Below are 42,826 nucleotides of genomic sequence, written 5' to 3'. Positions count from 1 at the left end.
CGACGGAAGACGGTGTTCCATTCTCCAAACAGCTCCGGCAGATCGCGCCAAGGCGAGCCGGTGCGCACGATCCACAGCACCGCCTCGATGAACATACGATTGTCCCGGCCCGAAGAGCCGCGCGTCCGCTCGTCGCCGATGATGTGCGGCGCTATCCGCGCCCACTGCTCATCCCCAAGCACCAGTCGATCAAGAACACCCATCGCTGCCTCATCAAAGGCAGCTTTGAATCACAGATCATTCAGCCCGGGAACCCCAAGAGTCCACACTACCTAGCGCGTCGTCTTCACGCGAACCGGGGTCCACGTCGCGCGGAGACGCGCTACGGGGCGATGCGCGCGCCGCCCGCCTTGCGCGCCGCAAGCACGCCCAGATAGCAGGCGGCGAGCGAAGCCCCCGCGAGCGCGGTGATCTCGGCATGGTCGTAGGGCGGGGAGACTTCCACCACGTCGAACCCCTTGAGATCGAGCCCGCCCAGCCGGCGCAGCGTATCGAGCGCCTCGCGGCTGGTCAGCCCGCCGCACACCGGCGTGCCGGTGCCCGGCGCGAACGCAGGGTCGAGCGCGTCGATGTCGAACGTCACATAGGCCGGCGCGTCCCCCACCCGCTCGGCGATGGCGGCGGCGAGCGCCTTCGGCCCCAGCTCGGCGGCGGCGAAGCCGTCGATGATGCGGATGCCGCAATCCTGCGGCGCGTGGGTGCGGATGCCCACCTGCACCGAGCGCTCGACGCGGATCAGGCCGTCCTTCACCGCGCGGGTGATCATGGTGCCGTGGTCGACGCGGCTGCCGTCGTCCTCCCAGGTGTCCTGGTGGGCGTCGAACTGCACCAGCGCCACCGGCGCGCCGGTCCGCGCCACCAGCGCGCGCAGCACGGGATAGGTCAGGAAATGGTCGCCGCCGAGGGTCACCAGATGGCTGCCCCGGGCATAATGCCGCGCCGCCTGCGCCTCGATGGCGGCGGGGATGCCCGCCGGCAGGCCATAGTCGAACACGCAGTCGCCCGCGTCCGCCACGTCGAGCGGGCCGAACGGATCGGCGTTGAAGGGAAAGAGCGGGTCGCCGTCGAGGATGGCGGAGGCGGCGCGCAGGGCGCGCGGGCCGAAGCGGGTGCCGGGGCGGTTGGAGACCGTCACGTCCAGCGGCACACCCCACACCACCACCTCGGCGCCGCCGCCGTCCTTGGCGTAGCGCCGCCGCAGGAAGGAGGCCACGCCGGAATAGTTCGGCTCCATGGACTGGCCGTGGCGGAACGCGGGGTCGAGGGCGCGATCGACGGGTCGCGGCGCCAAAGGCGATGCCGCGTGGGGCGACAGGGGATCGGTCATGAACGCTCCTTCCATGCCGCGCGGGGCGTGTGCCGGGACGCCCGTGCGGGCTCAGATGGCATATTCGCCGATCTGATGCGCGGCCGGAGCCCGGCAGTCAATGCCGCCACCGGCGGCGGGGAACAGCCGGGCGCGATCGAAGCGCACCGCGACCCTGGTGCCGTTGGCGGCGGTGATGGCGGGGGAGATGTCCGCCTCCACCTGCCCGCCCGCCACGTCGACGGTCAGCCGCCGGATGGCGCCGTGCCGGCGGAAGCCGCGCACCACACCGTCCAGCCCCGGCGTGCCGGGCATGGCGATGGCCACGTCCTGCGGCCGCACGAACAGCAGGCCCGGCCCGTCGCCGACGGGAGCGAGCGGGGTCGCCACCTCGGTGCCCGCCACCTCGGCTGCGCCGCCGCGCACCGTCACCTCCAGCCGGCTGGATTCCCCCATGAAGCCGAACACGTGCGGGGTGGCCGGGCGGTCATAGACGTCGTCGGGCGTGCCGATCTGCTCAATGCGCCCCTCGCTCATCACCACCACCCGGTCGGCCAGCTCCAGCGCCTCATCCTGGTCGTGGGTGACGAACAGCGTGGTGTGACCGGTGCGGTCGTGCAGGTCCCGCAGCCAGGCGCGCAATTCCTTGCGCACCAACGCGTCGAGGGCGCCGAACGGCTCGTCCAGCAGCAGCACCTTGGGCTCGATGGCGAGCGCCCGGGCGAGCGCCACGCGCTGGCGCTGGCCGCCGGACAATTGCGCCGGATAGCGGCCGCCATAGCCCTCCAGCTGCACGAGGCCGAGCAGATCGGCGACGCGGGCGCGGATGTCCGCCTCCGGCGGCCGGGTGGCGCGCGGCCGGGAGCGCAGGCCGTAGGCGATGTTGTCGGCCACGCTCATGTGGCGGAACAAAGCGTATTGCTGGAACACGAAGCCGATGCCGCGATGGCGTACCGGCACGTCGGAGGCATCCGCGCCGTCCAGCATGACCGTGCCGGAATCCAGCGTCTCCAGCCCGGCGATGATGCGCAGCAGCGTGGTCTTGCCGGACCCGGACGGCCCCAGCAGCGCCACCAGCTCGCCGGGCTCCACATTGAGCGAGATGCCCGCCAGGGCACGGTGCGGGCCGAACTGCTTGACGGCCTGTTCAACGGCGACGGCGACGGTCATGGGGGCGGACGATCCCTCCTGCGGAGAGCGCCTTATGCCACGGCACGGCCGCCGGCGAAATCCGCCCATGCCCGGCCGGCGGCGTGGCCCGGCACCGCGGTACGGGGTCGCCCCTTGCGACTGCTCCCTCGGCGCGCGATTGTGCGCGGGATTTTCTCCCGCTCCGATCGGTCTGCTTTGCCGAATGTCCTTTGACCTTGCCACCATCGTCGTCTTGGCCGTCGCGCTGGGTGTCCTGATGGGCGTGCTCCAGCTGGCGACATGGCTCCAGATGCGCGAGGAGACGCCGCTTGCCCTGTGGGGGCTCGCCGACCTGCTTTGCGTGTTCGCCGCGATGGTGTCGGTCTTCGACGGCGGCTATCGCAGCCCGCTGGTGGCGCCGTTGGCGAGCGCCTGCTTCCTACTGGCCAGCGGCGCCATCTATCTCGGCATGCGGGCGTTCGACGGCGCCCGGATCGCCCCCTGGGGCATCGCCCTGGTCGCCGCCTCGGCCATCGGCTTCGCCCTCGTGAGCATCCTGTTCCTGCGGCACAGCGTGAACGCCCGCATCGTCCTGTTCACCTTCATTATCTGCGGCTGGCTGGCCGCCGCCGCCTGGCGGCTGGTGCGCGTCCGCCGGCATGCCTCCACCTTCACCCGAGTGCTCACGGCGGTGTTCCTGTCGCTCCTCTGCGCCTTCCATCTCGCCCGCCTGGTCGCGGCGGCGTTCGGCGCCGGCAACGACGCCAGCCATATCTCGGCCAGCGCCCTGGCCCTCGCTCTCGCGGTCGGCCTGTTCTGCGTGGTGGGCCTGAACTGCGGCGCCATCTTCATGGTGCTGGACCGGCTGGCGTCGTGCGACGATCTCACCGGTCTGTCCAACCGGCGCGCCTTGCTGCGCGCCGGCGAGCGGCTGTGCCGGGCGGCGGTGGCACGGGGCCGGCCCCTGTCGGTGCTGCTGGCGGACCTCGATCATTTCAAATCGGTCAACGACGCCTACGGCCATCGCACGGGCGACCGCGTGTTGCAGGCGTTCGCCGCCATCGCCGGGGAGATGGTCCGGCCGGGCGACCTCGTCGGGCGCTATGGCGGCGAGGAATTCTGCATCGTCCTGCCCGGCGCGGACGCCGAGGCGGCCACCGTCGTGGCGGAACGCCTGCGGGACCGCGTCGCCCGCGGCCTGGAGAGCCTGGACGGCCTTCCCCTCCACGTGACCGTGACCATCGGCCTCGCCAGCCTAGAGGCGGACGGCATGCCTGATCCATCGGTGGAAGCGCTCATCGATGCCGCCGACGCCGCGCTCTATGCGGCGAAGGACGGCGGCCGCAACCGTGTCATCCGCGCCCAGCCCCGGTCGGCGCGCCCGCTGCCGGGCCTGCCGCCGTTCGCCCAGCCGACGGCCTGACCGCCCGCCTATTCCGGCATCAGCCGCCCTGAATAGAGCACCTCGCCGGACGGCACGGTGTCCGAGCCGCCCTCAGGCTCCACCGTGACCTGGAGCATGGCCTTCGCCGCCCCCTTCACGCCGAGCCGGCGGACCGCGTCCGAGCGGGTGGCGAACGCGCTGTTGAAGACGCCGAGCGAGCGCGGCGGCTGGCCGTCCGGCACCAGCCAGAGCTGGTAGGTCTTGCCCTCCGGCGCCGGGTCGAGCAGCGGGCGCACCAGCAGGCCGCCGTCCCGCGCGTCGATGCGCACCAGTACGGAAGCGGCACGCGCCTCCTGCAGGCTGGCGAGATAATAGGGCCCGCCGGTGCGGCCCCATTCCCGATATGCGAAGCCGCCGGCCAGCCCGACCAGCGCCACGCCGAGCCCGAGGGCCACCCAGCGCCAGCGCCGCGCGCTGCCCGGCATGCCCTCCAGCGGCGCGGCCAGCGTCGGCGCGGCCTCGTCCGCATCGACGCTGGCGGGAATGGCGAACGCCGTGTCGCCGGCCGGCGTGCCGTCGGCCGGCGCGGCGCTCGGCTCCGGCGGCGCGACGGGCGGCGGCGAGAGACTGCCCGCGAGATCCGCCCACAAATCGTCCGGCGGAGCGATGGAGACGGCGAGCTCGTGCAGCGGCGCGAGGCGCTGCTCCCACAGCCGCGCCACGGCGGCCACCTCCGGCTCCTCGGCGATGCGGCTGCGCATCATCAGGCGCAGGGCGGCGGGCAGCGTCCCCAGCACGTATTCCGCGACGAACTGGCGGTCATCCTCATTGACGGTCATGTGGCGAGATACTCGTCGATCTCCACCACGCTGCGCTTCAGCCAGGTGTTGACCGTATGCATGGGGGCGTCGAAATAGACCGACAGCGCCTCGCGGCTCCAGCCGTCGTAGAAGGCGAGGAGCACCATGCGGCGGCGTTCCTCGGACAAAGTGCCGAGGCAGGCGAGCAGCCGCTTGAGCGCTTCGGAATGGGTGGCCCCGGCCAGCGGGTCCTCGGCGGGATCCTCCACCTCGAACGGCTCCCAGGCCTCGCCCGCATCCTCATTGGTGCGCGCCGCCTCCAGCGCGCATTCGCGGGCGATGCATACCATCCAGGCCAGCGGCTCAAGATCGGCCGGGCGCGCCTTCGCCGTCTTCCAGATGCGCAGATAGGCCGTCCGCAGCGCCGCGCGGGCAAGATCGGGGCGCCGCAGGATGCGCAGGCACAGGCCATAGAGCTTGGGGCTGGAGAGCTTGTACAGGCGCTCCATCGCATCGAGCCTGCGTTCGGCGACCTCGGCCAGCAGAGGCGTCAGAAGGGTGGAAGTCGTCACGGCCGTCTCGATCTCATGGCGGCGTCTCCTGCCCTCGCTCGGGGCGCGCTCCGCGCGTTGCGGCACGTTCCGCAACGGCAGACCGGACGCCCGCGGCGCCCGGCCGGGTTCGCGCCCGAGGCTAGAGCGCGATCCTGCCGGATGGAAGCGGCTTGCGCCCGGCGGGGTCGGGCGATCAGAGGCGGGCGGGCTCGCCCTGCCGCCAGGCGTGGCGGCGCTCGATGACATCGCCCTCGGCGGTGCGCTCGCGCTCGCCGGCTGCTTCCACCAGCACCAGCTCGGCCTCGGCCTCCTCGAAGGCGGCCTGGGCCTCGGCCCGCTGGCCGCGCAGTTCGTCGGCCGAGCGCACCAGGTTCTCGCGCCGCTGCCGCGCCGAGGCGGCGAGCGGGGAGTAGGCGAAGTGCTTGGGATCGGTGATGCCGGAGCGCTGCTCCTCGGCGGCGATGTCCCGCTCCATCTCGGCCGCCATGCGGTCGAATTCGCCGACCATGGTGTCGATCTGGGCGAGGCGGCGCCGGGCGTCCTCGATCTTGAACCTTTTGGCACGGATCAGGGGCTCACGCGATTTCATGAACGCGACACTCCGAGGCACGCGAGAACGCTGGAACCGGGTCTCCGGCCCCACTTCAGGAACGAGCATGGCCACATACGGTTGTCGTTTTGTTACCGCCCCGGCCGCAACGCGGGAAAATCGACGGAGGCCGCCGCTTGGCAACCAATCGTTTACCCCCTTCGTTAATGATGACCTCACGGTTCGGGGTGTGCGTCGTCGGCGTGCGGTCCGGGCAGCCAAAGGGCTCGTAAGGCGGTGTGTCGATACGGTGTAGGTTAACGCGAACAACTTTAAAGTGAGGTGGAGACTCAGTCTTCGCCCTCATGCACAAAGTTTTTCGTCGGGACTCTTGTCCTGCCGAATCGGTTTCGGTTATCGATTCTACACACGGAACGCGAATCACACGGTCGGCCGAGCACGCGAACGGCGGCACCCCGCCATTCGGGTTGTTGCGAGGAAGGGGATTGCCATGCGCGTCTTGCTCATCGAGGACGACAGTGCGACGGCCCAAAGCATCGAATTGATGCTGAAGTCGGAAAGTTTCAACGTCTACACGACGGATCTCGGTGAAGAAGGCGTCGACCTCGGCAAGGTGTACGAGTACGACATCATTCTTCTTGACTTGAATTTGCCGGACATGTCCGGCTTCGAGGTGCTGCGTTCGCTGCGCCTCGCCAAGGTCAAGACCCCGATCCTGATCCTCTCCGGCCTTGCCAATACCGAGGACAAGGTCAAGGGCTTCGGCTTCGGCGCGGATGATTATCTCACCAAGCCGTTCCACAAGGACGAGATGGTGGCGCGCATCCACGCCATCGTCCGGCGCTCCAAGGGCCACGCCCAGTCGGTGATCCAGACCGGCGACCTGATCGTCAACCTCGACACCAAGACGGTGGAAGTGGAAGGCGCCCGCGTGCACCTGACGGGCAAGGAGTACCAGATGCTGGAGCTCCTCTCCCTGCGCAAGGGCACGACGCTGACCAAGGAGATGTTCCTCAACCATCTCTACGGCGGCATGGACGAGCCCGAGCTGAAGATCATCGACGTGTTCATCTGCAAGCTGCGCAAGAAGCTGGCGAACGCCTCCGCGGGCAAGAACTATATCGAGACGGTCTGGGGCCGCGGCTACGTGCTGCGCGAGCCCAACGGCGCGGTGGACCGCATCGCGGTCTGATCCACGGGTCCACGCGTCCTCACGAAAGCCGCGTCTCCCGCAAAAAAGGCCCCGCCGATCCGGCGGGGCCTTTTTCTTGTTCCATCCCCGACAGCCCGAAGGCGAGGGAACCCTCAGGCGCCGTTCGCCTCGCGGCGCTTGCGCAGCAGGGCCTCGATCTCCGGATCGGGGGTCTCGGGCAGCGACAGATTGGTGGTGACCAAGAGGTCGCCATGGCCGCCGTCGGCCTTGGGCATACCCTTGCCGCGCAGGCGGAAGGTCCGCCCGCCGGAGGTCCAGGCCGGAATGTTCAGCTCCACCGCGCCGGACAGCGTCGGCACCCGCACCTTGGCGCCGAGCACGGCGTCCTCCAGCGGCACCATGATCTCGGTGCGCAGGTCGTCGCCCTCGCGGCGGAAGCGCGGATGCGGGGCATAGGTGATGGTGACGAAGGCATCGCCTGGCGCGCCGCCCTCGAAGCTCGCCTCGCCCTGCCCCTTCAGGCGCATGCGATGGCCTTCCAGCGTGCCGGGAGCGACCTTCAGGTCCACCTGCTTGCCGGACGGCAGGGTGAAGCGCTTGCTGGCGCCGAGCGCCGCCTCTTCGAGCTCGATGGTGAGCGTCAGTTCCACGTTCTCTCCCGGCTTCGGAGTGAAGCCCCCGCCCGCCGAGCGCTGCTGCCGGCCGAAGCCGAAAATGTCGCCGATATCGTCGAAATTGCCGCCGCGGCCCGCGCCGCCGCGCCGGGTATAGCCGGTCTGGCCTTCGGGGCCGAAGCTGAAGCTCTCGAAGATGGTGTCGCCGTCGAAGCCGCTGAAGCCGCGGGACCGGCCGCGCCCACCGGCACCGGCGAAGTCGTGCATGCGCGGTTTGCCCTCGGCGTCGATCTCGCCGCGGTCAAACTGTCCGCGCTTGTCCTTATCGGACAGAATTTCATAGGCCGAGTTCAATTCGGCGAACTTATCCTGCGCCTTGGGGTCCGACGCGTTGGCGTCGGGGTGCAGCTTCTTGGCCTGGCGCCGGAAGGCGCGCTTGATCTCGGCTTCGTCGGCGGTCTTGGCGACGCCGAGGATGTCGTAAGGATCGCGCATGGGCAAATTACCTCGGGGCCAGCGCTAAACGGCCGGCCGCGCCTTTCATGTGGTGCGATGTTGCCCGATTGCAACGGGGGAACTCAAGCCCTCCCCAGTTTCGAGCCGTGCAAAAGCATGCTGCTGCCCGCCCCATCCCTGCACCCTCCGGGGGCCGTGCCCGCGGCCCGCCCAGAACGGCGGCCGCCCCTGCCTTCCAGGCCCATGCCCGGCGCCGCGTCCACCACCTTCCGATGTCGCACCCGTGGCTTGCGCCAGCATCGCTTCGCCCGGCGCCGCGCGCCGCCGGGAACGCCGCTCAGGCCTGGCCGAGCAGGCGCACCTGGCCGAGCGTGACGAGGCCCTTGCCGTCGCGGCACGCCTCCCCCTGCACCCAATGCTCGCCGCCCTTGTCCACCACGCCGATGCGGAAGTCGCGGCACTTGTTGTCCTTCGGCGCGCCGAGCGGCGTCGCCGTGCCATGCGCGCCCGTGGCCTTGTTCTCCCACGGAATGCTGGGCGCCTCCTCCTTGGCCGACAAAGCGGTGTCGAGGGCGAGCTTGGCCTGCGTCCAATCGCCCGCGGCGATGCCGGCCGGAGGCGCCCCCTCGGGAGCCGCGACGGCCAGCGAGACCGGCAAGGGCTTGATCGAGCCGGTGACCAGGAGGTCGTCGTCGCGCAACCCGAGCGTGCCGCACCCCGACAGCGCAAGCGTGAGGAGGCAGGCGGTCGCCACGCTGGCGATACGGATCGCTGGCAGGAGGGCCGCATTGAGCCTATATGGGCGCCTGACCCTCAGCCCGCGCCGTACGATATGCGAATGCGGCGACACGCGAATGGCTCCTGTCATGTCCGATTCCGCAATGGAAACCCAGAACCCCTTAACGTCTGGTGATTTCACCGCTGCCGGCGAGCCGTTCCGGCTGTTTTCCGAATGGCTGGCGGATGCCGAGCGCTCCGAGCCGAACGACCCCAACGCCATGATGCTGGCGACCGTGGACGCCGACGGCCTGCCGGACGCGCGCATGGTGCTGCTGAAGGGGCTCGATGCGCGCGGCTTCGTCTTCTTCACCAATACCGAGAGCAACAAGGGCCGCGAGCTGGCGACCAATCCCAAGGCCGCCCTCGTGTTCCACTGGAAGAGCCTGCGCCGTCAGGTGCGGGTGCGCGGTCCGGTGGAGCAGGTGACCGACGCCGAGGCCGACGCTTATTTTGCCACCCGTCCCCGGCTGTCGCAGATCGGCGCCTGGGCGAGCCAGCAGTCGCGTCCGCTGGAGGGCCGCTTCGCCCTTGAGGCGGCGGTGGCCACCACCACCGCGCGCTACGCCATCGGCACGGTGCCGCGCCCGCCGCACTGGACCGGCTTCCGGATTCTGCCCGTTGCGGTGGAATTCTGGCACGACCGCCCGTTCCGCCTGCATGACCGCATCGTGTTTTCGCGCCCCAGCGCGGAAGACGCCTGGGAAAAGACCCGTCTTTATCCCTGATCCTTGACCGGGCGGCGCGCGATGTGCTGCCTGCACGATGCACATTCCCGCTGCACCGCAGCGCGACGCACCCGCTTCGAGGTCTCGCCGTCATGGTCGCCGTCACCAACCAGCCGCCGCGCATCATGCTTCTGACCGGGGCCTCGCGGGGCATCGGTCATGCCACGGTGAAGCGCTTCTCCAGCGCCGGATGGCGGGTCATCACCTGCTCGCGCCAGGCGTTTCCGGGGGAGCAATGCCCCTGGGCCGCCGGCCCCGAGGACCACATCCAGGTGGACCTTGGCGATCCCGACGACACGCTGGCGGCGGTGGAGGAGATCAAGAACCGGCTGCCCAATGGCGAGTTGCACGCCCTGGTCAACAATGCCGGCATCTCGCCCAAGGGCCCGAACGGCTCGCGCCTGGGCACGCTGGACACCGACCACACCACCTGGATGCAGGTGCTCCAGGTGAATTTCCTCGCGCCCATCATGCTGGCGCGCGGCCTCATCACCGAATTGACCAAGGCGCAGGGCTCGGTGGTGAACGTCACCTCCATCGCCGGCTCGCGGGTCCATCCCTTCGCGGGGGCGGCCTATGCCACCTCCAAGGCGGCGCTGGCGGCGCTGACGCGCGAGATGGCGGCGGACTTCGGGCCGCTCGGCGTGCGGGTGAACGCCATCGCCCCGGGCGAGATCGACACCGCCATCCTTTCCCCCGGCACCGACAAGATCGTGGCGCAGATTCCCATGCGCCGGCTCGGCACGCCGGACGAGGTGGCCAAGATCATCTACGTGCTGTGCACGGAGACCTCGTCCTATCTCAACGGGGCGGAGATCCTCATCAACGGCGGCCAGCACGTCTGAGGGCCGGCACCGGCATCAGAGCCAGCGCCGCCACTTGAAGAAGACGTAGGGCAGGATGCCGGACACCACCATGGCGCACAGCGCCAGGGGGTAGCCGTAGGTCTCGGCCAGTTCCGGCATGTGCTGGAAGTTCATGCCGTAGATCGAGGCGATCAGCGTCGGCGGCATCAGCACCACCGAGAGCACCGCGAAGATCTTGATGATGTTGTTCTGCTCCAGGCTCACCATGCCGATGGTGGCGTCGAGCAGGAATTGCAGCTTGTTGACCAGGAACGCCGCGTAGTCCGACAGGCCGGTGACGTCCCGCGTCATGCTCTTCAGCGCATCCCGGCCGGCGGCGGTCAGCGGGTGGCCGTCCGCGTCGGTACCCAGGAAGGCGAGGAAGCGGGTGAGCGAGGACAGGCTCTCGCGGGCGTAGGAGGTCAGGCGCTCCTTGCGGCCGAGCTGGGTGAGGATGGCGCGGTAGACCTGGTTGGCGTTACCGCCCTTGGTGTCCGGCTCGAACGTGCGGCGCGACAGGCGGTCGATCCCGGCGCCGCACTGCTCCAGCACGTCGGCGATGCGGTCGATGACCATGTCCAGCAGGTCCGTCAGCACCGTCTCGGCGGTGAGCCCCGCCGGGCAGTTGCGGCGCAGCCGGTCGGCTACCATGGCGAAGGCGTGCGGCGCGCTGTAGCGCACCGTCACCAGCGCCTTGTCGGTGAGGATAAAGGTGATCGGCATCACCTCGGGCGCGTCGGTCTGGCTGCCGCACAGCACCGAAAGCGTCATGTAGCGGGCGCCGTGCTCCACATACAGGCGGGAGGACGCCTCGATTTCCTGCATCTCTTCGCGCGTCGGGATCTCGACCCCCACGGCGCGCTCGACGATGTGGTCCTCCTGGGGACCGGGAAAACTCAGGTCGAGCCAGACCGCTCCGGCCGGAACCTCGCCGTCCAGCGGGACGGGATGGGCTTCGAGCACGCCCGCGCGCGGGCAGTAGGCAACCAGCATCGAGGGCTTGGCTCCGTCAGGCAGGCAGGCGCTCGCGAGAGCAACCGCCGGGGCGGACATTCCGGTTCGCCCCGTCCTGCGCCCGCGACCGAGCCCGCGTCAAGCTGCGGGCGGCAGACGGGTCCGCGCGGCAGATCTGGAGCGCCGTGCCGGAAAAGCCTTAGGCGCCGCTCAGGCCGCCAGGAAGTCGATGTCGCGCAGGGTCACCACCTTGCGTTCCTCGGCCGCCTTGGCCTTGTCGTCGCGGGCGGGGGAATACGGGGCCGCCGCGGCAACCGCGTTGATCCCGATGTCGCGCCACTGGGCGCTCTGGCCGGCATAATGCTTACGCTCGGCATCCAGGCGGGCTTGCTGCTCCTGGATCGTATCGGTGGACATGATTCTACTCCCTTCACAGACCGCCGCCGCCTGAAGCCGCGCCGGATTTTCCTCAACACCCATCGAGAGATGGTGGCCAACTGCGTCGAAACTTTGCAGACGATGCGTCCTGTCCAAGGTCTTATGCCGATAGGATCGCCCCAAGCTTGCAATGACGAGTTAATGAATGCCGATAGGTCAGATCCTGAGGCATTTTTGCAACAGGGATTCAGCCAGTGCGCGGCAGCACAAAGTGGCCCCTTCAAGGCACCTGAAGCATGGGTTAATCCATTCCCAGCATCTCGATTCGAGATTTTCCTGGAAATCAAAGAGGCGGCCATGCGGGCGCGGGCAATTGCGGCTGTTCTGACGGGTGTTCTACTAGCGGGATGCCAGACTACGACCTACGCTCCCACTCCCGAGGCTGCGCTGAAGCCCCGCGATAAGCAGCTGTTGGCGAATGCTCCTTACCCTAAGGTCAAGCCGGAAGGCGAATTCGCCCGGCAGATCGTGACCTATACCGGCAAGGAGAAGCCGGGGACCATCGTCGTCGATACCGACAAGAAGCTGCTCTATTACGTGCAGGGCGACGGCACCGCGATCCGCTACGGCGTGACCGTGGGCGAGGAGAGCTTGGCGTTCCGCGGCGAGGCGAAGGTCGGCCGCAAGGCGGAATGGCCGAGCTGGACGCCCACCCCGGAAATCCACCAGCGCATCGCCGGCCTGCCGGCCTATGTCGGCCCCGGCCCGCACAACCCCATGGGCGCCCGCGCGCTGTACCTCTACCAGGGCAGCAAGGACACGCTGTTCCGCATCCACGGCACCAACCAGCCCGAGCTGCTGGGCCAGGCCATCTCCTCCGGCTGCATCCGCATGCTGAACGAGGACGCCATCGATCTGTTCAACCGCGTGCCGGTGGGCGCCAACGTCGTGGTGCTCTGAGCAGCTTCGAGCCCCTGCGGACAGACAAAAGGCGCGGCTTCGGCCGCGCCTTTTTTCGTCCTGCAATGAGGCGTGCCCCGCACGGCCCTCGGCCGGCGAACGCCGTTCCTATCAAAGTGTTTGAGGGCGATTCACCGATCAGATTGAGTCAATCTGATCGGATCGCGTCCTAGCCGCCGGAGCGTGGCTTGCCGGCGCCGCGCGCGTTCGCCGCGACCGGCGGGCGCGGCAGCGGCAGAGGCACCACGTCCTCGTCCTCCGCCTCCGCTTCCACCCCCTGCGGCGGCGCGGCCGCGGAGGTGGAAGGCGCCGCCACGGCCGGCGCGGGAGCCGGAACGCCATAGGCCGCGCGGGCGACCGCGATGGTGGTCGGGCGGATTTCCCAGCGGCACAGGCGGATGTTCAGGTAGCGCTGGGCCAGGTCGATGTGGACATGGTCCTCGTGATAGCCGTCCGACCCCGGCCCGAGGACGGTGGTGAAGCGCGAGCAGAAGGACGCCTTCATGGAGGCCTGCAATGCCATGGGCAGGCCGTTGTCCTTCACCTGGAACACCCGCTTGTCCTCCAGCACCACGCCGCCCACGTCCATGGCGATGCCCTGGCCGTGGTCGCTCATCTTGGCGCCGGCGACCCGGTTGCGCGGCCGGCAGTCGTAGGAGGCGGCCACCTTCACGGTGTCCAGCCGGCTGCCCAGGTCCGCCGCCGCGCGCGACAGGTCCTCGCGCACCCATTGCGCCACCGCCACCACGGCGTCGCAGCGCAGGATGGCCGCCGGGGAGAGCGCGACGGTGGTGCCGTCGTCCATGCGCACGCCGCTGAGCTCGACCGGGGTCGGCAGCGAGCAGCCGGGCCGCGCGCCGATCGCCGGCGCCGGGCTGGCCACGATGATCTGGCTCTGCACCAGCGCCGCGCAGGCGGCGGGCAGCTTGCCGCGCGGCGCCTCGTTGGCGGCGGCCGAATGCTCCGGCGCCACCGCCGCCGGCGGCGGGATGACGGTGCGGCTCGGTCCCGGCGGGTCCGCCTGCGGCGCCAGGGCCGCCTGCCGGGGCGTGTAGAGGGAGGGAGGGGTCTTCGGCAGCGGCGCCGCGACCACCGGCGCGGCCGGCCCCTCCGGGGCTTCGCCGTGAGGGTCCGCCGACGCCTCGGCCGATGCCTGCTCGACGTCCTCCGCGTCCAGTTCCGCCGGACGCGGCAGAGGCATCGGCACGGCACGCGCGCGGGGCGCCGCGGCAGGGGCGGACGGGGAAACGAGCGCGGATCGCTGCGCCGGCTCCGAGGCGGCGAGCGCCGGCCCGCAGGTGCCGAGCAGGAGGATCGCGGCGGCGCGCGCGGCGAGGCGGGGGGCGGCGGAATGTCGTTCAATCATCGCCCATGATACTAAGGGAGGGACACCCCTGCGTCACCGCCCTCCCGTTACCACTTGCCCCGGACCCTTGCCCGCATGCACGACCTGAAGGCGCTCCTGTTCGACAAGGACGGCACGCTGGTGCATTTCGACCGCACCTGGGGCCCCGCCGCCGGCGCGGCCATGCGCACGCTGGCGGGCACCGATGCCCACGCCCTGCGCCGCCTGGAGGACGTGAGCGAATATCTGCCGGAGGAGGAGCGTTTCCTGCCCTCCTCCCCGCTGGTGGCCGGCTCCTCCGCCCATTACGGCCCGCTGTGGGCCGAGTGCCTGGGCCGTCCCGCCGATCCGGCCTTCTTCGCCGAGATCGACCGGCTGTTCTCCGGCGCCAGCCTGCGCTCGCTGACCGCGCTCGGCCGCCCGCGCGACGTGCTGGCGCATTTCCACGGCCAGGGCCTGCGGCTCGGCATCGTGACCAACGATGCGGAGGCCAACACCCGCCTCCAGGCCGAGGCGCTGGGCCTCATGCCCTATCTCGACCTGATCCACGGCTATGATTCCGGCTTCGGCTCGAAGCCGGAGCCCGGCATGGTCGCGGCGGCGGCACGGGCGCTCGACCTCCCGCCGCACGCCATGGCGGTGGTCGGCGACAGCGCCCACGACCTCGCCGCCGCCCACGGGGCCGGCGCGCGCTTCATCCTGGTGCGCACCGGCCCGGCGCCGGTGGAGCATCTTTACGCTGCCGCCGACTTGGTGGTGGACAGCATCGACGACCTGCCGCGCCAGCTCGGCATGCCGCTCGTCACCGCCTGAGCGGGCGGGCGACGGCGATGGCCTTTTTCAAAGCCCCGGTCTGCTCTAATCATGGCCGGATTGAAGACGCGGCGGCGCCCTGGCGCGCGCCCGGCAGGCAGGGTCCGGCATGATCAAGCGGCGGCTCTATGTGGAGGAGCGGGAATCTCGGCTGGCGCGCTGGAGCTTCCGGTTGGCGCTGTTCTCGGTGCCGGTCATCGTGCTGGCCGCCGCGCTCTACCGCATGGGCGTGCTGGATTTCCGCCCCGCGCTCGCGACCCTGGGCGCGGGCCTCGCCATCGCCTTCGTCGGCGCGGTGCTGGCGGTCTGCGCCTGCGTGAGCGTGTGGGAGAGCGGCTGGCGGGGCATGGGCCGCGCCATCGGCGCGCTCGCCATCGCGCTCGGCGTGGTGGCCGGGCCGGCGGCGGTGCTGGCGCGCGGCGCCATGCTGCCGCCGCTCACCGACATCACCACGGACGCCGGCGACCCGCCGCATTTCCGCGCCATGGGGCTCGCCCGGCCGCGCAGCGCCAACGCCGTCACCTATGCCGGGGAAAGCGCCGCCGCGCTCCAGCGCGAGGCTTACCCCGGCATCAAGCCCATGGACCTCGACGCCACCCCGGACGAAGCCTTCAACGCGCTGCTGGCGCTGGTGCAGAAGCGCAAATGGCGCATCCTGGACGCGGTCCCGCCGCGCGGCGGCCTGCGCGACGGCCAGATCGAGGCGGTGGCGCCGACCCCGCTCATGGGTTTCCGCAATGACGTGGCGATCCGCGTGCGCGCCACCGCCAAGGGCTCGCGCGTCGACGTGCGGTCAAGCTCGCGCTATGGCATCCACGACCTCGGGGAGAATGCCATGCGCATTTCCAGCCTGATGTCCGACCTCACGGCGGAGCGGCGCAAGCACTGAGCGCACCTCCCCCGCCGCCTCCATCCTGCCAGGAGACCAAACCCGTGCGTGTGTTCCCTCGCCCGCTGCGTGCCGGCCTTGCCGCGACCGCCCTCTGCGCCGGCCTCATCGCCACCGCGGCGCAGGCCGGCCCCCTGCTCGCCGACATGGCCGACCGCGCCCTGAAGTGCGCCATCGAGCCGGGCTTCTACATCGACCCCAAGGCGGAGACGCTGTCCACCTTCGCCTTCTCCGACGACGGCAAGAGCTGGACCGACATCACCGTGCCGCTGGTCGCGCCGGGGCTGGCCGACAATCAGAAGGACCAGTTCGTCGTCGTGGTGCCGGCGGGTCCCGGCCGGCCCAAGGCCTCGCGCGTCGCCTTCATCCGCACCCTGGAGAAGCCGGAGCCCGGCACCAAGGGCAAGCCGCGCGTGGTCGTGTCCATGCATGTGGACGGCGACACGGTGGGCGACGAATGCGCCGTGGAGAAGGGCCGCAAGCCCTATGCGGAGAGCCGGTTCGATTCGGTCCGCGAGACGGTCTGCGGCAACGATCCCGCCCCCGCCTGCGAGCGGCTGCTGGCCAAGGCCTGCGGGCCGGAGCCGACCCCCGCCTGCACCGCCGCCGCCGTGCCCGAGCTGAAAAAGGCCACCAAGGCCTATATGGACAAGATGAACGCCAGGGCCGGCCAGCCGGTGCGCTGAGGGCACCCCTCGCGTTCGAGAGCGAGCACGCATCACCCGACCGGCTCGCGGGCCGGTCGGCGCGGGCGCTACAGCAGGCTCGCCTGCGCCTCCGGCGGCGGTTCGGCGACGGCCTGCGGCGCCAGCAGGTCGGCGCCCTCGTTGCGTACCGCATTGACGCGGGTGGAGACCGGCCAGAGCGCCATCTGCTCTGCCGGATAGGCGCGCAGCAGGTCGCGCGGGTCCCGGGCGGTCAGCCAGCGCTCCATGTCCGCGCCATCGAGAATCACCGGCATGCGGTCGTGCAGCGGCGCCAGCAGGGGGTTGGCGGCGCAGGTGAGGATGGTGAAGGTCCGCAGCCATTCGCCCGAGGCCGGATCCTTCCAGCCCTCCCACAAGCCGGCGAACCCCATGGGCGCGCCGCTCTTCAAGGCGATGGCAAAGGGCTGCCGGCCGCCGTCGGCACGCCGCCATTCATAGAAGGCGTCGGCCGGCACCACGCAGCGGCGCGGCTTCTCCCAGGCGGCCTTGAACGAGGGCTTGTCGGCGATGCCCTCTGAGCGGGCGTTGATCAGCGAGGCCGCGCGCGACGTGTCCTTGGCCCAGGAGGGCACGAGGCCCCAGCGCAGCAGCGAGAGCTCCGCCTTGAGGCTCTGCGGGTTGAAGCGGATGACCAAAGCGTCCTGCGTCGGCGCCACGTTGAAGCGCGCCGGCGCGTTCGGCATCCCCACCTGCGGGTGAAGGCTATAGAACGCCCCATAGGCGGAGGGAGCCTGGGACTGGGCGAAGCGGCCGCACATGGCTCAGCGCACGAGGGTGTATACGCCGTCGATGGCGGGCGGCCCCTCGGTGACCACCAGGCGCTTCTCCACCATGTCCTCCAGATGGGCGAGGACGGTGAGCGAGGCGGCACCCACGAGGCGCGGATCGAGGCCGATATAGATGCCGCGCACCAGGTCCGGGATGGTGGTGTTGCGCTCCAGCCCGCGCAGGATGGCGGCCTCGCGCGCGGTGCGGTGGTCGAGATAGTCGCGCACGAAGGACGGCGCGTCGCGCACCGGCCCGCCGTGGCCGGGCAGGTAGATCGGCTCGGAGCGGGCGGCCAGCTTCTTCAGCGAGCGCACATAGTCGCCCATGGCGCCGTCCGGCGGGGCGACGATGGTGGTGGCCCAGGCCATCACATGGTCGCCCGAGAACAGCAGGTCGTCCTCCGGCAAGGCGAAGGCGAAATGGTTCGCCGTGTGGCCCGGCGTGGCGATGGCACTGAGCGTCCAGCCGGGGCCGGTGATCGCGTCGCCCTCCGCAAGGACGATGTCGGGCACGAAGTCCATGTCGCCGGAGGCATCCAGCGCGTTGATCTCGCCGATGTGCAGCGGGCGGGCCGGCCGGTGCGGCCCCTCCCCCACCGTGAGCGCCCCGGTGGCCGCCTTCACCGCCACGCTGGCCGGGGAGTGGTCGCGGTGGGTGTGGGTGACGACGATGTGGCTCACGCTCTCGCCGCGCACCGCGTCGAGCACCGCCGCCACATGGGCCGGGTCGTCCGGCCCCGGATCGATGATCGCCACCTGCCCGCGCCCCACGATGTAGGTGCAGGTGCCGGTGAAGGTGAAGGGGGAGGCGTTCGGCGCCACGATCCGCCGCACCAGGGGCGTGACCTGATCGAGCCGCCCGGACGGGACGGGGAACTTCCGGTCGAAGGGAATGTCGTCGCTCATGGCGGCGAACCTAGCGAAACCGCCACGCCGGCGGTACCCTTTTTGGAACGCGGACCGGGGGGCGCGGGGCCGGGATCGCCGCCGCTCTCCTGCCCCGCCGACACCCAGCGCGGGGACCGGGATGTCTTGCTCCTGTCAGGGTCGGCCGCGAACATGCCGGGGGACGGCCGGGCCGCCGTGCTTGGCAGGAGGCGAGCGATTGCGGTACAGCCGTAGGCATCGCCCCGGAATGAGGATGCCTGGATGAGAGCGGTGCTGCTGTCGGCCCTGATCGCGAGCGCATTCGCCGCCGCCCTGCCCTCGCCCGCCGCCCATGGGCAGGCCAATCTGACCCTGCCGCCCATCGACCCGCCGGCCACGCCCCAGACCTGCGGCGCGCTGGCGGCGCTGGTGAAGAGCCAGGGATCGCTGGTGCTGGGCGACAATCCGCGCGTCTACCAGCGCTATGTGCGCGACCAGACCTTCTGCGCCTACCAGCAGGTGGCCAGTCCCGCCTGGGTCCCGACCACCGACAATCCGCAGTGCTTCATCGGCTACACCTGCGGCGACAGCAATAACGACGGCGGCAAGTAGCGCCTGAGCCACGGCCCCGGCGGCGGTGCTCTTATGGGATCCTCCCGGATCTGCTATCCTGTTCCGCCGGGCGCTGTTCGCGCGGGGCGTCCAGGGAGGCGGGCTTGATCGGCCGGACTGTCGCGCGTTCCGCCCGTCTGGCATCCCGCTCGGCATCCCGTCTGGCGCCCCTGCTGGCGGCTGCCGTCGCCCTGGCCGGCTGCTATTCCACCAAGGACCCGCTGATCGAAAGCGGTGACGGCGTGGAGATTTCCGGCGCCTATACCTGCCGGGAATATGCCACCGGGCGGCACCAGGGCTTCACCTTCCGTGCGCGCAAGGACGGCAACTTCTTTCCCGACTACAGCTACGCCGCGAACCGCAAGGTCTACCGCTTCCGCAAGCTCGACGAGGCGACCTACCTCGCCCAGGAGGGCGACGAGCGCAACCGGCAGGTCAATTTCTTCTTCATCCGGCCGCAGGGCCAGGACGTGGTGGTGCTGATGCCCGATCTCGCCGGCCGCCCGGAGGCGATCGAGAGCCTGCTGCGGGCCAACCGCGTCTATCTGGCGGGCAAGACCGGCAACGGCACCTTCCTGCTCGACGGCACGGACAGGGACAAGCTTCGCTTCCTCAGCCAGCTCGCGCCGGGCCTGCTGACCGAAGTGGCGGTGTGCAGGCCGGATTGAGCCGCGCCCAATGACCCCGGACGCCGCCGCGAACCCGCCCTCCTCCCACCTGATCCTGCGCACCGCCGCGCCCGCCGACCGGCCCGCGCTCTCCGCCCTCTCCGCCGCCGCGCGCGCCCGCTACCGGACGCTGCCGGGGTTCGCCGCGATCGCCGCTGCGCCGCCGGTGGCGCCGGAGCGGTTCGCGGACGGCGAGGCGCTGGTCGCCTACCGGGCGGACGATCCGGCGCCGCTCGGCTTCGCGCTGCTGCGGCCGCTGGACGGGCTGCTGTATCTCGACAACATCTCGGTGGCCGCCGACGCCTCGGGCCAGGGCATCGGGCGCGCCCTGCTGGCCGGCGTCGAGCGGCGCCGCGCCGCGCTCGGCCTGCCGGCGGTGACGCTGACCACCTTCCGCGCGCCGCCCTGGAACGGGCCGTGGTTCCGCAGGCAGGGCTTCCGCCCTTTGCCGGCGGAGCGGATCGGGCCGGGGCTGGCGGCAGTCATCGCCCGCCAGTCGCGCAGCCTCGACCCGGCCACGCGCGAGGTGCTCTGGCGCGTGGCGGAGGGGCTCTGAGATCAGACGCCGAAGCCGCGCTCCTTCAGCACCTCGGCGATCTCCTCCAGCGTGCCGGCGTCGTCGATGGTGGCGGGCGCCGTCCACGGGTCGGAATCGGCGATCTTCTTCATGGTGCCGCGCAGGATCTTGCCGGAGCGCGTCTTGGGCAGGCGGTTGACGGTGAAGGCCAGCTTGAAGGCCGCCACCGGGCCGATACGGTCGCGCACCAGCGCCACCAGTTCCTTCTCGATGATCGCCGGGGAGCGCCGCTCGCCCGCCTTCAGCACCACGAAGCCGCAGGGCACCTCGCCCTTCAGCGCGTCCTTGACGCCGATGACGGCGCATTCGGCCACGTCCGGATGCGAGGCCAGCACCTCCTCCATGCCGCCGGTGGAGAGGCGATGGCCGGCGACGTTGATGATGTCGTCGGTGCGGCCCATGACGAAGACATAGCCGTCCTCGTCGATGAAGCCGGCATCGGAGGTTTTGTAATAGCCGGGGAATTCGTCGAGATAGGATTCGCGGAAGCGCTCGTCCTGCTGCCACAGCGTCGGCAGGCAGCCGGGAGGCAGCGGCAGCTTGATGACGATGGAGCCCATCACGCCCGCGGGCAGAGGCTTGGCCGCCTCGTCAACCACGTGGATCTCATAGCCGGGCATGGCCACCGTGGGCGAGCCCGCCTTCACCGGCAGCAGGCCGAGGCCCACCGGATTGGCGGCGATGGCCCAGCCGGTCTCGGTCTGCCACCAATGGTCGATCACCGGCACCTTCAGATGGTTCTCGGCCCAGTGGATGGTGTCGGGGTCGGCGCGCTCGCCGGCCAGGAACAGAGTGCGGAACTGGGAGAGGTCGCGGCCGGCGAGATGGGTCGCCTCCGGGTCCTCCTTCTTGATGGCGCGCAAGGCGGTGGGGGCAGTGAACAGCGCCACCACCTTGTGCTCCTCGATCACCCGCCAGAAGGCGCCGGGGTCCGGCGTGCCCACCGGCTTGCCCTCGTAGATCAGCGTGGTGCAGCCCATCAGCAGCGGGGCGTAGACGATGTAGGAATGGCCCACCACCCAGCCGATGTCGGAGGCGCACCAGAACACCTCGCCGGGGCGGATGCCGTAGAGATTCTCCATGCTCCAGCGCAGCGCCACCATGTGGCCGCCGGTGTCGCGCATCACGCCCTTGGGCTTGCCGGTGGTGCCGGAGGTGTAGAGCACGTAGAGCGGGTCGGTGGCGCCCACCAGAGCGCAGTCCACGCCATAGCCGGTGGCGGCTGCCGCCGCGCGGCGCTCGGCCCAGTCGTGGTCGCGGCCCTCCACCATGGTGCCGGCAAGCTGGGGGCGCTGGAGGACGAGGCAGGCGGACGGCTTGTGCTGCGCCATGGAGATGGCGAGGTCCAGCAACGGCTTGTAGGGCACCACGCGGTTCGGCTCGATGCCGCAGGAGGCGGCGAGCACCACCTTGGGCCGCGCGTCGTCGATGCGGGTGGCCAGCTCGTTGGCGGCGAAGCCGCCGAACACCACGGAATGCACCGCGCCGATGCGCGCGCAGGCCAGCATGGCGACCACCGCCTCCGGCACCATGGGCATGTAGAGGACGACGCGGTCGCCCTTCTCCACCCCGAGGTCGCGCAGGATAGCGCCGAGCACGCGCACCTCGGCGAGGAGTTCGGAATAGGTCAGCGTGCGCTTGGAATCGGTGACCGGGCTGTCATAGATCAGCGCCGCCTGCCCGCCGCGCCCGGACGACACATGGCGGTCGACGGCGTTGTAGCAGGTGTTGGCCACGCCGCCGGTGAACCAGCGGCCATAGACGCCGTGGTCCTTGTCGAACACCGTGCCGGGCTGGGCGATCCAGTCGATGTCCTTGGCGGCGGCGCCCCAGAAGGCCTCCGGGTCCGCTTTCCATCGCGCATAGGTCTGCGCATAGCGGCTGCGGCTCTGGTCGAGCATGGCACGTCCTCCCGGTATCTCTGTCTTCTCGTTGCGGCGATTGACGCTTAATGGCCGGGACGAGGCAAGTCCGATCTTTTGCGTAAGACCTTGGTCTGGTGCCCGGCCGATTGCGCGGCGGCAACGGGCTCGGCTACGGTCCCGTTCAACGCCAGACACAACAATACGTTTCCCGGAGGAAACGCCGCCATGGCCAGCATCTTCGACCGCCACCTCGACCGCAACCCGGCCAATTACCAGCCGCTGTCGCCGCTGGGCTTCCTGGAGCGGGCGGCCAGCGTCTATCCCGACCATGTGGCGGTGATCCACGGCGGGTTGCGGCGGACCTATCGCGACCTCTACGCCCGCACCCGCCGCCTCGCCTCGGCGCTGGCGCAGCGCGGGGTGGGCACCGGCGACACGGTGGCGGTGATGCTGTCCAACACCCCGCCCATGCTGGAGGCGCACTATGGGGTGGCCATGTGCGGGGCGGTGCTGAACACCTTCAACACGAGGCTCGACGCCGCCATCCTCGCCTTCACCATCGACCATGGCGAGGCCAAGGTGCTGATCACCGACTGCGAGTTCTCGCCGGTGATCAAGGCGGCGCTGGCGCTCGCCACCCGCAAGCCGCTGGTGATCGATTACGACGACCCGGAATATGCCGGCCCCGGCGCCCGCATCGGCGAGATCGAATATGAGGACTTCCTCGCCTCAGGCGACCCGGAGTTCGCCTGGGCGCCGCCGGCGGACGAGTGGGACGCCATCTCGCTCAACTATACCTCGGGCACTACGGGCGACCCCAAGGGCGTGGTCTACCACCATCGCGGCGCCCACCTGCTGGCGGTGGGCAACGTGGTGACCTGCCACATGGGCGCGCACCCGGTCTATCTGTGGACGCTGCCCATGTTCCACTGCAACGGCTGGTGCTTCCCCTGGTCGGTGTCGGTGGTGGCCGGGACGCACGTGTGCCTGCGCCAGGTGCGGGCGGAGGCGATCTACGACGCCATCGCCGCGCACAAGGTCACCCACATGTGCGGCGCGCCCATCGTCATGTCCACGCTGCTGAACGCGCCCGAGGCGGAAAAGCGGCCGCTGCCGCACGCCGTCTCCTTCATCACCGCCGCCGCCCCGCCGCCCGCCGCCGTGCTGGAGGCGATGCAGGACGCCGGCTTCCACGTGGTCCATGTCTATGGCCTCACCGAGGTCTACGGCCCGGCGGTGGTTAACGACTGGCACAGCGAATGGGACGCTTTGCCCAGCGCCGAGCGGGCCGCGAAGAAGGCCCGCCAGGGCGTGCGCTACAGCGCGCTGGAGGCACTCGACGTGCGCGACCCCGACACCATGGCGTCGGTGCCGGCGGACGGCGAGACCCTGGGCGAGGTGATGTTCCGCGGCAATGTGGTGATGAAGGGATACCTCAAGAACCCCACCGCCACGGATGCCGCCTTCGCCGGCGGCTGGTTCCATTCCGGCGACCTCGGGGTGAAGCATCCCGACGGCTATATCCAGCTGAAGGACCGCTCGAAGGACATCATCATCTCGGGGGGCGAGAACATCTCCTCCATCGAGGTGGAGGACGCGCTCTACAAGCATCCGGCGGTGAGCGCGGCGGCCGTGGTGGCGCGCCCCGACGACAAATGGGGCGAGACGCCGGTGGCCTTCGTGGAGCTGCGCGCCGGGGCCAGCGTGACCATGGAGGAGCTGGTGGCCCACTGCCGCAGCCATCTGGCCGCCTACAAATGCCCGCGCACCATCCTGTTCGAAGAGATCCCCAAGACCTCCACCGGCAAGATCCAGAAGTTCAAGCTGCGCGAGATGGCAAAGGCGCTCTGAGCCGGCGCCGCGGGGGACGCAACATCAGCCGCCGCGGCGGCGCTTTTCTTGCGAAGTGGTAATGTCGCGGCCATGGTCTCGCCATCCAATGGGGGCGTAAGCTGGCGGCGACATTCCTCTTTCGCCAGAGCACAGATGCGCGCCCTCCTGACGTTACTCAACGACATCCGCCGCCTGGCGCTGCCCTATTTCCGCAGTGGGGAGCGCTGGACCGCCATCGGCCTGCTCGGCGCGGTGATCGCGCTGGAACTGGCCTGGGTCTATGTCACCGTCCTGCTCAACCGCTGGAACAACGCCTTCTACGACGCCATCCAGGAGAAGGACTTCGCCGCGTTCAAATACCAGTTGCTGGTGTTCTGCGGCATCGCGGCGGGCGCCATCTGCATCGCGGTCTATCAAGTCTACCTGAAGCAGTGGCTGGAGATCCGCTGGCGGCGCTGGCTCACCCAGCGCTATTTGCAGCACTGGCTGGGCGACGACACCCACTACCGCCTGCGCCTGTCCGGCGACGCGGCGGACAATCCGGACCAGCGCATCGCGCAGGACGTGTCCATGTTCGTCAGCCAGACCATCGGCGTCGGCGTCGGCCTTTTGGGAACCATCGTGTCGCTGGTGTCCTTCTCGGTCATCCTGTGGGGCCTGTCGGGGGCCATCAACCTGCAATTGTTCGGCCTCGACATGCACATCCCCGGCTATCTGTTCTGGGCGGCGCTGATCTATGCGGCCATCGGCACGCTGATCACCCATTTCATCGGCAAGCCGCTGGTGCGGCTGAACTTCGACCAGCAGCGCTACGAGGCGGACTTCCGCGTCGACATGGTGCGGGTGCGCGAGAACAGCGAGCAGGTCGCCATGCTGGCCGGCGAGGCGGCGGAGAGCCGCAAGCTGGAAGGGCGCTTCTCGCGCATCTGGGGCAATTACATCGGCCTGATGAAGGCGCAGAAGCGCCTCACCTGGTTCACCGCCGGCTACAACCAGATCTCCAGCGTGTTTCCCTATGTGGTGGTCTCGCCCGGCTATTTCGCCGGCGCCATCCAGCTCGGCACGCTGATGCAGACCGGCTCGGCCTTCGGCTCGGTGCAGGGCGCCTTCTCCTTCTTCATCAGCTCCTATTCGACGCTGGCCGAATGGACCTCGGTGGTGAACCGCCTCACCGGCTTCGAGGCGGCCATGCAGGTGGCCAAGCGCGACGACGGCGCGCGCGCCTTCCCGCACCGCCGCACGCCGACCCAGCAGGCGGCGCTCAGCCTGTCGCAGATGGACGTGCGCCTGCCCGACGGCGCGCCGATCGTGGCGGTGGACGGCCTGTCCATCGAGAAGGGCGAGCGGGTGCTGGTCACCGGCCCGTCCGGCGCCGGCAAGACCACGCTGTTCCGCGCCATCGCCGGCATCTGGCCGTTCGGCAGCGGCGTGGTGGCCCTGCCCGAGGGCGCGCGGGTGATGATCCTGCCGCAGCGGCCCTACCTGCCGGTCGGCCGGCTCGACGAGGCGCTGTCCTATCCTCTGCCCACGGAGCGGTTCGACAACGCCCAGCTCACGGAAGCCCTGGAGGCGGTGGGCCTCGGCGGTCTGGTGCCCCGGCTGGAGGAGCATGCGCTGTGGCCGCACGTGCTCTCGCTCGGCGAGCAGCAGCGCTTCTCCATCGCCCGCGCGCTGCTGGAGAAACCGGACGTACTGCTGCTGGACGAGGCCACCGCCGCCCTGGACGAGCCGGCGGAGGCGGCGCTCTACGGCCTCATCCGCCAGCGCCTGCCGGCGACCACCGTGCTCTCCATCGGCCACCGGGCGACGCTGAACGCGCTGCACGACCGGGCGCTGGTGCTCTCCGGCGCCGGCCTGCCCCGCCAGCTCGTGCCGGGGCCGGCGCTCCAGCCCCAGCCGGCCTGAGCGCCGTCATCATCGGTTGACGCTGCCCGCTTTCGCCCTGTAACGGCTCAGGCAGGCTCCCGTGCGGCGGAGCCTGCCCGGCTGCGGCACTCGGCGAAAGGGACTGGGGCATGTTCAGACGCGACCTGCGGCGCATCCGCTTTGCCCTCACCTCGCGGATGCTGTGGAAGCGCCGCATGGTGTTCCTGCTCGGGGCGGTCGCGGTGGGCATCGCCTCGGTGGTGTTCGCCAAGATGGCGGACAGCTCGCAGGAGGTCTATGTCCACCTCATACGGCAGGCACCCTACGCGCTGCTGCTGCTCACCCCGCTCGGCTTCGGCCTGTTCGCCTGGGCGACCGCCCGCTACTTTCCCGGCGCCCAGGGCAGCGGCATCCCGCAGGCCATCGCCGCGCGCCGCTCCGGCAGCCCGGCCCATCGCGCCCGCCTGCTCTCGGCCAAGGTGACCATCGGCAAGATCGTGCTGACCTGCGCCGGCCTCGCGGTCGGCGGCTCCATCGGCCGCGAGGGGCCGACCGTGCAGCTCGGCTGCGCCATCATGGTGGCCATGGCCGCCTTCGCCGGCCTCGGCCGGGCCAACGGGCTGATCCTGGTGGGCGCGGCGGCGGGCATCGCCGGGGCCTTCAACACCCCGCTCGCCGGCGTCATGTTCGCCATCGAGGAGATGGCGAAATCCTACGACAAGCGCCTGTCCGGCCTCATCGCCTCGGCGGTGGTGATCTCCGGCATGGTGAGCCTGACGCTGGTCGGCCAGTATTCCTATTTCGGCACCATCCCGTCGGAGGCCTTCAACCCGGTGGGCTGGAACGCGGTCGTGTTCTGCGCGGTGGTGGGCGGCGTCGGCGGCGCCATCTTCTCGCGCGGGCTCGTCGGCCTGTCGGCGGCGCGCGGTCGGATCATGGGACCGCTGAAGAAGCGCCCGTTCGTGTTCGGCGCGCTATGCGGGCTCGTCGTCGCCGTGCTGGCCATCGCCACCGACGGCTTCGCCGGCGGCTCCGGCTACGCCCCCACCCGCGACCTGCTGGAACAGGGCGTCACCTCGCCCTGGTGGTATGCCCCGGTGAAGCTCGTCACCACGCTGGTGTCCTCGGCCAGCGGCATCCCCGGCGGCCTGTTCTCCCCGTCCCTGTCGGTGGGGGCGAGCGTCGGCGCGGCGCTGGCGCCGTTCATGCCGTCCATGGACGTGCGGGCGCTGGCCATGCTCGGCATGGTGGGCTATTTCGCCGGCGTGGTGCAGGCGCCGCTCACCGCCTTCGTCATCGTCATGGAGATGACCAACGAGGTGCATCTGGTGGTGCCGCTGCTGGCGACCGCCCTGCTGGGCGCCGGCGTCTCCCGCCTGCTGGCGCCGGAGCCGCTCTATCACGCGCTGTCCTTCGCCTACGATCCCCTGCCGGAGGAGAGGCCGAAGCCGGGCGACAAGGCCGCCGACACCAAGGCGCCCTGACGCGGCGCCCCGGCGCGCCGGGCCCCGGCCGGGCTCAGCGCAGCTGGGCCTGGGTGGTGAGCAGGATCTGCGGCAGTTGGGCGCCGGCCAGCACCTCGTATTCCGCCTCGCGGGCGCGGGTCAGCGGGTCGCGCTTGACCAGGGCCTCGTCCACCAGGCCGGGATGCACCATCACCAGGCCGCCGTCGCCCAGCCCGTTGATGAAATGGGTGAGGATGCGGCCGTAATTGGTGCCGAGCTTGAAATCATAGGCCCCGGCGAAGCCCCGGTTGACGGTGAGCCCGGCCGCCTTGGCCTCCTCGGCGAAGCCCCGGGCCAGGAAGCCGATGAAGCGGCCCTTGGGATCGAGGCCGTTGAGCGAGCCGTCGGCGGGGGTGCAGTCGCGCACCCAGGCGTTGGGCGCGCGGCGGCGCGTCACCTCCAGCACCGCCTCGCGCACGGTGGGCAGGAGGTGGACGTGCTGGTGCCCGTCCACATGGTCCGGCGGGCGGCCGAAGGCCTCCTCGAAGGCGATGAACTGGGTCTCCACCTCGGCCTTCACGTTCACCGGGTCGAGCCGGCGGGCGAAGGCCGTCAGCAGCAGCCGGCCCAGCGAGGGGAAGGTGGCGCCCTTGAAGCCGTGGGTCAAAGGCTCGAACGACCCGGTGAGGGTGACGTGCAGGCCGATGCTCGCCTGGCCGCCGGTGAGCGGCAGCAAGGCGTCGGCCTCCTCGAACAGGTCGGGCAGCACCGTCATGACGGAAGTGGCGTTGATGCGCCGCTCCGCCAGCAGCGCGCGAATGGCTTCGGAGACGCCGGGCGCGATCCCGTAATCGTCCGCACAGATGACAATACGCTTCACGGCAGTGCCTTGGGCAACTCCACGGCGGCGGTCCTCTCGCCGGCGGCGTCCGCATGGCGGACGGCGTGGTCGGCGACGAAATAGACCGGGCGCGATTTGATTTCGGACAGGATGCGGGCGATGTACTCGCCCATGATGCCGATCACCAGCAGCTGCACGCCGCCGATGACCATCAGGCCCACCACCACCGAGGGGTAGCCGGGCAAGGGGATGCCCCAGACGAGGCGTTCCACCACGATCCAGGAGCCATAGAGGAAGGCGGCGCCGGCGAGCGCCGCCCCGACCATGCCGGCGAGCCGCAGCGGCGCCGGCGAGAACGAGGTGAGCCCCTCCATGGACAGGCCCAGCAGGCGCAGGAAGCTCCAGCTTGAGGACCCATGCTCCCGCAGGGCGGGACGGTAGGGCACCGCCTTCTGGCGGAAGCCGATCCAGCTCGACAGGCCCTTGAAGAAGCGGTTGCGCTCCGGCAGGCGGCGCAGCGCGGCGGCGGCGCGCGGCGACAGCAGGCGGAAGTCGGCGGCATCCTCGGGGATGCTGGTGGAGGCGCCGAAATTCAGCAGGCGGTAGAACAGCTTCACGAACAGCCGGCGGGCGGCGGGCTCGTCGGTGCGGTCGGCCTTGACCGCATAAGCGACGTCATAGCCCTCGTCCTTCCACAGGCCGACGAAGGTCTCGATCATCTCCGGCGGGTGCTGGCCGTCGCCGTCCATGAACAGCAGCGCGTCGCCGCGCGCATGGTCGAGCCCGGCGAGCAGCGCCGCTTCCTTGCCGAAATTGCGCGACAGCGCCACCACCTGCACGTCGAGCCCCAGCGGCGGCAGGCCGGCGGCGATGTTCGCCGTCTCGTCGCGGCTGCCGTCGTCCACGTAGACGATCTCGATCCGCATGGCGCGCGCCGTCCCCACCGCCCGCGCGCAGGCGCTGAGGTTCTGGTGGAAGAACGGCAGGCCGGCGGCCTCGTTGTACAGCGGAACGACGATACTCAGGTCGGGGGTCATGCGCGGTGTCCAATGACGCCGATGAAGCTGGCATGGGAGGATGTAATTGTGTTCTGCGGCGGGCATACGGCCCACGGATTTTTTTTCATATCCCCCGGAACCCGTTCGGCGCGGCGACGTTGTGGGGATGGGACGATCAAATGCCCCCCAATTGATTGTCTCTCATAGACGCGGTCGCCTTCCCCCCAGGCGGCCGCGTTTTCCTTTTGAAAAGCGGGGATTTGCGACGGGTCAAGGCAGGGCGCCGGCGGCGCTTTAGGGTAAGGTCGCGTTGCCGACGCGGCTTGAGAGAGACCCATTCCATGATCCGGGACATTCTGGTCAACCTGACGCAGGGCGCCGAGAGCGATCCTGCGGCCCTTTATGCGGCGAGCCTCGCGGCCGCCTTCAAGGCCCACCTGACCGGGCTCGCCGTCACCTATGAGATCGACGTGCCGCCCTTCTACATGGGCGCCCTGCCGACCGACTTCATCGACCAGCAGATCCGCGAGAACGAGGCCGCCGCCGATCGCGCCGCCACGGCGTTCCGCGCCACCGCCACGGCCGCCGGCGTGACCTGCGACGTGCGGGCGCTGTCCGCCTCGCTGGGCGAGGCCGCGCAGGCCCTGTGCGAACTCTCCCGCCTGTTCGACCTCACCGTCGTCGCCCAGCCCGATCCGGACCGCCCCGGCCCGGAGGAGGTGATCGCCGAGGCCGCGCTGATGGAAGCCGGCCGGGCCGTGCTGGTGGTGCCCTACGTGCAGAAGCCGCCCTTCTCCATCGCCCGCATCGTGGTGGCCTGGGACGGCAGCCGGGCGAGCGCCCGGGCGCTGTCCGAGAGCCTGCCGCTGCTGCATCGGGCCGAGCATATCGAGATCTTCACGGTGCGCCGCGCCAATGACGGGGACACGGACGCCGGCACCACGGACCTGGAGCGCCACCTCGGCCGCCACGGCCTCGCCGCGCAGTTCCGCCACCTGACCATCGGCTCCGGCGAGAACATCTCCTCGGCGATCCTGAACGAGGTCTCGGACCAGGGCGCCGACCTCGTGGTGATGGGCGGCTACGGCCATTCGCGCCTGCGCGAGATGGTGCTGGGCGGCGTCACCCGCGAGATCATCGACAGCATGACGGTGCCGGTGCTGATGGCCCATTAAGGCCCCGTGCGCCGGCCCGCCGGCGCGACACGCAAAAAGCCGCCGGCCCGCCGGCGCATGACGCAAAGGCCGCCGGCCCGCCGGCGCCTCCCATGAAACAAAAACGGCGCCGCCCCACCGGGCGGCGCCGTTTGCATGCGTGGCGCGCCGCGGCACGCGGACGAGGGGATCAATCCTCCTCGTCCTCCTCCGTCTTGCGCGAGCCGCCGAGCTTGGCGAACACGGTTTCCAGGTCGAGCGATTCCCTGCGGCCGCTGGTGGGCTCGTCGCGATGGGTGGTGACGTCGGCGGGCAGCAGGGTGGCGCCGCGATCCTCGGCGGCGGTCGCCGGCCGGTCCTTGGCGGCGCGCTGCACTTCGAGGTCGAGGTCGATCTGGCTGCACAGGCCCAGCGTCACCGGGTCCATCGGGCTGAGCTGCGCCGAATTCCAGTGGGTGCGCTCCTTGATCGACTGGATGGTGGCCTTGGTGGTGCCGACCAGGCGGATGATCTGCGCGTCCTTCAGCTCGGGGTGGTTGCGGGTGAGCCAGAGGATGGCGTTCGGCCGGTCGTGGCGGCGGGACACCGGGGTGTAGCGCGGGCCCTTGCGGCGCTTGGGCTCCGGCAGGCGCACCTTCGATTCCTGGAGCTTCAGGTTATAGTTCGGGCTCTTCTCGCCCTTGTCGATCTCCTCGCGCGTCAGCTGGCCGGTGGAGATGGGGTCGAGACCCTTGATGCCCTGCGCCACCTCGCCGTCGGCGATGCCCTTCACCTCAAGCGGGTGGAGTTTGCAGAAGTCGCCGATCTGCTCGAACGTGAGCGCCGTGTTCTCGACCAGCCACACGGCGGTTGCCTTGGGCATCAAAGGAGCATTGGACATGGCGGCGGCCTCTTGGCTTCTCTTGAAGACGCGGACGGCGGGCAAACGTGGGGCCGCTCTGGTCCGCCCCCGGGGGTCCGGGAGGCGAGCCGCGGATCTCTCATCGATTGTCCGGGATGCCGCAACATAAGCGTTTCGCGCCGCCGATGCAAATAGCCCGGCGCCGCGGTGCCGGGCGCGCCTAAGGCCATGTCGGGCGCCGGCCTGCCCCGGCGGCCCGATTCGGCCGGCCCGGCGGGAGCCGATTTCCAGCTCCTGCCAATTTGGAGCTGAATTCATTCAAAATGAATGGGCTTTCGCACCGCACACATAAAGCAAGTTGATGGAACTCGCTGTCACAATGCTCGTTGTGGCTTCATCGGCCGGAGTGACGCATATTTCAGCTGTCATTCTGATGTCGTGGAGCCGGAGAAGGACTTGCCAAGCTCCGTTATTTGCGTCATCTGCATGGGCGTCCGGCAGCCGCCGGGTAAAAGACTGCGTTGGACCACCCACAGGTTGTGCGCGCAAAGCTTTGATGGTTAGCCATCAATACAACTGCAGCGCGATGACATTTCCTGCCGCGGATATGCCTGCGACGGAAGATGTCCGACCGGGACGGTGTGCCATCCACCCTGAGTTTTCGCCGGGCGGCGTATTCAACCCGGCGATGCGCGGGCTTTCCCGCGACGACTTGCGCAAGTGTTTTCCTTGCGTGCTGAACGTACGGTGGATCGTTGGTCTTCGGAACGTCAGCGTGTCGCCATAAGACTCTTGTAAGCGTTTTCGGTCATTATTCGTCGCTCACGCCTTTGGCGTCTGGGTCGCATTTTTGTTTTCTTAGCTGGAGGGGAGCTAGGATGAACTTTCTGTCGCATACGATGCTGATGGATAAGGTGCGCGGCAAGGAGCTGGGCATCGGCGCCCACCTGCTCGACGGCGTGTGGAGCGAGGCGCCCCGCGCCGCCGTGGTCACCATCGCCCTCGCCGCCGGCCTGATGCAGTTCGAAGGCGGGTTCGCGCCTTATGTGCTGGTCACTTCGCTGGCCATCGGCCAGGTGGTCTCCTGCGCTCGCGGCTTCTCCAATTTCCTCGACGCCCGCAACAATGCCCGCACCTTCGACGCGCCCCGCGTGCAGGCCTATCTGCGCCGCATGCAGGAGACCTCCGGCGACGTCATCATCGCCGCCCAGCGCGGCACGGCCTGGATCGTCCTGCGCCCCCGCAGCGAGGGCGAGGAGCGCCTGGAGGTGATGAGCGAGCAGGAGTACGAACGCTTCCGCGCCCAGTCGGTGGCCGCCCGCGCGGCGGTGAACGAGGTGCGCATCGTGCGCCGCAAGCTCACCAACACCCGCATTCGCAGCGGCTATACCTATGCTCCCGAGGAGCGCCGCATCGCCGACATGAGCGCCCACGGCAACCTGCGCTACAGCGCCTCGCGCTTCCTGGCGGTGGGCTCCGGCATCACCGAGGAAAGCAGCGCCTTCTGACGCCAGGGCCGGGCCGGCGCGCCCGCCCTCCCCGCGCGGGCCCCTCCCCGCCCCGCGCTTGACAGGAGGCGTCCGCCGATCCCATGTCCCCGGAGAACCACCGGGAACAGTCATGGCCGCGTCCAAGCCCCCACTCCGCATCCTGTTGTGCGCGCCGCGCGGCTTCTGCGCCGGCGTCGTGCGCGCCATCGATGCGGTGGAGCGGGCGCTCGCGCTGCACGGCGCGCCGGTCTATGTGCGGCACGAGATCGTGCACAACAAATATGTGGTGGACGGCCTGCGCAAGAAGGGCGCCGTCTTCGTCGAGGAGCTGGACGAGGTGCCGCCGGGCGATGCCCCGGTCATCTTCTCCGCCCACGGGGTGGCGAAATCCGTGCCCGAGGCCGCCGCCGCCCGCAACCTGTTCGCCATCGACGCCACCTGCCCGCTGGTCACCAAGGTGCATCGCGAGGCCCAGGTGCACCACAAGAAGGGCCGGCACATCCTGCTCATCGGCCATGCCCGCCATCCCGAGGTGGTCGGCACCATGGGCCAGTTGCCGGACGGCGCGGTGACGCTGGTGGAGACCGCCGCCGATGCCCGCGCGCTGGTGCCCGCCGATCCCGACAACCTGGCCTATGTGACGCAGACCACCTTGTCGCTGGACGACACGGCGGAGATCGTCGCCATCCTGCGGGAGCGCTTCCCCACCATCGCCGTCCCGCACAAGGAGGACATCTGCTACGCCACCACCAACCGCCAGGAGGCGGTGAAGAAGGTGGCGCCGCAGGTGGACGCCATGGTGGTGGTGGGCGCGCCCAATTCTTCCAATTCCCAGCGCCTGCGCGAGACCGCCGAGCGCGAGGGCTGCGCCGTCTCGGTGCTGGTGCAGCGCGCGAGCGACCTGGACTGGTCGCGCCTCTCCGGCCTCGCCAGCCTCGGCATCACGGCCGGCGCCTCGGCCCCCGAGGTGCTGGTGGAAGAGATCATCGACGCCTTCGCGGAGCGCTACGAGGTGAATGTGGAAACGGTGACGGCCGCGCAGGAGGACGTGTTCTTCCCGCTTCCCCGCGCGCTGCGCGAAGATGCGGCGGAGTAGAGCGTGGCGGTCTATACGGACGTTTCGGCGGCAGGGCTTTCGGACTACCTCGCGCGCTACGACATCGGCACCCTGGTGTCCTTCCACGGCATCGCCGAGGGGGTGGAGAATTCCAACTTCCTGGTGCAGACCACCGGCGGCACCTTCATCCTGACGCTCTATGAGAAGCGCGTCGACCCCGCCGACCTGCCCTTCTTCATCGGCCTGATGCAGCATCTGGCGGCCAACGGCATCTCCTGCCCGCAGCCGGTGGCGGCGCGCGACGGGGCGATGCTGGGCACGCTGGCCGGGCGGCCCTGCGCCATGGTCACCTTTCTGCCCGGCGTCTCGGTGCGCCGGCCGACCGCGCAGCATTGCGGGCAGTTGGGCGCGGCCCTGGCCAGGCTGCACCTGGCCGGCGCCGGCTTCGCCTTGACCCGGCGCAACGCGCTCTCGGTGGACGGCTGGCGGCCGCTGTTCGCGGCGGCGGGCGCGCGCACCGACAGCGTCCATCCCGGCCTTGCCGCCACCATCGCCGAGGAGCTGGACCTGCTGGAGGGCAACTGGCCGCGCGGCCTGCCCGCCGGCGTCATCCACGCCGACCTGTTCCCGGACAACGCCTTCTTCCTCGACGACGCGCTCTCCGGCATCATCGACTTCTATTTCGCCTGCAACGACCTGCTCGCCTATGACGTGGCGGTGTGCCTCAACGCCTGGTGCTTCGAGGCGGACGGCGCCTTCAACGCCACCAAGGGCCGCGCCCTGCTGGCCGGCTACCAGAGCGTGCGCCCGCTCGGGGCGGACGAGGTGGCGGCCCTGCCGCATCTGGCCCGCGGCGCGGCGCTGCGCTTCCTGCTCACCCGTCTGGTGGACTGGCTGAACGTGCCGGAGGGCGCCCTGGTGCGGCCGAAGGACCCGCTGGAATATCTGAAGAAGCTGCGCTTCCACCGGGCGGTGGCGAGCGCCCGCGATTACGGGCTGGCCGCATGAGCCGCATCGAGATCTGGACCGACGGCGCCTGCTCCGGCAATCCCGGCCCCGGCGGCTGGGGCGCCATCCTGCGCTCCGGCCCGCACGAGAAGGAATTGTCCGGCGGCGAGGCGCACACCACCAACAACCGCATGGAACTGATGGCCGCCATCGCCGCGCTGGAAGCGCTGAAGCGGCCCAGCGGCGTGGACCTGCACACCGACAGCGAATATCTGCGCAACGGCATCACCAAATGGATGATGGGCTGGAAACGCAACGGCTGGCGCACCGCGGACAAGAAGCCGGTGAAGAACCAGGACCTGTGGGAGCGCCTCGACCTGGCGCTGAAGTCCCATGACATCAAGTGGCACTGGGTGAAGGGCCACGCCGGCAACAAACTCAACGAACGCGCCGACCAATTGGCCCGCGACGGCATGGCGCCGTTCAAGCTGGGGCGTGGGGTGGCGTAAAGCTGCGGCGCGGACGCGGCGGTCGTATTATTGTGGCCGCAGTTCTTTCGCCCCAGGGTGAAGAAGATGGCCGGCATCACCATACGCAACCTGTCCGAGGCGACGCACCGCGCGCTCAAAGCGCGCGCGGCACAGCATGGCCGGAGCATGGAAGCGGAGATCCGCGACATTCTCGATCGCGCCGTGCGACCAACGACGGACATTCGGCTCGGCTCCGAACTTGCCGCCATCGCTCGCGCCTGTGGCGGCTTCGAGCTTGAGATCGAGCGGGACAAGGCGCCCTCCCCCACCGTGCGCTTCTGATGAAACGCCGAGCCTGAGCCCCGTCGGCGCGCCGATGGGCAAGCAAAAGGGCCGCGCGGCGCACGCCGGCGGCCCTCTGTCGTCACGCGAGGATCCGGCTCACTTGCCGCGCTTGAAGCTGTTCCAGGTCTTGGTGATCACCCGCTGCACGTCCTGCGGATTGGTGGTCACGGTGAACAGCTGGGCGAACACCTCCGGGGTCGGATAGATGGACGGATTGTCCAGCACCGCCTTGTCGATGAACTTCTGCGAGGCGAGGTTGCCGTTGGCGTAGGAGATGAAGTTGGAGTTCTTCGCCGCCACTTCCGGACGCATCATGTAGTTGATGAAGGTCAGCGCCTCCTCGACGTTCTTGGCGTCCTTCGGGATGGCGAAATTGTCGAACCACATCAGCGCGCCTTCCTTGGGGATCACGTAATCCACCAGAACCGGCTTCTTCTTGGTCTTCTTCGCCGCGTCCGCCGCGCGGGTCTTGGCCTGGAACACGTCGCCCGACCAGCCCACCGCCAGGCAGATGTCGCCGCGCGCCAGCGCGTTGATGTAGCCGGAGGAATCGAACTTGCGGATGAACGGCCGCGCCTTCATCAGCAGCTCGCCGGCCTTGGCGATGTCCTCCGGCTTCTTGCTGTCGGGATCGAGGCCGAGATAGCGCATGGCGGAGGGAATGATCTCCTCCGGCCCGTCCAGCATGTAGACGCCGCAATCCTTCAGCTTGGAGAGGATCTCCGGCTTGAACACGATGTCCCAGGTATTGAGCGGAATATCGCCCAGGCGCTGCTTCACCATGTCCACGTTGTAGCCGATGCCGGTGGTGCCCCACATGTAATTGACGGCATAGTCATTGCCGGGATCATAGACCGCGAGGCGCTTGGTGATCTCCGGCCAGGCATATTGCAGGTTCGTCAGCTTGGACTTGTCCAGCTTCATGAACACGCCGGCCTTGATCTGCCGTTGCAGGAAGGAGCCGGACGGCACCACCACGTCATAGCCGGTCTTGCCCGCCAGCAGCTTGGTTTCCAGCACCTCGTTGCTGTCGAACACGTCGTAGCGGACCTTGATGCCCGTCTCCTTGGTGAAGTCCTCCAGCACGCTCTCGTCGATATAGTCCGACCAATTGTAGACGTTCACCACCTTCTGCTGGGCCAGCGCGGGGCCGGCGGCAAGAGCCGCCACCCCGAGCACGGCCGCAAGAACGAAACGGCGCATGGTCTTCTCCCTCTGGACAGGCGGCGCGCGCGCGCCCCTGGGAGAAGGCTATTGCGGCAGCGCGGCAGGCTCAACAGGCGCGGCCGGCGACCGGGTGTCCGGGCGGCATTTTTCCGCCCAAGGACGCGGCCTCGGGCAGGTCGGCGGCGGCGATCATGGTGATGAGCGGCGCGGCGGGCTTGGCCGGCGGGGTGATCTCGCCGGCGGTGGCCCGCTCCAGCAGCACGAAGAAGCCGGCGACCGCCAGGGCGATCACCAGGAACACGCCGAACAACACGAGCGAAACCCGCCGCGCCACCTGCGAGACGGTGATGAAGCCCATGGACCCGGCGATGATCGACAGCACGAGGAAGATGGCGGCGTATTTCAGCATGGCGGCGCGCTCCGGCGGGGATGCTGGGAGAGCAACCCCGATCCCGCCGCTTCGTTCCAGCTCGTTAGGCGCCGGTTAACCCTGCCGGCGATGCCGGCGCCCAGCGGTGCCGCTCAGCGCCGATTCGCCCAGGCGCGGATCTCCCCCTTCAGCCGGCGGAAATCCCAGAAGGCGGCCAGCAGCACCACCAGGGGAATGGCGGCCAGCGTCAGCGACGTGCCCCGGCTCCAGTCCACGGCGTTGCGCAGGAAATCATAGGCCAGATAGGTGGTGACCAGCGTCACCAAGGCGGCGATGGCCCAATAGCTCTTGTTGGTGAGGTGGTAGATTGCCAGCCCCACCGCCAGCGCCAGCACCAAGGCGATCAGCAGCCCCCAGAGCGTGCCGAGCTGAAACTGCCGCGCCACGAAGGTGCCGCCCGACACGCACAGCAGCACGAGCGCGGCCAGCAGCAGAAAGCCGGCGCGCAGCCGCAGGATGGAGCTGGCCTTGCCGCCCGTCTCCGGCATCGTCATGATCGCATTCCCCCTTCACGCCGGCGCCACGGGGCGCCGCAAACTCGCGCTCCATATTGCCGACATCGTTTCGCCGCTCAAGGCGTCATGCTGGGCAGCTGACGCAGGAGCAGGTGCCGCGTGACGGATCAGGGAACTGCGGACGGGCCGCGCGGGTTGACGCGCACGGGAGGCTGCACCATGGGGCGGACGCTGGTCGTGTTGAACGCGAAGGCCGGGACCGTGATGGACCTGGGCGGAAAGGCCACCGCGGAGGCGGTGGACCGCGCTTTGACGCGCCCGGATCGCGACGTGGAGGTGCTGCTGGCGGAAGGCAAGCAGATGGCCCGCGCCATCCGCACCGCACCGCAGGAAGGCTATGACACGGTGATCGTCGGCGCCGGCGACGGCACGGTGAGCTATGCCGCCTCGGTGCTCGCCGGCACCGACGTCGCGCTCGGCGTGCTGCCGCTCGGCACCATGAATCTTCTGGCCTACGACATCGGCCTGCCGCGCGACCTGACCGCCGCCATGGCCGCGCTCGCCACCGCGCGGCCCATGCGCATCGACCTCACCACGCTGAACGGCCGTGCCTTCCACGGCGTCTCCGGCGTCGGCTTCTTCTCGCAGATGGCCATGGCGCGCGAGCAGGTGCGCCATTCGCGCGGCCGCATCTTCGGCTGGCTGTGGGCGCTCGGCCGCGCCATCTTCCGCTCCGGCCGGCTGTCGCTGGAGATCGAGATCGAGGGCCGGCGCGAGCCCATCGACGCTTATGCCGCCCTCGTCACCAGCAATCCGTTCGATGCGCCGAGTTGGCACCGCTCGCGGCTGGATTCCGGCCTGCTGGAGATCCATGTGGCGGAAGAGCGCGGCGCGCTGGCGCGACTGAAGGCCGGCGCCGACCTGCTGGTGGAGAACTGGCGCAACAATCCCGGCATCCATTCCTTCCAGGCCCGCGCCGTCACCATCCACGGCCTCCGGCGCCGGCGGGCCTGGGTGGCCACCGACGGCGAGATCACCCGCGAGACGCTGCCGCTGCGCTACGAGGTGCGGCCGCAGGCGCTCACCCTGCTGGTGCCGGCCAATGCGGTGCAATGGGCCGGCAGCCCGCCCGAGGCGCCGGAAGCGCGCACGGTGGCCTGACGCCGGAAGCCCGGCGCCCGCCGGGATGGACGGCCGAGCTGGCCGCCCCGGTGGCCGCCAGGGTGGCGATCACGGGCGCGATCACGTGCGCGCCCCCGCTCGCCGCTCAGCGCGGCTCCACCTCATAGACGATGGCGATCTGCGCCCGGGCCTCCGTCTCGCCCACCTCCACCGGCACCGCCATGGCGCGGGCATCGGCCTTCATCATCATCGGCGCGGGCGGGTAGGGCATGCTGTCGCCGCGCGGCTCGATGCGGCGGATGCGCACCAGCCGCACGCCGGCCGCGTCCGCCACCTGCTGGGCCTGGGCCATGGCGTCCTTCACCGCCGCCGTGCGCGCCTGCGTCTGCAGGGCCGAGGGGTCGGCCAGGTGGAAGCTCAGCCCGCTGGCCTGGTTGGCGCCAGCCTGCACCACCTTGTCCAGCAGCGGGCCGAGGGCGACGAGATCGCGCACCTTCACGGCGACGCCGTTGCGCACCTCGTAGCCGGACAGCTTGGGCGCCTCGCGCGAGCCCTGGGCGGGCTGGGAATATTGCGGCTGCACGGAGAAGCCCGAGGTGGTGATGTCCTTGGGCTCGACCCCGGCCTCCTTGATGGCGGCGATGACCTGCTCCATGGCCTTGGAATTGGCGGCCAGCGCCTCCTCCGCCGTCTTGGCGGTCACCACCACGCCGGTGGTCAGGGTGGCGAGGTCCGGCCGGGCGGCGGCGCGGCCCTGCCCGACCACGGAGAGCGTGGCGCGGGCCAGGTCGTCCGCGCGCGCCGGCAGCGCCACGGCGAGCCCCGCCACCAGCGCCGCCGCCGTCGCCACCCGGAGCTTGCCCCAGCGTCCCGTCCTGCCGTACCCGGCGTTGCGCATGCCGCTTCCCATCACTGCTGGTCCCCTCGCTGCCGAAACGTGCCCGTGGCCGCAACGGGCCCGGGCTGAAGCCGCCCGCGCCGCCACCGGCGCCGGATGCTCGGTCCGCGCCGTTCTGGCCCGCGGATGGTGAACATTTGCCGAAGGCCGCCCGGCGGCGGGCCCGGTCACCGGCCTACATCACGCGGGGAAGGCGGCGCCAATGGGGCGGCGCGCACCCGCCTCCCGAAGCGTCGGCTTCGCGCGTAAGCTCCCCGGCGGCGGGCCGGCCGGCCCGCGATTCGCCGCACCGGAGCCGGATCCGGTCAGGTCGGCACGACCTGGCCGGCGAAGCCGCCCTCACACCTCTCCACAGCCGGGAGCCGCCGGAAGGCCGCCATGAGACGCTTTGCCAAGTCCCGCGTGGAAGCGCTCACCGACGGCATCTTCGCCTTCGCCATGACCCTGCTGGTGCTGGACATCCGCCTGCCGGCGGACCTGCCCATCTCGGACGCGCGCGAGCTGACGGCGCAGATCCTCGGCCTGTGGCCGCAAGCGCTGACCTATCTCATCAGCTTCATGGTGCTGGGGGCGCTGTGGCGCTCCGGCACCGAGCTCGCCCGCCGGGCGGACACCGTTTCCGGCGGCCTGCTGAAGCTGTGGATGCTGTATCTGTTCTTCGTCACCAGCCTGCCCTTCTCCTCCGGCGTGGTGAGCCATTACGGCGGCATGGCCCCGGCGGTGTGGCTCTATGCCGCCAACATGTTTCTGCTGGGCGCGCTCGCCCTGCCGCTGAACCTGTGGGACATCGCCCGCGGCCAGGAGGCGGCGGCCCGCGCCACCCGCCAGCGCCTGCTGCTGTTCATGGCCTCCGCCGTGGTGTCGGCCCTCATTGCCTGCCTCGCCCCGCGCCAGGCGCTCTATGCCTATGTGCTGAACGGGCTCGGCCACCTGCTGATCCGCCTCCCCCCGCCGCCGCGCCGCAGCTAGAGCATTTCCCCGTTCCTTCGAATCGGGAAAATGCCCTATTTCTTTGTTTTATCGCGTTTTATTCCCGCGAACCGGGATCCACTTCGCTCGAAAACGCTCTAGCCGGCGGGCCGGGCGGCCCCCCGCCGCGCGGGCGGCGGCACCATCCCCACCCCGGTTGTTCGACGGCGCCAAGGTTGATAGGAGCTAGTCCGGGGCCTGTAGCTCAATGGTTAGAGCTGACCGCTCATAACGGTCTGGTTGGGGGTTCGAGTCCCTCCGGGCCCACCAAAGTGCCATCCACGGCGGTCCGCTACAATCCGCCTTAGTCCAACAAGAGCGAGTTTCTGTACGGGCTTCTGAGTTACGGTCGTCCGCCGCCGTTCGCTTCTGGTTGTTGGTATCCAGAGATTTTGTTGGTATTTTTGATGGCATGGGCAACCGTGCACGGGCGAGATACCAACATGCCGCTAACGGACACCGCCGTTCGAAATGCAAAAGGGCGTGAGAAGCCGTTCAAGCTCTCGGATGGAGGAGGCCTTTTCCTTCAGGTGCAGCCGGACGGCGCGCGCTACTGGCGCCTCGCATATCGGTTCGGCGGGAAGCAGAAGCTGTTGGCGTTCGGCACCTATCCGGCGGTGTCGTTGGCAGAGGCGCGCAAGCGCCGGGAGGCTGCGAAGGAGGTGCTGGCCTCCGGCGGAGACCCTAGCGAGGCCAAACGCGCTGAGAAGCGTGCAAACGCCTTGGAGGCGGCGCGCACGTTCGAGGCCATCGCCCGCGAGTGGTTTGCATCCAAAGAGCCGGGTTGGGTGCCCTCATATTCAGTGCGCCTGATGAGTCGGCTGGTGGCGGACGTGTTTCCTTCGCTCGGCCGGCGCCCGATCAACGAGATTGAGCCTCCTGACGTGCTGGACGTCATTCGCAAGGTGGAAGGGAGGGGAGCGGTCGAGCTTGCGAAGCGCGAGATGCAGGTCATTGGCCAGGTATTCCGCTTCGCCATCGCCACCGGCCGCGCCAAGCGCGATCCGACGCGCGACCTGGTCGGCGCCCTGAAATCCCCCGGCCGGCAGAAGCACCACCGCGCGATGACGCGGGAAGACCTGCCCGGCTTCCTCCGGGCCCTGGAGACCTATGACGGCGATCCCAAGACGCGTCTGGCGCTGAAGCTGATCGTCCTGACCTTCGTCCGCACCACGGAGCTGCGCGCGGCGAAATGGCAGGAGTTCGAGGGGCTGGACGGGCTGGAGCCGCTATGGCGGATCCCAGCCGAGCGCATGAAGATGCGCTTCGAGCACCTGGTCCCGCTGGCGCCGGCCGCCGTGGTGGCGCTGCAGGAGCTGCGCCCGCTGTGCGGCCGGAGCGCTCACCTCTTCCCCTCCCCAAGCAAGGAGGGATTCATGTCGAACAACACCATGCTCTACGGCCTGTACCGCATGGGCTACCACGGAAGGGCGACGGTCCACGGCTTCCGCGGCGTGGCATCCACTTGGCTGAACGAGCAGGGCTACGCCTCCGACTGGATCGAGCGGCAGCTCGCGCATGACGAGCGGGACGAGGTGCGAGGGGCCTACAACAGCGCCCAGTATCTCGCTGGGCGCCGAGAGATGATGTCTGCCTGGGCAAATCATCTGGGCGCAATGGGCGGAAATCGCGGCCTTGCGGCTCCGATGGCAGACTGACGGGTGAGGCAGGTGATTTGCCTCGCGCGTGCACGTGCGCGAGGCACTGTTTTCGGAGCCCGACGCGTGCGCGTGCACGCGAGGGAGTTTCGCAGCCAGCACGCGCGCCTGCACGTGCGCGGGAGAACATCCGGCCATGTGGATGGCGGGGATGGCCGCACAGATGAGCACGAACGCACTTGGACGTGCTAGGATTACCGTCGAACCAAGCAGCGTGAGTTCGAGATGGCATCGCCTGATGAATCCGAGGTTTGGGGCCTGCATTCAGCGCTGGCTTGGGTGGTGACCCGAGATTTGGATTTCACGCGGCGCATCCAACCGAATTGGCTCCGGCCAGACATCAGCCTTCCCAGCGACCCGCAGTGGCCAAGCGGGCTTGATCAGGATGTCGCTTGGCGCTCTCTCCACACTGCATGCACGACCACCGCGCAGCCAGCACTGAGCCTTTTGGGCTGCATAGGATCTGGTAGGGCTCCAGAGGCAATTCCGGCCACACTGCTGCGCCACTGCGATTGGGCATATAGCGCTGACAGGTCCGAGGCGTTTCTGACCATGTGCTGTGCGGTTGGCCCGATTGTTCAGATTCGACAGGTAAGGTTCTCTGCCGACGAGTTGACGCAGTGGTTTCCCGCATCAGGGCAAGTCCTTACCCCGGCAATGCGTTGGGAAGGAGCTCCGCCATCCGATGCGGGCTACATCCCCCTATTTGAGGCAGCCGCGTGGATCGCAACCTGCGGCGGCCAGAGACCCGTATTCCCCGATGATCTGGGGTACTGGGAAATTGCTTGCGCTGACGTAGTGCGTGAGGTCGCTAAAGGACGGCTCTCCCTAATCGGTAGAGCGTCCGGTTCGCCACTATCGTCTGTGATCGATGGCCTAGCACTACTTTGGCATTTTACGTCTGAAGCGCGCCCTGCATTGTGGACATCTGAGTGTGTCCGGCTTGAAGATCTGATCCAGGATGGCCTGCCGGATTGCCGGTAGGGTCGGCCGCGGAGGTGGGCCGGAGATCCTTTTTCCCCCCGCTCGCCTGACCAAGGCGTTGGTTCTGAAGGAAGGCGTAGGCGATCATCGTCATCACGGCGTGCCTGTGCAGTCCGCTCCAGGACCGGCCCTCGAAGTGATCGAGCCCGAGTTCC

The 42,826-nt window shown here is 69.5% G+C and carries 44 protein-coding genes, 1 tRNA gene and 1 pseudogene; 24 read left to right on the top strand and 22 right to left on the bottom strand.

All coding sequences use genetic code 11. From position 1 onward, the window contains the following. The 3 genes from YU1_RS30810 to YU1_RS0122780 all read right to left on the bottom strand — a co-directional run. Positions 1 to 203, bottom strand: a 203-nt coding sequence (locus tag YU1_RS30810; protein ID WP_035713895.1) for a transposase, incomplete at its 3' end; no start/stop codon positions are given. A gap of 119 nt (positions 204 to 322) precedes the next feature. Beyond that, positions 323 to 1,327, bottom strand: a complete 1,005-nt coding sequence (gene speB / locus YU1_RS0122785; protein WP_035716409.1) for an agmatinase — start codon at positions 1,325 to 1,327, stop codon at positions 323 to 325. Between the two features lie 51 nt (positions 1,328 to 1,378). Further along, positions 1,379 to 2,476 carry a sulfate/molybdate ABC transporter ATP-binding protein gene (locus YU1_RS0122780; protein ID WP_029006047.1) on the bottom strand — a complete coding sequence of 366 codons (1,098 nt, stop codon included), beginning with the start codon at positions 2,474 to 2,476 and terminating at the stop codon, positions 1,379 to 1,381. Between the two features lie 184 nt (positions 2,477 to 2,660). Here YU1_RS0122780 and YU1_RS32205 point away from each other — a divergent pair, with 184 nt between their 5' ends. Continuing rightward, complete coding sequence (locus YU1_RS32205) at positions 2,661 to 3,860, top strand: GGDEF domain-containing protein (RefSeq protein ID WP_051357218.1); 1,200 nt, start codon at positions 2,661 to 2,663, stop codon at positions 3,858 to 3,860. An 8-nt stretch (positions 3,861 to 3,868) separates the two neighbouring features. Here the strand turns inward: YU1_RS32205 and YU1_RS0122770 are convergent, their stop codons facing one another. The 3 genes from YU1_RS0122770 to YU1_RS0122760 form a co-directional block, all read right to left on the bottom strand. After that, complete coding sequence (locus YU1_RS0122770) at positions 3,869 to 4,660, bottom strand: anti-sigma factor (protein WP_029006046.1); 792 nt, start codon at positions 4,658 to 4,660, stop codon at positions 3,869 to 3,871. Then, positions 4,657 to 5,193: a sigma factor-like helix-turn-helix DNA-binding protein gene (locus YU1_RS0122765; RefSeq protein WP_029006045.1), complete on the bottom strand. Its 537-nt coding sequence runs from the start codon at positions 5,191 to 5,193 to the stop codon at positions 4,657 to 4,659. The genes YU1_RS0122770 and YU1_RS0122765 overlap by 4 nt, the downstream gene beginning before the upstream one ends. A gap of 175 nt (positions 5,194 to 5,368) precedes the next feature. Further along, positions 5,369 to 5,764, bottom strand: coding sequence for a hypothetical protein (locus YU1_RS0122760; protein ID WP_029006044.1), 396 nt, complete (start codon positions 5,762 to 5,764; stop codon positions 5,369 to 5,371). 451 nt (positions 5,765 to 6,215) lie between these two features. Here YU1_RS0122760 and ctrA point away from each other — a divergent pair, with 451 nt between their 5' ends. Next, positions 6,216 to 6,917 carry a response regulator transcription factor CtrA gene (gene ctrA, locus YU1_RS0122755; protein ID WP_029006043.1) on the top strand — a complete coding sequence of 234 codons (702 nt, stop codon included), beginning with the start codon at positions 6,216 to 6,218 and terminating at the stop codon, positions 6,915 to 6,917. A gap of 113 nt (positions 6,918 to 7,030) precedes the next feature. Here the strand turns inward: ctrA and YU1_RS0122750 are convergent, their stop codons facing one another. Beyond that, complete coding sequence (locus YU1_RS0122750) at positions 7,031 to 7,987, bottom strand: DnaJ C-terminal domain-containing protein (protein ID WP_029006042.1); 957 nt, start codon at positions 7,985 to 7,987, stop codon at positions 7,031 to 7,033. A gap of 298 nt (positions 7,988 to 8,285) precedes the next feature. Beyond that, on the bottom strand, positions 8,286 to 8,702 hold the full coding sequence (locus tag YU1_RS30800) for an RT0821/Lpp0805 family surface protein (protein WP_198019017.1): 417 nt from the start codon (positions 8,700 to 8,702) through the stop codon (positions 8,286 to 8,288). Positions 8,703 to 8,814: 112 nt separating this feature from the next. Here YU1_RS30800 and pdxH point away from each other — a divergent pair, with 112 nt between their 5' ends. Both pdxH and YU1_RS0122735 read left to right on the top strand, forming a co-directional pair. Beyond that, the gene (gene pdxH / locus YU1_RS0122740; RefSeq protein ID WP_029006041.1) at positions 8,815 to 9,453 is read left to right on the top strand and encodes a pyridoxamine 5'-phosphate oxidase; all 639 of its coding nucleotides are present in this window, start codon (positions 8,815 to 8,817) and stop codon (positions 9,451 to 9,453) included. Positions 9,454 to 9,545: 92 nt separating this feature from the next. Then, the gene (locus YU1_RS0122735; RefSeq protein ID WP_029006040.1) at positions 9,546 to 10,298 is read left to right on the top strand and encodes an SDR family NAD(P)-dependent oxidoreductase; all 753 of its coding nucleotides are present in this window, start codon (positions 9,546 to 9,548) and stop codon (positions 10,296 to 10,298) included. Positions 10,299 to 10,313: 15 nt separating this feature from the next. Here the strand turns inward: YU1_RS0122735 and YU1_RS0122730 are convergent, their stop codons facing one another. Continuing rightward, positions 10,314 to 11,291: a magnesium transporter CorA family protein gene (locus YU1_RS0122730; protein WP_029006039.1), complete on the bottom strand. Its 978-nt coding sequence runs from the start codon at positions 11,289 to 11,291 to the stop codon at positions 10,314 to 10,316. Between the two features lie 171 nt (positions 11,292 to 11,462). Next, positions 11,463 to 11,669: a hypothetical protein gene (locus YU1_RS0122725; protein WP_029006038.1), complete on the bottom strand. Its 207-nt coding sequence runs from the start codon at positions 11,667 to 11,669 to the stop codon at positions 11,463 to 11,465. Between the two features lie 318 nt (positions 11,670 to 11,987). On the opposite strand from YU1_RS0122725, the gene YU1_RS0122720 reads away from it, so the two are divergent. Further along, the gene (locus YU1_RS0122720; protein WP_029006037.1) at positions 11,988 to 12,590 is read left to right on the top strand and encodes a L,D-transpeptidase; all 603 of its coding nucleotides are present in this window, start codon (positions 11,988 to 11,990) and stop codon (positions 12,588 to 12,590) included. A 169-nt stretch (positions 12,591 to 12,759) separates the two neighbouring features. Here YU1_RS0122720 and YU1_RS32200 read toward each other — a convergent pair whose 3' ends face one another. After that, on the bottom strand, positions 12,760 to 13,956 hold the full coding sequence (locus YU1_RS32200; RefSeq protein WP_051357214.1) for an extensin family protein: 1,197 nt from the start codon (positions 13,954 to 13,956) through the stop codon (positions 12,760 to 12,762). 75 nt (positions 13,957 to 14,031) lie between these two features. Here YU1_RS32200 and YU1_RS30790 point away from each other — a divergent pair, with 75 nt between their 5' ends. The 3 genes from YU1_RS30790 to YU1_RS0122700 all read left to right on the top strand — a co-directional run bounded on the left by YU1_RS30790 (position 14,032) and on the right by YU1_RS0122700 (position 16,323). Continuing rightward, positions 14,032 to 14,748, top strand: coding sequence for an HAD family hydrolase (locus tag YU1_RS30790; RefSeq protein ID WP_035716406.1), 717 nt, complete (start codon positions 14,032 to 14,034; stop codon positions 14,746 to 14,748). 109 nt (positions 14,749 to 14,857) lie between these two features. Beyond that, positions 14,858 to 15,637, top strand: a complete 780-nt coding sequence (locus tag YU1_RS0122705; RefSeq protein WP_029006036.1) for a DUF1499 domain-containing protein — start codon at positions 14,858 to 14,860, stop codon at positions 15,635 to 15,637. A gap of 44 nt (positions 15,638 to 15,681) precedes the next feature. Beyond that, positions 15,682 to 16,323, top strand: coding sequence for a hypothetical protein (locus YU1_RS0122700; protein WP_029006035.1), 642 nt, complete (start codon positions 15,682 to 15,684; stop codon positions 16,321 to 16,323). A 68-nt stretch (positions 16,324 to 16,391) separates the two neighbouring features. Here YU1_RS0122700 and YU1_RS0122695 read toward each other — a convergent pair whose 3' ends face one another. Next, positions 16,392 to 17,102, bottom strand: coding sequence for an SOS response-associated peptidase (locus YU1_RS0122695; RefSeq protein ID WP_029006034.1), 711 nt, complete (start codon positions 17,100 to 17,102; stop codon positions 16,392 to 16,394). 3 nt (positions 17,103 to 17,105) lie between these two features. Continuing rightward, positions 17,106 to 18,017, bottom strand: coding sequence for an MBL fold metallo-hydrolase (locus YU1_RS0122690; RefSeq protein WP_029006033.1), 912 nt, complete (start codon positions 18,015 to 18,017; stop codon positions 17,106 to 17,108). Between the two features lie 243 nt (positions 18,018 to 18,260). Between YU1_RS0122690 and YU1_RS30785 the strand changes: the two genes are divergently transcribed. The 3 genes from YU1_RS30785 to YU1_RS0122675 all read left to right on the top strand — a co-directional run bounded on the left by YU1_RS30785 (position 18,261) and on the right by YU1_RS0122675 (position 19,814). Beyond that, a complete protein-coding gene (locus YU1_RS30785) occupies positions 18,261 to 18,590 on the top strand; it encodes a hypothetical protein (protein WP_035716404.1) in 330 nt (109 codons plus the stop codon). Positions 18,591 to 18,694: 104 nt separating this feature from the next. Further along, positions 18,695 to 19,258: a hypothetical protein gene (locus YU1_RS0122680; RefSeq protein WP_029006031.1), complete on the top strand. Its 564-nt coding sequence runs from the start codon at positions 18,695 to 18,697 to the stop codon at positions 19,256 to 19,258. Between the two features lie 10 nt (positions 19,259 to 19,268). Next, positions 19,269 to 19,814, top strand: a complete 546-nt coding sequence (locus YU1_RS0122675) for a GNAT family N-acetyltransferase (protein WP_084540057.1) — start codon at positions 19,269 to 19,271, stop codon at positions 19,812 to 19,814. A 2-nt stretch (positions 19,815 to 19,816) separates the two neighbouring features. Here the strand turns inward: YU1_RS0122675 and YU1_RS0122670 are convergent, their stop codons facing one another. Further along, a complete protein-coding gene (locus YU1_RS0122670; RefSeq protein WP_029006029.1) occupies positions 19,817 to 21,736 on the bottom strand; it encodes a propionyl-CoA synthetase in 1,920 nt (639 codons plus the stop codon). 189 nt (positions 21,737 to 21,925) lie between these two features. On the opposite strand from YU1_RS0122670, the gene YU1_RS0122665 reads away from it, so the two are divergent. The 3 genes from YU1_RS0122665 (at position 21,926) to YU1_RS0122655 (ending at position 26,883) form a co-directional block, all read left to right on the top strand. Further along, entirely contained in the window at positions 21,926 to 23,551 is a 1,626-nt protein-coding gene (locus YU1_RS0122665; protein WP_029006028.1) for an acyl-CoA synthetase, read from the top strand. Between the two features lie 135 nt (positions 23,552 to 23,686). Further along, on the top strand, positions 23,687 to 25,438 hold the full coding sequence (locus YU1_RS0122660; protein ID WP_029006027.1) for an ABC transporter ATP-binding protein/permease: 1,752 nt from the start codon (positions 23,687 to 23,689) through the stop codon (positions 25,436 to 25,438). A gap of 110 nt (positions 25,439 to 25,548) precedes the next feature. Beyond that, entirely contained in the window at positions 25,549 to 26,883 is a 1,335-nt protein-coding gene (locus YU1_RS0122655) for a chloride channel protein (protein ID WP_029006026.1), read from the top strand. 34 nt (positions 26,884 to 26,917) lie between these two features. On the opposite strand, the gene YU1_RS0122650 is transcribed toward YU1_RS0122655, so the two are convergent. Further along, positions 26,918 to 27,724 carry a ChbG/HpnK family deacetylase gene (locus YU1_RS0122650; protein ID WP_029006025.1) on the bottom strand — a complete coding sequence of 269 codons (807 nt, stop codon included), beginning with the start codon at positions 27,722 to 27,724 and terminating at the stop codon, positions 26,918 to 26,920. Next, on the bottom strand, positions 27,721 to 28,722 hold the full coding sequence (locus tag YU1_RS30780; RefSeq protein ID WP_051357212.1) for a glycosyltransferase family 2 protein: 1,002 nt from the start codon (positions 28,720 to 28,722) through the stop codon (positions 27,721 to 27,723). Before YU1_RS30780 ends, YU1_RS0122650 begins: the two co-directional genes overlap by 4 nt. 302 nt (positions 28,723 to 29,024) lie before the next feature. Between YU1_RS30780 and YU1_RS0122640 the strand changes: the two genes are divergently transcribed. Next, positions 29,025 to 29,858, top strand: a complete 834-nt coding sequence (locus tag YU1_RS0122640; protein WP_029006024.1) for a universal stress protein — start codon at positions 29,025 to 29,027, stop codon at positions 29,856 to 29,858. A 169-nt stretch (positions 29,859 to 30,027) separates the two neighbouring features. On the opposite strand, the gene YU1_RS0122635 is transcribed toward YU1_RS0122640, so the two are convergent. Further along, a complete protein-coding gene (locus YU1_RS0122635) occupies positions 30,028 to 30,717 on the bottom strand; it encodes a DUF1013 domain-containing protein (protein WP_029006023.1) in 690 nt (229 codons plus the stop codon). Positions 30,718 to 31,556: 839 nt separating this feature from the next. On the opposite strand from YU1_RS0122635, the gene YU1_RS0122630 reads away from it, so the two are divergent. The 5 genes from YU1_RS0122630 to YU1_RS0122610 all read left to right on the top strand — a co-directional run bounded on the left by YU1_RS0122630 (position 31,557) and on the right by YU1_RS0122610 (position 34,985). After that, on the top strand, positions 31,557 to 32,186 hold the full coding sequence (locus YU1_RS0122630; RefSeq protein ID WP_029006022.1) for a hypothetical protein: 630 nt from the start codon (positions 31,557 to 31,559) through the stop codon (positions 32,184 to 32,186). 112 nt (positions 32,187 to 32,298) lie between these two features. Then, positions 32,299 to 33,264, top strand: coding sequence for a 4-hydroxy-3-methylbut-2-enyl diphosphate reductase (gene ispH / locus YU1_RS0122625; RefSeq protein ID WP_029006021.1), 966 nt, complete (start codon positions 32,299 to 32,301; stop codon positions 33,262 to 33,264). Positions 33,265 to 33,267: 3 nt separating this feature from the next. Next, positions 33,268 to 34,233 (top strand): homoserine kinase, encoded by a 966-nt coding sequence (locus YU1_RS0122620; RefSeq protein ID WP_029006020.1) that lies wholly within the window; start codon positions 33,268 to 33,270, stop codon positions 34,231 to 34,233. Continuing rightward, the gene (gene rnhA / locus YU1_RS0122615; protein ID WP_029006019.1) at positions 34,230 to 34,682 is read left to right on the top strand and encodes a ribonuclease HI; all 453 of its coding nucleotides are present in this window, start codon (positions 34,230 to 34,232) and stop codon (positions 34,680 to 34,682) included. Before YU1_RS0122620 ends, rnhA begins: the two co-directional genes overlap by 4 nt. A gap of 66 nt (positions 34,683 to 34,748) precedes the next feature. Further along, on the top strand, positions 34,749 to 34,985 hold the full coding sequence (locus tag YU1_RS0122610) for a FitA-like ribbon-helix-helix domain-containing protein (RefSeq protein ID WP_029006018.1): 237 nt from the start codon (positions 34,749 to 34,751) through the stop codon (positions 34,983 to 34,985). Between the two features lie 99 nt (positions 34,986 to 35,084). Here YU1_RS0122610 and YU1_RS0122605 read toward each other — a convergent pair whose 3' ends face one another. The 3 genes from YU1_RS0122605 to YU1_RS0122595 all read right to left on the bottom strand — a co-directional run bounded on the left by YU1_RS0122605 (position 35,085) and on the right by YU1_RS0122595 (position 37,079). Next, positions 35,085 to 36,191 (bottom strand): polyamine ABC transporter substrate-binding protein, encoded by a 1,107-nt coding sequence (locus YU1_RS0122605; protein WP_029006017.1) that lies wholly within the window; start codon positions 36,189 to 36,191, stop codon positions 35,085 to 35,087. A gap of 70 nt (positions 36,192 to 36,261) precedes the next feature. After that, complete coding sequence (locus YU1_RS34945; protein ID WP_035716399.1) at positions 36,262 to 36,564, bottom strand: DUF1328 domain-containing protein; 303 nt, start codon at positions 36,562 to 36,564, stop codon at positions 36,262 to 36,264. Positions 36,565 to 36,677: 113 nt separating this feature from the next. Beyond that, positions 36,678 to 37,079: a hypothetical protein gene (locus tag YU1_RS0122595; protein WP_245263422.1), complete on the bottom strand. Its 402-nt coding sequence runs from the start codon at positions 37,077 to 37,079 to the stop codon at positions 36,678 to 36,680. 180 nt (positions 37,080 to 37,259) lie between these two features. On the opposite strand from YU1_RS0122595, the gene YU1_RS30770 reads away from it, so the two are divergent. Continuing rightward, positions 37,260 to 38,201, top strand: a complete 942-nt coding sequence (locus tag YU1_RS30770; RefSeq protein WP_051357210.1) for a diacylglycerol/lipid kinase family protein — start codon at positions 37,260 to 37,262, stop codon at positions 38,199 to 38,201. A 106-nt stretch (positions 38,202 to 38,307) separates the two neighbouring features. On the opposite strand, the gene YU1_RS0122585 is transcribed toward YU1_RS30770, so the two are convergent. Next, positions 38,308 to 39,060, bottom strand: coding sequence for an SIMPL domain-containing protein (locus tag YU1_RS0122585; RefSeq protein ID WP_051357208.1), 753 nt, complete (start codon positions 39,058 to 39,060; stop codon positions 38,308 to 38,310). Between the two features lie 378 nt (positions 39,061 to 39,438). On the opposite strand from YU1_RS0122585, the gene YU1_RS0122580 reads away from it, so the two are divergent. The 3 genes from YU1_RS0122580 to YU1_RS0122570 all read left to right on the top strand — a co-directional run bounded on the left by YU1_RS0122580 (position 39,439) and on the right by YU1_RS0122570 (position 41,687). Next, positions 39,439 to 40,029 carry a TMEM175 family protein gene (locus YU1_RS0122580; protein ID WP_029006014.1) on the top strand — a complete coding sequence of 197 codons (591 nt, stop codon included), beginning with the start codon at positions 39,439 to 39,441 and terminating at the stop codon, positions 40,027 to 40,029. A gap of 194 nt (positions 40,030 to 40,223) precedes the next feature. Beyond that, positions 40,224 to 40,299, top strand: a tRNA-Ile gene (locus tag YU1_RS0122575). 125 nt (positions 40,300 to 40,424) lie between these two features. After that, a complete protein-coding gene (locus YU1_RS0122570; RefSeq protein WP_245263421.1) occupies positions 40,425 to 41,687 on the top strand; it encodes a tyrosine-type recombinase/integrase in 1,263 nt (420 codons plus the stop codon). 895 nt (positions 41,688 to 42,582) lie between these two features. Here YU1_RS0122570 and YU1_RS34535 read toward each other — a convergent pair. Beyond that, a pseudogene (locus YU1_RS34535) lies at positions 42,583 to 42,826 on the bottom strand (IS701 family transposase); the annotation flags it as partial.

Source organism: Azorhizobium doebereinerae UFLA1-100, assembly GCF_000473085.1.
GTDB classification, from domain to species: domain Bacteria; phylum Pseudomonadota; class Alphaproteobacteria; order Rhizobiales; family Xanthobacteraceae; genus Azorhizobium; species Azorhizobium doebereinerae.
This window is presented reverse-complemented; position numbering and strand designations above follow the sequence as displayed.

Coding starts and splice junctions, on each gene's coding strand:
- speB (WP_035716409.1), bottom strand. CDS start 1,327: ATGACCGATCCCCTGTCGCCCCACGCGGCATCGCCTTTGGCGCCGCGA.
- YU1_RS0122780 (WP_029006047.1), bottom strand. CDS start 2,476: ATGACCGTCGCCGTCGCCGTTGAACAGGCCGTCAAGCAGTTCGGCCCG.
- YU1_RS32205 (WP_051357218.1), top strand. CDS start 2,661: ATGTCCTTTGACCTTGCCACCATCGTCGTCTTGGCCGTCGCGCTGGGT.
- YU1_RS0122770 (WP_029006046.1), bottom strand. CDS start 4,660: ATGACCGTCAATGAGGATGACCGCCAGTTCGTCGCGGAATACGTGCTG.
- YU1_RS0122760 (WP_029006044.1), bottom strand. CDS start 5,764: ATGAAATCGCGTGAGCCCCTGATCCGTGCCAAAAGGTTCAAGATCGAG.
- ctrA (WP_029006043.1), top strand. CDS start 6,216: ATGCGCGTCTTGCTCATCGAGGACGACAGTGCGACGGCCCAAAGCATC.
- YU1_RS0122750 (WP_029006042.1), bottom strand. CDS start 7,987: ATGCGCGATCCTTACGACATCCTCGGCGTCGCCAAGACCGCCGACGAA.
- pdxH (WP_029006041.1), top strand. CDS start 8,815: ATGTCCGATTCCGCAATGGAAACCCAGAACCCCTTAACGTCTGGTGAT.
- YU1_RS0122735 (WP_029006040.1), top strand. CDS start 9,546: ATGGTCGCCGTCACCAACCAGCCGCCGCGCATCATGCTTCTGACCGGG.
- YU1_RS0122730 (WP_029006039.1), bottom strand. CDS start 11,291: ATGCTGGTTGCCTACTGCCCGCGCGCGGGCGTGCTCGAAGCCCATCCC.
- YU1_RS0122725 (WP_029006038.1), bottom strand. CDS start 11,669: ATGTCCACCGATACGATCCAGGAGCAGCAAGCCCGCCTGGATGCCGAG.
- YU1_RS0122720 (WP_029006037.1), top strand. CDS start 11,988: ATGCGGGCGCGGGCAATTGCGGCTGTTCTGACGGGTGTTCTACTAGCG.
- YU1_RS32200 (WP_051357214.1), bottom strand. CDS start 13,956: ATGATTGAACGACATTCCGCCGCCCCCCGCCTCGCCGCGCGCGCCGCC.
- YU1_RS30790 (WP_035716406.1), top strand. CDS start 14,032: ATGCACGACCTGAAGGCGCTCCTGTTCGACAAGGACGGCACGCTGGTG.
- YU1_RS0122705 (WP_029006036.1), top strand. CDS start 14,858: ATGATCAAGCGGCGGCTCTATGTGGAGGAGCGGGAATCTCGGCTGGCG.
- YU1_RS0122695 (WP_029006034.1), bottom strand. CDS start 17,102: ATGTGCGGCCGCTTCGCCCAGTCCCAGGCTCCCTCCGCCTATGGGGCG.
- YU1_RS0122690 (WP_029006033.1), bottom strand. CDS start 18,017: ATGAGCGACGACATTCCCTTCGACCGGAAGTTCCCCGTCCCGTCCGGG.
- YU1_RS30785 (WP_035716404.1), top strand. CDS start 18,261: ATGAGAGCGGTGCTGCTGTCGGCCCTGATCGCGAGCGCATTCGCCGCC.
- YU1_RS0122675 (WP_084540057.1), top strand. CDS start 19,269: ATGACCCCGGACGCCGCCGCGAACCCGCCCTCCTCCCACCTGATCCTG.
- YU1_RS0122670 (WP_029006029.1), bottom strand. CDS start 21,736: ATGCTCGACCAGAGCCGCAGCCGCTATGCGCAGACCTATGCGCGATGG.
- YU1_RS0122665 (WP_029006028.1), top strand. CDS start 21,926: ATGGCCAGCATCTTCGACCGCCACCTCGACCGCAACCCGGCCAATTAC.
- YU1_RS0122660 (WP_029006027.1), top strand. CDS start 23,687: ATGCGCGCCCTCCTGACGTTACTCAACGACATCCGCCGCCTGGCGCTG.
- YU1_RS0122655 (WP_029006026.1), top strand. CDS start 25,549: ATGTTCAGACGCGACCTGCGGCGCATCCGCTTTGCCCTCACCTCGCGG.
- YU1_RS30780 (WP_051357212.1), bottom strand. CDS start 28,722: ATGACCCCCGACCTGAGTATCGTCGTTCCGCTGTACAACGAGGCCGCC.
- YU1_RS0122640 (WP_029006024.1), top strand. CDS start 29,025: ATGATCCGGGACATTCTGGTCAACCTGACGCAGGGCGCCGAGAGCGAT.
- YU1_RS0122635 (WP_029006023.1), bottom strand. CDS start 30,717: ATGTCCAATGCTCCTTTGATGCCCAAGGCAACCGCCGTGTGGCTGGTC.
- YU1_RS0122630 (WP_029006022.1), top strand. CDS start 31,557: ATGAACTTTCTGTCGCATACGATGCTGATGGATAAGGTGCGCGGCAAG.
- ispH (WP_029006021.1), top strand. CDS start 32,299: ATGGCCGCGTCCAAGCCCCCACTCCGCATCCTGTTGTGCGCGCCGCGC.
- rnhA (WP_029006019.1), top strand. CDS start 34,230: ATGAGCCGCATCGAGATCTGGACCGACGGCGCCTGCTCCGGCAATCCC.
- YU1_RS0122610 (WP_029006018.1), top strand. CDS start 34,749: ATGGCCGGCATCACCATACGCAACCTGTCCGAGGCGACGCACCGCGCG.
- YU1_RS0122605 (WP_029006017.1), bottom strand. CDS start 36,191: ATGCGCCGTTTCGTTCTTGCGGCCGTGCTCGGGGTGGCGGCTCTTGCC.
- YU1_RS34945 (WP_035716399.1), bottom strand. CDS start 36,564: ATGCTGAAATACGCCGCCATCTTCCTCGTGCTGTCGATCATCGCCGGG.
- YU1_RS0122595 (WP_245263422.1), bottom strand. CDS start 37,079: ATGACGATGCCGGAGACGGGCGGCAAGGCCAGCTCCATCCTGCGGCTG.
- YU1_RS30770 (WP_051357210.1), top strand. CDS start 37,260: ATGGGGCGGACGCTGGTCGTGTTGAACGCGAAGGCCGGGACCGTGATG.
- YU1_RS0122585 (WP_051357208.1), bottom strand. CDS start 39,060: ATGCGCAACGCCGGGTACGGCAGGACGGGACGCTGGGGCAAGCTCCGG.
- YU1_RS0122580 (WP_029006014.1), top strand. CDS start 39,439: ATGAGACGCTTTGCCAAGTCCCGCGTGGAAGCGCTCACCGACGGCATC.